Origin of the sequence: Nonomuraea coxensis DSM 45129, assembly GCF_019397265.1 — a bacterium.
GTDB classification, from domain to species: domain Bacteria; phylum Actinomycetota; class Actinomycetes; order Streptosporangiales; family Streptosporangiaceae; genus Nonomuraea; species Nonomuraea coxensis.
The window spans coordinates 9018207-9073954 of sequence record NZ_CP068985.1 but is presented as its reverse complement, the minus strand read 5'-3'; the positions used below and the strand labels follow the sequence as shown (position 1 = coordinate 9073954).

At 70.1% G+C, this 55748-nt stretch carries 57 protein-coding genes (1 of these 57 only partly in view); 32 read left to right on the top strand and 25 right to left on the bottom strand.

Annotation, left to right across the window (positions count from 1 at the left end; genetic code table 11):
• The first annotated feature begins 456 nt into the window (after positions 1-456).
• The 7 genes from rpmH to Nocox_RS42605 all read left to right on the top strand — a co-directional run bounded on the left by rpmH (position 457) and on the right by Nocox_RS42605 (position 4769).
• The gene (gene rpmH / locus Nocox_RS42635; protein ID WP_020547366.1) at positions 457-594 is read left to right on the top strand and encodes a 50S ribosomal protein L34; all 138 of its coding nucleotides are present in this window, start codon (positions 457-459) and stop codon (positions 592-594) included.
• A gap of 62 nt (positions 595-656) precedes the next feature.
• A complete protein-coding gene (gene rnpA, locus Nocox_RS42630) occupies positions 657-1019 on the top strand; it encodes a ribonuclease P protein component (RefSeq protein WP_084685949.1) in 363 nt (120 codons plus the stop codon).
• Positions 1016-1294 carry a membrane protein insertion efficiency factor YidD gene (gene yidD, locus Nocox_RS42625; protein WP_084685948.1) on the top strand — a complete coding sequence of 93 codons (279 nt, stop codon included), beginning with the start codon at positions 1016-1018 and terminating at the stop codon, positions 1292-1294. The genes rnpA and yidD overlap by 4 nt, the downstream gene beginning before the upstream one ends.
• 4 nt (positions 1295-1298) lie before the next feature.
• Positions 1299-2222, top strand: a complete 924-nt coding sequence (gene yidC, locus Nocox_RS42620) for a membrane protein insertase YidC (protein ID WP_020547365.1) — start codon at positions 1299-1301, stop codon at positions 2220-2222.
• A gap of 20 nt (positions 2223-2242) precedes the next feature.
• Positions 2243-2731, top strand: a complete 489-nt coding sequence (locus tag Nocox_RS42615) for a Jag family protein (protein WP_026215201.1) — start codon at positions 2243-2245, stop codon at positions 2729-2731.
• Positions 2732-3024: 293 nt separating this feature from the next.
• The gene (gene rsmG / locus Nocox_RS42610; protein ID WP_020547363.1) at positions 3025-3696 is read left to right on the top strand and encodes a 16S rRNA (guanine(527)-N(7))-methyltransferase RsmG; all 672 of its coding nucleotides are present in this window, start codon (positions 3025-3027) and stop codon (positions 3694-3696) included.
• A gap of 137 nt (positions 3697-3833) precedes the next feature.
• Positions 3834-4769, top strand: a complete 936-nt coding sequence (locus tag Nocox_RS42605; protein WP_084685947.1) for a ParA family protein — start codon at positions 3834-3836, stop codon at positions 4767-4769.
• A gap of 339 nt (positions 4770-5108) precedes the next feature.
• On the opposite strand, the gene Nocox_RS43890 is transcribed toward Nocox_RS42605, so the two are convergent.
• Positions 5109-5234: a hypothetical protein gene (locus tag Nocox_RS43890; protein WP_281426314.1), complete on the bottom strand. Its 126-nt coding sequence runs from the start codon at positions 5232-5234 to the stop codon at positions 5109-5111.
• Between the two features lie 400 nt (positions 5235-5634).
• Between Nocox_RS43890 and Nocox_RS42600 the strand changes: the two genes are divergently transcribed.
• Positions 5635-6543 (top strand): ParB/RepB/Spo0J family partition protein, encoded by a 909-nt coding sequence (locus Nocox_RS42600; RefSeq protein WP_020547360.1) that lies wholly within the window; start codon positions 5635-5637, stop codon positions 6541-6543.
• A 523-nt stretch (positions 6544-7066) separates the two neighbouring features.
• Here Nocox_RS42600 and Nocox_RS42595 read toward each other — a convergent pair.
• Positions 7067-8119 (bottom strand): threonine aldolase family protein, encoded by a 1053-nt coding sequence (locus tag Nocox_RS42595; RefSeq protein ID WP_020547359.1) that lies wholly within the window; start codon positions 8117-8119, stop codon positions 7067-7069.
• Between the two features lie 41 nt (positions 8120-8160).
• Positions 8161-9387 carry an IS630 family transposase gene (locus tag Nocox_RS42590; protein WP_219495557.1) on the bottom strand — a complete coding sequence of 409 codons (1227 nt, stop codon included), beginning with the start codon at positions 9385-9387 and terminating at the stop codon, positions 8161-8163.
• 75 nt (positions 9388-9462) lie between these two features.
• Here Nocox_RS42590 and Nocox_RS42585 point away from each other — a divergent pair, with 75 nt between their 5' ends.
• Positions 9463-9777, top strand: coding sequence for a hypothetical protein (locus tag Nocox_RS42585; RefSeq protein ID WP_246649703.1), 315 nt, complete (start codon positions 9463-9465; stop codon positions 9775-9777).
• Positions 9778-9848: 71 nt separating this feature from the next.
• Here Nocox_RS42585 and Nocox_RS42580 read toward each other — a convergent pair whose 3' ends face one another.
• Together Nocox_RS42580 and Nocox_RS42575 are read right to left on the bottom strand one after the other, a co-directional pair.
• Positions 9849-10805 (bottom strand): D-alanine--D-alanine ligase family protein, encoded by a 957-nt coding sequence (locus Nocox_RS42580; protein WP_020543072.1) that lies wholly within the window; start codon positions 10803-10805, stop codon positions 9849-9851.
• Positions 10806-10926: 121 nt separating this feature from the next.
• Entirely contained in the window at positions 10927-12276 is a 1350-nt protein-coding gene (locus Nocox_RS42575) for an aminotransferase-like domain-containing protein (RefSeq protein WP_084685641.1), read from the bottom strand.
• A gap of 155 nt (positions 12277-12431) precedes the next feature.
• Here Nocox_RS42575 and Nocox_RS42570 point away from each other — a divergent pair, with 155 nt between their 5' ends.
• On the top strand, positions 12432-13049 hold the full coding sequence (locus tag Nocox_RS42570) for a GCN5 family acetyltransferase (protein ID WP_026214319.1): 618 nt from the start codon (positions 12432-12434) through the stop codon (positions 13047-13049).
• Positions 13050-13292: 243 nt separating this feature from the next.
• On the opposite strand, the gene trxA is transcribed toward Nocox_RS42570, so the two are convergent.
• From trxA to Nocox_RS42535, 7 genes are all read right to left on the bottom strand, one after another.
• A complete protein-coding gene (trxA, locus tag Nocox_RS42565; RefSeq protein ID WP_020543069.1) occupies positions 13293-13607 on the bottom strand; it encodes a thioredoxin in 315 nt (104 codons plus the stop codon).
• 10 nt (positions 13608-13617) lie between these two features.
• Positions 13618-14550 (bottom strand): thioredoxin-disulfide reductase, encoded by a 933-nt coding sequence (trxB, locus tag Nocox_RS42560; RefSeq protein ID WP_020543068.1) that lies wholly within the window; start codon positions 14548-14550, stop codon positions 13618-13620.
• Between the two features lie 174 nt (positions 14551-14724).
• Positions 14725-15645, bottom strand: coding sequence for an anti-sigma factor family protein (locus Nocox_RS42555; RefSeq protein ID WP_157383027.1), 921 nt, complete (start codon positions 15643-15645; stop codon positions 14725-14727).
• Entirely contained in the window at positions 15635-16270 is a 636-nt protein-coding gene (sigM, locus tag Nocox_RS42550; RefSeq protein ID WP_020543066.1) for an RNA polymerase sigma factor SigM, read from the bottom strand. The genes Nocox_RS42555 and sigM overlap by 11 nt, the downstream gene beginning before the upstream one ends.
• A gap of 15 nt (positions 16271-16285) precedes the next feature.
• Complete coding sequence (locus Nocox_RS42545; protein ID WP_020543065.1) at positions 16286-17797, bottom strand: protein kinase family protein; 1512 nt, start codon at positions 17795-17797, stop codon at positions 16286-16288.
• Between the two features lie 146 nt (positions 17798-17943).
• On the bottom strand, positions 17944-19551 hold the full coding sequence (murJ, locus tag Nocox_RS42540) for a murein biosynthesis integral membrane protein MurJ (RefSeq protein WP_026214318.1): 1608 nt from the start codon (positions 19549-19551) through the stop codon (positions 17944-17946).
• 6 nt (positions 19552-19557) lie between these two features.
• Positions 19558-21663, bottom strand: coding sequence for a DUF6049 family protein (locus Nocox_RS42535; protein ID WP_157383026.1), 2106 nt, complete (start codon positions 21661-21663; stop codon positions 19558-19560).
• A gap of 405 nt (positions 21664-22068) precedes the next feature.
• Here Nocox_RS42535 and Nocox_RS42530 point away from each other — a divergent pair, with 405 nt between their 5' ends.
• Positions 22069-23469 carry a CCA tRNA nucleotidyltransferase gene (locus tag Nocox_RS42530; RefSeq protein WP_051112553.1) on the top strand — a complete coding sequence of 467 codons (1401 nt, stop codon included), beginning with the start codon at positions 22069-22071 and terminating at the stop codon, positions 23467-23469.
• Here the strand turns inward: Nocox_RS42530 and Nocox_RS42525 are convergent.
• Positions 23449-24735 carry an MFS transporter gene (locus Nocox_RS42525; protein WP_020543061.1) on the bottom strand — a complete coding sequence of 429 codons (1287 nt, stop codon included), beginning with the start codon at positions 24733-24735 and terminating at the stop codon, positions 23449-23451. The two genes, Nocox_RS42530 and Nocox_RS42525, sit on opposite strands and share 21 nt — an antisense overlap.
• 131 nt (positions 24736-24866) lie before the next feature.
• On the opposite strand from Nocox_RS42525, the gene idi reads away from it, so the two are divergent.
• On the top strand, positions 24867-25451 hold the full coding sequence (gene idi / locus Nocox_RS42520; protein WP_051112550.1) for an isopentenyl-diphosphate Delta-isomerase: 585 nt from the start codon (positions 24867-24869) through the stop codon (positions 25449-25451).
• Between the two features lie 58 nt (positions 25452-25509).
• On the opposite strand, the gene Nocox_RS42515 is transcribed toward idi, so the two are convergent.
• Both Nocox_RS42515 and Nocox_RS42510 read right to left on the bottom strand, forming a co-directional pair.
• Positions 25510-26589 carry an inositol-3-phosphate synthase gene (locus Nocox_RS42515; RefSeq protein ID WP_026214317.1) on the bottom strand — a complete coding sequence of 360 codons (1080 nt, stop codon included), beginning with the start codon at positions 26587-26589 and terminating at the stop codon, positions 25510-25512.
• A 13-nt stretch (positions 26590-26602) separates the two neighbouring features.
• Complete coding sequence (locus Nocox_RS42510) at positions 26603-27187, bottom strand: PadR family transcriptional regulator (RefSeq protein ID WP_020543058.1); 585 nt, start codon at positions 27185-27187, stop codon at positions 26603-26605.
• A 134-nt stretch (positions 27188-27321) separates the two neighbouring features.
• Here Nocox_RS42510 and Nocox_RS42505 point away from each other — a divergent pair, with 134 nt between their 5' ends.
• From Nocox_RS42505 to Nocox_RS42490, 4 genes are all read left to right on the top strand, one after another.
• Positions 27322-27708 (top strand): DUF5318 family protein, encoded by a 387-nt coding sequence (locus Nocox_RS42505; protein ID WP_020543057.1) that lies wholly within the window; start codon positions 27322-27324, stop codon positions 27706-27708.
• 237 nt (positions 27709-27945) lie between these two features.
• Positions 27946-30504, top strand: coding sequence for a transglycosylase domain-containing protein (locus tag Nocox_RS42500; protein ID WP_020543056.1), 2559 nt, complete (start codon positions 27946-27948; stop codon positions 30502-30504).
• Positions 30505-30512: 8 nt separating this feature from the next.
• The gene (locus tag Nocox_RS42495) at positions 30513-31823 is read left to right on the top strand and encodes a glycosyltransferase family 87 protein (RefSeq protein ID WP_246649702.1); all 1311 of its coding nucleotides are present in this window, start codon (positions 30513-30515) and stop codon (positions 31821-31823) included.
• Positions 31820-32881: a glycosyltransferase family protein gene (locus Nocox_RS42490; RefSeq protein ID WP_020543054.1), complete on the top strand. Its 1062-nt coding sequence runs from the start codon at positions 31820-31822 to the stop codon at positions 32879-32881. The genes Nocox_RS42495 and Nocox_RS42490 overlap by 4 nt, the downstream gene beginning before the upstream one ends.
• Positions 32882-32944: 63 nt before the next feature.
• Here Nocox_RS42490 and Nocox_RS42485 read toward each other — a convergent pair whose 3' ends face one another.
• Entirely contained in the window at positions 32945-33688 is a 744-nt protein-coding gene (locus Nocox_RS42485; protein ID WP_020543053.1) for a deoxyribonuclease IV, read from the bottom strand.
• A 74-nt stretch (positions 33689-33762) separates the two neighbouring features.
• Here Nocox_RS42485 and Nocox_RS42480 point away from each other — a divergent pair, with 74 nt between their 5' ends.
• Positions 33763-33939: a hypothetical protein gene (locus Nocox_RS42480; protein ID WP_020543052.1), complete on the top strand. Its 177-nt coding sequence runs from the start codon at positions 33763-33765 to the stop codon at positions 33937-33939.
• A 70-nt stretch (positions 33940-34009) separates the two neighbouring features.
• Here Nocox_RS42480 and Nocox_RS42475 read toward each other — a convergent pair whose 3' ends face one another.
• Positions 34010-34321: a hypothetical protein gene (locus Nocox_RS42475; RefSeq protein ID WP_026214315.1), complete on the bottom strand. Its 312-nt coding sequence runs from the start codon at positions 34319-34321 to the stop codon at positions 34010-34012.
• 192 nt (positions 34322-34513) lie between these two features.
• Between Nocox_RS42475 and rpsF the strand changes: the two genes are divergently transcribed.
• From rpsF to Nocox_RS42440, 7 genes are all read left to right on the top strand, one after another.
• Positions 34514-34804, top strand: a complete 291-nt coding sequence (gene rpsF / locus Nocox_RS42470) for a 30S ribosomal protein S6 (RefSeq protein WP_026214314.1) — start codon at positions 34514-34516, stop codon at positions 34802-34804.
• Between the two features lie 79 nt (positions 34805-34883).
• Positions 34884-35438: a single-stranded DNA-binding protein gene (locus Nocox_RS42465; protein WP_020543049.1), complete on the top strand. Its 555-nt coding sequence runs from the start codon at positions 34884-34886 to the stop codon at positions 35436-35438.
• Positions 35439-35502: 64 nt separating this feature from the next.
• Positions 35503-35739: a 30S ribosomal protein S18 gene (gene rpsR, locus Nocox_RS42460; protein WP_020543048.1), complete on the top strand. Its 237-nt coding sequence runs from the start codon at positions 35503-35505 to the stop codon at positions 35737-35739.
• A gap of 15 nt (positions 35740-35754) precedes the next feature.
• Positions 35755-36201, top strand: coding sequence for a 50S ribosomal protein L9 (rplI, locus tag Nocox_RS42455; RefSeq protein WP_020543047.1), 447 nt, complete (start codon positions 35755-35757; stop codon positions 36199-36201).
• A gap of 100 nt (positions 36202-36301) precedes the next feature.
• The gene (locus Nocox_RS42450; protein WP_020543046.1) at positions 36302-37168 is read left to right on the top strand and encodes an ABC transporter substrate-binding protein; all 867 of its coding nucleotides are present in this window, start codon (positions 36302-36304) and stop codon (positions 37166-37168) included.
• The gene (locus Nocox_RS42445; RefSeq protein ID WP_020543045.1) at positions 37165-38064 is read left to right on the top strand and encodes an amino acid ABC transporter permease; all 900 of its coding nucleotides are present in this window, start codon (positions 37165-37167) and stop codon (positions 38062-38064) included. The genes Nocox_RS42450 and Nocox_RS42445 overlap by 4 nt, the downstream gene beginning before the upstream one ends.
• Positions 38061-38804 (top strand): amino acid ABC transporter ATP-binding protein, encoded by a 744-nt coding sequence (locus Nocox_RS42440; RefSeq protein ID WP_020543044.1) that lies wholly within the window; start codon positions 38061-38063, stop codon positions 38802-38804. The genes Nocox_RS42445 and Nocox_RS42440 overlap by 4 nt, the downstream gene beginning before the upstream one ends.
• Here Nocox_RS42440 and Nocox_RS42435 read toward each other — a convergent pair.
• Together Nocox_RS42435 and Nocox_RS42430 are read right to left on the bottom strand one after the other, a co-directional pair.
• The gene (locus tag Nocox_RS42435) at positions 38801-40276 is read right to left on the bottom strand and encodes an APC family permease (RefSeq protein WP_157383025.1); all 1476 of its coding nucleotides are present in this window, start codon (positions 40274-40276) and stop codon (positions 38801-38803) included. The two genes, Nocox_RS42440 and Nocox_RS42435, sit on opposite strands and share 4 nt — an antisense overlap.
• Positions 40277-40343: 67 nt before the next feature.
• Positions 40344-41645 (bottom strand): MATE family efflux transporter, encoded by a 1302-nt coding sequence (locus tag Nocox_RS42430; RefSeq protein ID WP_020543042.1) that lies wholly within the window; start codon positions 41643-41645, stop codon positions 40344-40346.
• A gap of 286 nt (positions 41646-41931) precedes the next feature.
• Between Nocox_RS42430 and dnaB the strand changes: the two genes are divergently transcribed.
• Positions 41932-45510, top strand: coding sequence for a replicative DNA helicase (dnaB, locus tag Nocox_RS42425; protein WP_020543041.1), 3579 nt, complete (start codon positions 41932-41934; stop codon positions 45508-45510).
• 337 nt (positions 45511-45847) lie between these two features.
• On the opposite strand, the gene Nocox_RS42420 is transcribed toward dnaB, so the two are convergent.
• A complete protein-coding gene (locus tag Nocox_RS42420) occupies positions 45848-46369 on the bottom strand; it encodes an NUDIX hydrolase (RefSeq protein WP_211212640.1) in 522 nt (173 codons plus the stop codon).
• Positions 46370-46416: 47 nt separating this feature from the next.
• On the opposite strand from Nocox_RS42420, the gene Nocox_RS42415 reads away from it, so the two are divergent.
• The 3 genes from Nocox_RS42415 (at position 46417) to Nocox_RS42405 (ending at position 48295) form a co-directional block, all read left to right on the top strand.
• Positions 46417-46560 carry a hypothetical protein gene (locus tag Nocox_RS42415; RefSeq protein WP_020543039.1) on the top strand — a complete coding sequence of 48 codons (144 nt, stop codon included), beginning with the start codon at positions 46417-46419 and terminating at the stop codon, positions 46558-46560.
• Positions 46561-46573: 13 nt separating this feature from the next.
• On the top strand, positions 46574-47560 hold the full coding sequence (locus Nocox_RS42410) for a serine hydrolase domain-containing protein (RefSeq protein ID WP_157383024.1): 987 nt from the start codon (positions 46574-46576) through the stop codon (positions 47558-47560).
• A gap of 279 nt (positions 47561-47839) precedes the next feature.
• Positions 47840-48295, top strand: coding sequence for a universal stress protein (locus tag Nocox_RS42405; protein WP_020543037.1), 456 nt, complete (start codon positions 47840-47842; stop codon positions 48293-48295).
• 55 nt (positions 48296-48350) lie between these two features.
• Here Nocox_RS42405 and soxR read toward each other — a convergent pair whose 3' ends face one another.
• Positions 48351-48848, bottom strand: coding sequence for a redox-sensitive transcriptional activator SoxR (soxR, locus tag Nocox_RS42400; protein WP_020543036.1), 498 nt, complete (start codon positions 48846-48848; stop codon positions 48351-48353).
• A 71-nt stretch (positions 48849-48919) separates the two neighbouring features.
• On the opposite strand from soxR, the gene Nocox_RS42395 reads away from it, so the two are divergent.
• Entirely contained in the window at positions 48920-49834 is a 915-nt protein-coding gene (locus tag Nocox_RS42395; protein ID WP_033408969.1) for an SMP-30/gluconolactonase/LRE family protein, read from the top strand.
• Positions 49835-49845: 11 nt separating this feature from the next.
• Here the strand turns inward: Nocox_RS42395 and Nocox_RS42390 are convergent, their stop codons facing one another.
• Together Nocox_RS42390 and Nocox_RS42385 are read right to left on the bottom strand one after the other, a co-directional pair.
• Entirely contained in the window at positions 49846-50577 is a 732-nt protein-coding gene (locus tag Nocox_RS42390; RefSeq protein WP_020543034.1) for an ABC transporter permease, read from the bottom strand.
• Positions 50574-51479 (bottom strand): ABC transporter ATP-binding protein, encoded by a 906-nt coding sequence (locus Nocox_RS42385; RefSeq protein ID WP_020543033.1) that lies wholly within the window; start codon positions 51477-51479, stop codon positions 50574-50576. The genes Nocox_RS42390 and Nocox_RS42385 overlap by 4 nt, the downstream gene beginning before the upstream one ends.
• A gap of 109 nt (positions 51480-51588) precedes the next feature.
• Between Nocox_RS42385 and Nocox_RS42380 the strand changes: the two genes are divergently transcribed.
• The 3 genes from Nocox_RS42380 (at position 51589) to dnaN (ending at position 54855) form a co-directional block, all read left to right on the top strand.
• Positions 51589-53019: a sensor histidine kinase gene (locus Nocox_RS42380; RefSeq protein ID WP_157383023.1), complete on the top strand. Its 1431-nt coding sequence runs from the start codon at positions 51589-51591 to the stop codon at positions 53017-53019.
• Positions 53016-53666 (top strand): LuxR C-terminal-related transcriptional regulator, encoded by a 651-nt coding sequence (locus Nocox_RS42375; protein WP_020543031.1) that lies wholly within the window; start codon positions 53016-53018, stop codon positions 53664-53666. Before Nocox_RS42380 ends, Nocox_RS42375 begins: the two co-directional genes overlap by 4 nt.
• A 91-nt stretch (positions 53667-53757) precedes the next feature.
• On the top strand, positions 53758-54855 hold the full coding sequence (dnaN, locus tag Nocox_RS42370) for a DNA polymerase III subunit beta (protein ID WP_026214312.1): 1098 nt from the start codon (positions 53758-53760) through the stop codon (positions 54853-54855).
• A gap of 13 nt (positions 54856-54868) precedes the next feature.
• Here the strand turns inward: dnaN and Nocox_RS42365 are convergent, their stop codons facing one another.
• Together Nocox_RS42365 and Nocox_RS42360 are read right to left on the bottom strand one after the other, a co-directional pair.
• Positions 54869-55327 (bottom strand): MarR family winged helix-turn-helix transcriptional regulator, encoded by a 459-nt coding sequence (locus Nocox_RS42365; RefSeq protein WP_020543029.1) that lies wholly within the window; start codon positions 55325-55327, stop codon positions 54869-54871.
• Positions 55328-55340: 13 nt separating this feature from the next.
• A protein-coding gene (locus tag Nocox_RS42360) for a FadR/GntR family transcriptional regulator (RefSeq protein ID WP_020543028.1) crosses the window boundary here: on the bottom strand, positions 55341-55748 show its 3' portion. It continues 276 nt past the right edge of the window; 408 of the gene's 684 nt are visible here — the last part of the coding sequence; the start codon falls outside the window, past its right edge; the stop codon is at positions 55341-55343.

Genomic DNA, 55748 nt, shown 5'->3' with positions numbered 1-55748 from the left:
AGTGAGGTTCCCCCTCCTCCCTCTCGCGGCCCCCGCGGTCGTTCATCCACATGCCGGCGGTCGCTGACGATCTTCTGGCGCCTTTGTCCACAGCCCGGGAGGCGAGCGTCACACTCAGGTCCTCCACAGGATCTCCACATGTTGTGCACAGTGGTGCTGCCGCGTTACCGCGGCTCCAGAAGGGCCGACAGTAGCTCTGTGCACAGCTGTGTTCAAGGCGTTGTCCACAGCCTAGTGGCACCTGAGTGCACATACTGTGGACGTGCGCGGCCTGGGGAAAACTCGCCTGTGGATTGGTGGACAACCCGCCCGGTTTGACCTGGGAGGCCCTTGGCCCGTAACGTACGACGGTCGGCTTGTCACGCGACGGCTATTTCGCGTGCCCTCGCTTTCCTGACAGGCCATCCTGTGTGTGTACCGCGCCCGCCGGGCGCACCAATGACCTGGAGCCCACCCGTGAGCAAGCGTACTTTCCAGCCGAACAACCGTCGCCGCGCGAAGACCCACGGCTTCCGGCTGCGGATGCGCACCCGGGCCGGCCGCGCCATCCTGGCCTCCCGCCGCCGCAAGGGCCGCGAGAAGCTGTCGGCCTGACCGTCCCGCGCCTGAAAGTCGGCCCGCCGGTGAATCTCGCCGGCGGGCGATAGGCATATACGGTGCTGTCCCGGCAATCCCGCATGCGGCGCGGGGAGGATTTCGAGGCGGCCGTGCGGCGAGGCAAGCGCGCGGGCCGCCCGACTTTGGTGGTGCATTTTCGCGTTTCCGGGGAAGGGCCACCCCTGGTGGGTTTCGTGGTGAGCAAGGCCGTCGGTGGCGCTGTCACCCGGAACAAGGTCAAGCGACGGCTCCGACACCTGATGCGCGAGCGTCTTGACCGGCTGCCGGGAGGTAGCCTGCTTGTGGTACGCGCCAATCCACCGGCCGCGTCCGCGCGATTCGAGCACCTGGCCGCCGAGCTCGACACCGCGCTGGATCGTTTGCTCAGGCGGCGCGATGCCTCGACGGGTGGACAGAGATGACGGAGCAGGTGCACGAGGTGCCGAGCGTCGCGGCTCGGGTGCTGATCGTCCCGATCCGGTTCTATCGGGCGTTCATCAGCCCGCTGCTCGGCCCACGCTGCCGTTTCTATCCGTCGTGCAGTGCCTACGGCCTCGAGGCGATCGCCACGCATGGTGCATTGCGTGGCATCTGGCTGACTGTCCGGCGCATCGGGCGGTGCCACCCATTCCATCCCGGAGGTATAGACCCGGTGCCCCCACGCCCGGTCCGGTCCCACGAAACGCAAGGGAGATAGCTCGGTGGAGCTGTCCTGGCTCAACTGGCTGTACACAGCCGTCGCCCAAGTCATCACCTGGATCCACAGCGCGTACAGCACGTTCCTCGACCCGAACAGCGGCTTGACGTGGGCGCTCACCATCATCACGCTGACGATCCTCATGAGGATCCTGATCTTCCCGCTGTTCCTCAAGCAGATGCGGTCGTCGCGGAAGATGCAGGAGCTGGCGCCGAAGGTCCAGGAGATCCGCAAGCGTTACAAGAACGACAAGCAGCGCATGAACCAGGAAGTCATGGCGCTGTACCAGGGGGCCGGGGCCAACCCGCTCGGCGGCTGCCTTCCCGTCGTCGCCCAGTTCCCGATCTTCATCTCGATGTTCACCGTGCTTCGGGCGATCGCGGCGGACGAGGCGAAGTTCGGCATGTCGCAGGAGCTGGTCGACAGCGCCAAGCACGCGCTCATCCTGGGCGCGCCGCTGCCCGCGACGTTCTTCGAGGCGCCCACGGCGATGGAGAAGGTCGTCATCGGCGTCTTCGTCGCGATCAGCTCGCTGACCACGTTCCTCACCGTCCGGCAGAGCGTGACCCGCTCCATGGCGCAGATGCCGGACAACCCCATGGCGCAGCAGCAGAAGATCCTGATGTACATCTCGCCGCTGTTCGCGTTCTTCAGCCTGAACTTCCCCCTCGGCCTGATCCTCTACTGGGTCACCACCAACCTGTGGACGCTCGGCCAGCAGCACTGGTTCTACAGTCGGCACCCGATGCCGGAGTACGACGCCAAGGGCAACGTCATCCCCGTCCAGCCGAAACAGGGACTGATCGCCAAGATCCGCAAGACGACTCCGGAGGAGCAGGCCCCTCCGGCCCCGCCGGAGCCTAAGATCATCAGGCAGCAGCCGAGCCGCCAGCCTCGCAGCAAGCGCACCGGCAGCAAGAAGTCGTGACCACGAAGGAGAGGCCGGCCATGACCGAGGCCGAGCAGAAGAATGCTCCTGATCTCGCCGACCTGGAGCAGGAGGGCGAGATCGCTGCCGACTACGTCGAGGGGCTTCTCGACATCGCCGACATCGACGGCGACATCGACATGGACGTCGAGGGCGACCGGGCGCTCGTCTCCGTCGTCGGGCTCAAGGGCAACGAGCTGGTGGGCCCCGGGGGAGAGGTCCTGGAGGCGCTGCAGGAGCTGACTCGCCTGGCCGTCCACCGGCAGACCGGCGAGCGCTCGCGGCTGATGCTCGACGTCGGCGGCTACCGGGAGCGCCGGCGCGCTGAGCTGACCAAGCTCGGCACCGAGGTCGCCAACCAGGTCAAGGACCGCGGCGAGCCCAAGTCGCTGCAGCCGATGACGCCGTTCGAGCGCAAGATCGTCCACGACGCGGTGGCGGCCGCCGGGCTCCGCAGCGAGTCCGAGGGCGAGGAGCCCAACCGCTACGTGGTGGTCCTGCCCGCCTGATTCTCCGCTTCGTCGCGGCCGTCTGCCCCGCCCCCTGGCGAGCGGCAGGCGGCCGTTCTCTTTTATCCTGGTACGTACCTAAGACAGCCTTGATAGGGCTATATCAGCACTCGGGTCCCCATGCGGCCGATGCGTCCCCGCCACCAGGCCGGCGGCGCGCTCGGAGGTCACCCTGCGGGCGGCCCGCTAGTCTTCCCTTGTGATCGCCCCAATAGCCTGGGGACACAGAAGGTCCCCGGGGGGGACGGCCACGCCCGGCCACGACACCAGCACCGAGAAAGGGCCTCCAACCAGTGAGCGATGAGCTGCCGGCGCCGCCGGACATAGCGCGGGACGTCTTCGCCGGGGAGGCTTGGGACCGCGCCAACGCGTTCGCCGAGCTGCTGGCGGGGCCCGGCGTGGTCCGCGGGCTGCTGGGGCCGCGGGAGGTCCCGCGGATCTGGGACCGCCATCTGCTCAACTGCGCGGTCGTCGCCGAGGCCGTGCCGGCCGACGTCGAGCTGGTCGACATCGGCTCCGGCGCCGGGCTGCCGGGGCTCGTGCTGGCGATCGTCCGGCCGGACATCCGGGTCACGCTGCTGGAGCCGCTGCTGCGCCGTACCGTGTTCCTGGAGGAGAGCGTCGCGGCGCTCAAGCTGGGCAACGTCGAGGTGTTGCGCGGCCGGGCGGAGGAGCTGGCCGGCAAGCGGGTCTTCGACGTCGCCAGCGCCCGCGCCGTCGCGCCACTCGACCGGCTGCTGACGTGGGCGATGCCGCTGCTGCGCGAGGGCGGCGAGCTCATCGCCATGAAGGGGGAGCGGGCGGCCGGCGAGCTGGCCGAGGCCGAAGCCCAATTGCGCGCCAGCGGAGCCCGAACGGCCGAGCTTGTGACCGTCGGGCGCGGTAAGGTCGAGCCGCCTGCAACACTGGTTCGGGTGGTAGCGGGTCGCGCGCCGGAGCGAGCCGGGCGGCGACGGAGGAGGTGACGGTTGTGCCAGTCGCGTCAAGCGGTCTCGGATGGCCGGACCGTCGTCAGCCTTCGAGTCCCACCGGGGTTGGCTGGCCCGAAATGGGCGTGTCGCGACAGCATATTCCCGGCACTGGCACACCATCGGTTGAAAGGATGGCCATCGTGACCCAGACCCCCCTGAACCCCGGTGATTCGCCGTTGGTACGAGAGGCGCTCAGCTCAGTGGTTTCACGTGAAACATCCGCAACCCCCACGGCCGCCCAAGCCGGAGACGGTCCCGGCGCGGGCGACACCGGTTGGCCCCGTCCGGCGAAGACCCGGGTGATCGCGGTGGCCAACCAGAAGGGTGGCGTCGGCAAGACCACTACGTCGGTGAACATCGCGGCCGCGCTCTCGATGCACGGCCAGCGGGTGCTCGTGGTGGACCTGGACCCGCAGGGCAACGCCTCCACGGCCCTCGCCACCGAGCACCGCGGCGACGTGCCGGACGTCTACCAGGTGCTCGTGGACGACCTGCCGATGGCGGACATCGTCAAGCAGGTGCCCGAGATGCCCAACCTCTACTGCGCGCCGGCCACCATCGACCTCGCCGGGGCCGAGATCGAGCTGGTGTCGCTGGTGGCGCGGGAGGCACGGCTGCGGCGGGCACTGGCGGCGTACGAGGCGATCGAGCTGGACTACATCATCATCGACTGCCCGCCGTCGCTCGGCCTGCTCACCGTCAACGCGCTGGTCGCGGCGGAGGAGGTCATGATCCCCATCCAGTGCGAGTACTACGCGCTGGAGGGCCTCGGCCAGCTCCTCAGGAACGTCGACCTCATCAAGGCCCACCTGAACCCGACGCTGCGGCTGTCCACGATCGTGCTGACGATGTACGACGGGCGGACGCGGCTCGCGTCGCAGGTGGCGGAGGAGGTGCGGTCTCACTTCGGGGAGACGGTGCTGAACACGGTGATCCCGCGAAGCGTGCGGCTGTCGGAGGCGCCCAGCTATGGGCAGTCGGTGATGACGTACGATCCGGGGTCGAGCGGGGCGATGGCTTACATGGACGCGGCTCGGGAGATCGCCTTCCGCGCCACGGTCGCCTGAGACGCCGCCCTGCCGCCGGTTCCGTGGACGGCATGCGGTCGGAGAGGCCAGCGCCGCACGTTGCGCCGCGGGTGCCGGCCTCTGACTGCGATTCTCGCCGGACGTGCCGAGTGACCGCCTTCGTCGTGTACGGGTCTTGGCGGTGTCGTGGTGAAGGCAGGGGTGGCTGAGTGGATCCGCCTGCCGATCGGCGGGCTGTGATCCGCCGCGACGGGAACGGTCGCGACAAGGACTACTGGCACGGCACCCGATAGCACGGCACGCGATACGACGGCAGACCGAGCGCCGACACGCCACGCGGGACCGCCGCGGGCGACATGCCACCTGTGCACAGCACGCTTACTCGACGGCGACGGCGACGGCGACGGCGACGGTGGCGGCGACGGTGGCGGCGGTGGCGGTGGCGGCGGTGGCGGCGACGGTGGCGGCGACACGGCACGGCACGGGCACGACACGGCACGACACGGCACGGCATGGCATCGGCTGCGATGGAAGCTGGGAGCCACGGAGTCGATGAGTGGCCCTGGTGCGATTCTGGTGGTGGCGGGCCACTGAGCGTTCTTCTGAGACGGCGGCCTCGAGTTGGGCGCTGCCTGCCCCCCAAGAGACTGCCCGTCCTGGAGGGACGGCTTCGCGTCGGTCGGTTGGCGGGCAGGGTTGGGTGAGTTTGTGGGTGTGTTGGAGCAAATCCGCCGTGTGGTGTGTGGCGAGGAGGCACTCGGCCGCGCTCGCAACGGTAACCTCTCCTGAGGTGACCGGAATTCGGTTGGGTGGATGAGGAGACGCAGTGAGTCAGCAGCGGCGGGGATTGGGCAAGGGACTCGGGGCGCTCATCCCGACCGGTCCCATTGTTGACGGTCCCGGGATGGCGACGGCGACCGCCCCGACCAACGGCAACGGCAACGGCACGCCCACGGCGAGCGAGGCCGGCCCGATGCCGATCGCCGGAGCGTACTTCAAAGAGGTCGCGCTCAAGGCGATCGTCCCCAACCCGCGCCAGCCGCGTGAGATCTTCGACCAGGAGCGGCTGAATGAGCTGGCCGCGTCCATCCGTGAAGTGGGGCTGCTGCAGCCGATCGTGGTCCGGCCGGTCGGCGGCGGCCAGTACGAGCTCATCATGGGGGAGCGGCGCTGGCGGGCGTGCCAGCAGGCGGGGCTCGACCTTGTGCCCGCGATCGTCCGCAACACGCAGGACACCGACCTCCTTCGTGACGCCCTCATCGAGAACCTGCAACGGGAGCAGCTGAACGCGCTTGAAGAGGCGGCGGCCTACCAGCAACTGCTTGACGACTTCGGGGCGACGCACGAGCAGTTGGCCGCGAAGGTGAGCCGCTCGCGTCCGCACATCACCAACACCCTCCGCCTCCTGAATCTGCCGCCGGAGGTTCAGCGCAGGGTCGCCGCCGGTCTCATCAGTGCAGGGCATGCCCGCGCGCTGCTCGGGCTCAGCTCGGCGGAGGAGCAGATCACGCTGGCCAAGCGGATCGTCGCGGAGGAGCTGTCGGTGCGGGCGGTGGAGGAGATCGTCTCCATGGGGAGCGCCAAGGCGGCCAAGGGGCCGACTCGGGAGCGCCCGGTCGCCAAGCCCACCGCTCCCGGTCTCACCCACCTCGCCGACCGGCTCTCCGATCACTTTGAGACGAAAGTGAAGGTGGATCTCGGCCGGCGGAAGGGGCGGATCGTGGTCGAGTTCGCGACGATCGACGATCTGGAGCGGATCATCGGGACGATGGCTCCGGAGGCGGTCCGGGCGATGCGCGAGGCCGAGGAGTAAGAACGCCGCCACTCGTCACTGTTGCTGTGACTGTTGCTGTCACTGTTTCACGTGAAACGCCAGTGCCAGTGCCAGCCGTCAGCCCCGGCTCCGGATGCGTCCGAGCCGGGGCTGACGGCTTTATGCCCCCAGTGAGGTGAGCCGAGGACGAGGGTCGGTTTCACGTGAAACGGCGGTGACTGGCCTTGGCTTCGGAGGCCGGTGGAAGTCGAGGCCGACGGCACGGGGAGTGAGTGAGTCGGAGGGGAGGGGGTGGTTTCACGTGAAACGGTGGCGGCGGGGTTTCGAGGTGGCGAGGGTTCTCTGGGTGACGCTTCTCAGACGCTTCTCGGGTGACGCTTCTCGAGGTGACGGGTTCTCGGGTGAGGGTCGATGGCCGATGAGTCAGGGGGGAGGGGCAAGCCGTGAGAGGCGAAGGGTGAGAGGCGAGGGGTGAAGGCGAGCGCCACCCACCCTCGTTTCACGTGAAACGAGGGTGGGTGGCTAGATGCGGGGGCGTTGTGGGGGAGTGGTCGCGCGGGCTTCAGGTGGCCTCGGCTGCCTTGCGGAGGTCGTCGAGGAAGTCGTCGACGTGTTCCGGGGTGGTGTCGAAGGCGGTCATCCAGCGGACGAGACCGGCCGGCTCGTCCCAGTAGTGGAAGAGGTAGCGGCGGCGGAGCGCTTCCGCGACCGGGTGCGGAAGCTGGGCGAAGACGGCGTTGGACTCGACGGGGTAGGCGAGGGACGTTCCGGGGATGTCAGAGAGGCCGGCGGCCAGGCGGGCGGCCATCTGGTTGGCGTGGCGGGCGTTGCGGCGCCAGAGGTCGTCCGAGAGCAGAGCGGTGAGCTGGGTGGAGATGAACCGCATCTTGGAGGCGAGCTGAAGGGACTGCCGCCGGAGGAAGGGCACGGCCTCGGCGAGGGACGGGTCGAGGACGACCACGGCCTCGGCGGCGAGCGCGCCGTTCTTGGTGCCGCCGAAGCTGAAGACGTCCACGCCGACGTCGGTGGTGACGGCCCTCAGGTCGCAGCCGAGATGGGCGGCGGCGTTGGCCAGCCGGGCGCCGTCCACGTGGAGGCGGAGACCGGAGGCGTGCGCCGTCTCGGCGAGGGCGGCGATCTCGTCGGGGGAGTAGCACGTGCCGAGCTCCGTCACCTGCGAGATGGAGACGACCGCCGGCTGTGACTCGTGCGGATCGCCGAGGCCGCGCAGGCGGGACTCGATGTCGGCCGGGCGGAGCTTGCCGTGCGAGGTGGGGACCGTCAGCAGCTTGACGCCGAGGAGGCGTTCGGCGGCGCCGCCCTCGTTGGTCGCGATGTGGGCGCTGTCGGCGCAGACGACGGCGTCGTAGCGGCGGGTGAGGGTGAGCGCCAGGCCCACCATGTTCGCGCCCGCGCCGTTGAGGACGGCGAAGCCCTCCGCCTCCGGGCCGAACACTTCCTTGACCTTCTCCGCGAAGGCGGCGGTCCAGGTGTCGTCGCCGTAGGCGGGGGCGTCGCCCTGGTTCGCCGACGCCATGGCTTCGAGGATGTCCGGGTGGACGCCCGCGTGGTTGTCGCTGGCGAAGCTCTTGGGGTACATCGGATCGATCAGCACACCGTAAGGCTAAGTGGTTCGCGCTGTAAATCCTTCTGGGGTTATGCGGCGGGGTTCAGTACGGCAGGCTGATGGTCGCAGCCGGTGGGCTGCTGGGAGTTGCGCTCTTTCTGTTCGTGTCGCTCGATCCGGGCCAGCAGGTCCTCGAGGTCGGCCGGGGTGAACTTCCATCTGAAGGGCCGGGCGGTCTCGTTGTAACGACGCTCGAAGGCGATCAGCCGGTGTTCGACCTGGTCAAGGCTGGTGAAGTCGTTGGGTGTGACGACTTTGCGCTGCACGATGGAGAAGTAGATCTCGATCTGGTTGAGCCACGAGGCATGCACGGGCGTGTGCACCATGACCGCGTTGGGGAAGCGTGCGGTGAGCCGGTCGGCGGCGGCTTTGCCACGATGGCTGGAACCGTTGTCGACGATCCAGAACACGCGCTTGGCCGAGGCGTAGGGCTCTTGGGTCATGACCTGGGTGACCAGGTCCATGAACGGGACGATCCCGGTCTTGGCCGAGCAGCGGCCGAACACGCGAGCGGCGTGGACGTCGTAGGCGGCCAGGTAGGCCAGCGCACCACCGCGCTCGTAGTCGTGGTTGACGCGCATCATCCGTGCTATGCCCGGGGGCAGGGTGGGGTGGCAGCGGCAGCGGGCTTGAATGGAGGTCTTCTCATCGGCGCTGATGACGTACTCATCGTCGCCGAGCGCAAGGTCGTCCCAACGGCGCGCGTATAAGTCGAGCACGCGAGCAGCCTTGTCGGCGAAGTGAGGGTCGCGGATGAAGATCCACGATTGATGCCGCCACGGTCTGAGCGTGTCCTCGGCCAGAATCCGGCGCACCGTGGAGGCCGAGATCGCCGCTGCCAGGCTGCGGGTGACGGCCTCGCGCGCCAGTTCGGGGCAGCTCCAGCGCGACAGCGGCGCGCCGGTCTCGGCCGGGAGTTGGCAGGCCAGTGCCTTGATCTCGGCGCGCTGGAGCGGGCTGAAGGCAGGTGGCCGGCCGGAGCGGGGCCGATCGGTCAGGCTCTTGATGCCATCCTGGCTGCGGTAGCGTCCCCGCCATAACCGCACGGTGTCCACCGTCACCCCGCGACGCTGGGCGATCTTGTTGTTGGAGTAGCCATGCGCGGCATCCAGGATGATCTGGACTCGGACCACGAGCTGGTAGGCAGCGGTGTGGGAGTAGGCGATCTTCTTAAGCCGCTGCCGTTCGGCGGCGGTCAGCGTGATCAAGCGAGCGCGACAGCGGGGCACCGAGATCTTTCTCCAGTCGATCTTCACGAATGACCCGCCGACTTTGCCCGGCATGTGCCAGTGTGTGCACGCCTGACACGCCTGCACGGCAAGATGGCGGTCATGCCCGCGATCCCCGCCTCGACCAAGACCTCGCTGGACCAGCGGCTCACGCTGCACGCCAACGAGCACTGGCCGCAACTGGTCACGGTCCACGTGCGCTACCACGGCCAGTTCGCCTACGTTGAAGGACAGCTCACCGACGGCGGCACGCTGCCCCTGATGCGGCTGCGTTACGGGGGCTCGGCCACCTACTGGGGGCTGGCCATCCACACCCCCAGCAACGACCGCTACGAGGCCGCACCCTGGTTCAGCGGCACCCCTCAGGACGCCCTGGACCTGGTCTGCGATCTCTACGTCACCAGCATCGACTCCTGACGCTGAAGCACGATCAGTCTCGGCCCGTCAACCCCCGAGAGACTTCCAGGCGGCACCACTAAGACCCGGGGTCAGGAGCGGGCGCGGGCGGCGGCGTTCTGGAGGAGGGCGCGGCAGAGGTCGCCGAGGTCCTGACCGGCGGCCTCGGCGGCCATCGGGAGCAGCGAGGTCTCCGTCATCCCCGGCGCCACGTTGACCTCCAGGAAGTGCGGGACGTCGTCGGCGTCCACGATGAGGTCCGTACGGGAGATGTCGCGCAGCCCGAGCGCCGTGTGGGCGGTGACCGCGGTCTCGGCGCACGCGGCGGCGGCCGCGGGGGACAGCCGGGCCGGGGCGAAGAACTCGGTGTGCCCGGCGGTGTAGCGGGCCGCGTAGTCGTAGACGCCCTTGTCGGGGACGATCTCGACGGCGGGAAGGGCGACCGGGCCGTTGCCGAGGTCCACGACGGAGACGGCGACCTCCACACCTTCGACGTAGCGTTCGATGAGGGCGGTGTCGCCGTAGGCGAAGCAGCCGACCATCGCGGCGGGCAGCTCCTCGGCGGTGCGGACGATGGAGGCGCCCAGCGCGGAGCCGCCCCGCGCCGGCTTGACGAACAGGGGCAGGCCGAGCCGGTCGATGATCCGGCCGAGCACGACCGCGGCGCCGAGGTCGTGGAAGGTCTCCTTGGGCAGCGTGACCGACTCCGGCGTGCGCAGGCCGACGGAGCGGACGACCGCCTTGGCGGTGGGCTTGTCGAAGGCCACGCGGCAGGCGTCGGGGCCGGCGCCGACGTAGGGGACGTCGAGGAGTTCGAGCACGGAGCGGATGGCGCCGTCCTCGCCGGCGCCGCCGTGCAGGGTGACGAACACCGCGTCAGGAGGATCGGCGAGGACCGAGGGCACGAGGGAGGCGTCGGTGTCGCGGGTCTCGACGTCGATGCCCGCCGTGCGCAGGACCTCGGTGACCCGGCGGCCCGAGCGCAGGGACACCTCCCGTTCATAGGAGAGGCCTCCGGCCAGCACCAGCACGTGGCCCAGATCGCTCATCACTTCTCCTCTGCTGACAGAACGCTGTCCGAGCGTACCGGCGTGGAGGGTGAAGGGTGTACGCGAGGTGTCCGGGCGGAGTGGTGTCCGGCCCGGCGTGCGCCGCCGGGCCGGACGCTGATCAGGCGAGGTCGGGGCCGGGCGTGTCGACGCCGTTGTGCTCGCGCACCGAGCCGGTGCCGAACGTGTCGCGCAGCTGCATCTCCTGCTCGATCACCCCGGCGAGCCTGCGCACGCCTTCGCGGATCCGGTCGGGCTCCGGGTAGCAGTAGGACAGGCGCATGTGCCGCGCCCCGCTGCCGTCGGAGAAGAAGCCGGTGCCGGGGACGAAGGCCACGCGCTCGGCCACGGCCCGCGGCAGGATGGCCTTCGAGTCGAGCCCTTCGGGAAGGGTGGCCCAGACGAAGAAGCCGCCGCCCGGCCGGGTCCAGGTGACCTCGGGCGGCATCAGCGACTCCAGGGCGTCGAGGAGCGCGTCGCGCCGCTCGCGGTAGAGCTCGCGGAAGGTCTTGATCTGCTCCCGCCACGGCTGGGTGGCGAGGTATTGGCCGACGGCGAGCTGCGTGAACGACGAGTGCGACAGCACCGCCGACTCCATGGCGAGCACGAGCTTGTCGCGGATCGCGTGCGGGGCCAGCGCCCAGCCGACCCGGAAGCCGGGGGCCAGCGTCTTGGAGAACGAGCCGAGGTAGACGACCCCGTCGGAGTTGTCGGCGCGCAGCGCGCGCATGGGCTCGCCGTCGAAGCCGAGCAGCCCGTACGGGTTGTCCTCGATGATCAGCACCCCGGCCCGCTGGCAGATGTCGAGCACCTGCTGGCGGCGGGCGATGTTGAGGGTGACGCCGGCCGGGTTCTGGAAGTTGGGGATCGTGTAGAGGAACTTGATGGGCGCGCCGGCGGTCTCCAGCGCGTAGATGGTCTGGGCCAGGGACTCGGGCACGATGCCCTGGTCGTCCATGGCGATATGGACCACCTTGGCCTGATAGGCGGAGAACGTGCCCAGCGCCCCCACGTACGAGGGGCCCTCGGCGAGCACGACGTCGCCCGGGTCGATGAAGATGCGGGTGATCAGGTCGAGCGCCTGCTGCGAACCCACGGTGACGACCACGTCGTCCGCCGCGGCCTGGATCCCCTCAAGGCGCATGACGTCGCAGATCTGCTCGCGCAGATGCGGGTCGCCCTGGCCGGAGCCGTACTGGAGCGCGACCGGGCCGCGCCGGGTGACGAGCTCGGAGACCAGCTCGCCGACCATGTCGAGGGGAAGGGCGGTGACGTACGGCATGCCGCCCGCGAGCGAGACCACCTCGGGCCTCGACGCGACGGCGAAAAGAGCTCGGATCTCGGAGGCGACCATCCCGGTAGCTCGCGCGGCGTACCGATCGACGTAGGCGTCGATGCGCGACCCGTGGGTCGGCGCTGGTGTCTGACCGTGATCAAGCTCTTCCGTCACGGCCCACCTCCTAGGTGTCATATCGGGCGGAAATACCAGATTACGCCAGCCGGACATGTCGTACGTGACGGGGCTGCGCCGTCGTGGTGTCCGCTGACGTTCTCTTCACTGAGCTACGATGCCACCTGTGGACGCGGTTTTCGCGCGCTTTTCCGGGTCAACGATAGGGGCGGTAGTTGTCGCGCCGGCTGGTCAACATAACCCTGGACAATCTTGAAGATCTACCGCGGCGGTGCCGGCGGTGCGTGTTCTGGGAGCTCGACCCGATGAGCGGGGAGCGCGCGGTGGACTCCGGGGATCCGGGGCTGGAGAAGGAGGCCTGGATCTCCGCCACGCTGCTGGAGTGGGGGAGCTGCGGCAAGATCGCCTACGTGGACGGCGTTCCCGCCGGGTTCGTGCTCTACAGCCCGCCGCTCTACACCCCGCGGTCGGTGGCGTTCCCCACCTCGCCGGTGAGCGCGGACGCGGTGCTGATGATGACGGCGCACATCATTCCGGAGTTCTCCGGCGGCGGGCTGGGGCGGATGCTCGTCCAGGGAGTGGCCAAGGATCTGACGCGGCGCGGGGTGAAAGCCATCGAGGCGTTCGGTGACCTCAAGTGGGAAGAACCTAGTTGCGTGGTTCCTGCTGAATATCTGCTTTCTGTGGGGTTTAAAACCGTTCGTCCGCATTTGCGTTTTCCGCGGTTGCGGCTCGAACTGAAGACCGCCGTGTCGTGGCGGGAGGACGTCGAGGTGGCGCTGGAGCGGCTGCTCGGGTCCATGAGCCCCGAACGGGCCCTGCGTCCCGTGTGACGGCCGTCCCTCCTGGGGCACGTGGCCTTGGGAAGGCCGCCAGAAGCGCCGGAGAAGGGCCCGCCGTGTCGCGGGGGACCCGGGGGACTCCCGAGGGCCCGCCGGCCCTCTGCCGCCTCCTGGGGCCGTCCGGCGGAGGGGGCGGAGAAGCAGGAGAGCCTCCCGCGTCGGCCGCGGGAGGCTCTTTCCCTGGGCGAAGCGCGCCACGAGGGACGATCCACCAGGACCGCCGGAGGACGCGGCCTAGATGACGCCGTCCAGCTCGCGCAGCAGCATGGCCTTCGGCTTGGCGCCGATGATCTGCTTGACGACCTCGCCACCCTTGTAGACGTTCATCGTCGGGATCTGGAGCACACCGTACTGGCGCGGAACCTCGGGGTTCTCGTCGATGTTGAGCTTGACGATCTCCAGCTTGTCGCCGTGCTCCTTGGCGATCTCCTCAAGGATGGGCGAGACCTGACGGCACGGGCCGCACCACTCCGCCCAGAAGTCGACGAGCACGGGCTTGTCGCTGTTGAGGACCTCGGCTTCGAACGTGGCGTCGGTGACTGCCTTCACGGTGCGCTCCTTACTTGTCGTTGTCGGCGAGCCAGCGCTCGGAGTCGAGCGAGGCCGCACAGCCGGTGCCGGCCGCGGTGATGGCCTGACGGTAGGTGTGGTCGACGACGTCGCCCGCGGCGAACACGCCGGGGATGTTCGTCGCCGTGCTGGGGGAGGCGACCTTGATGTATCCGTTCTCGTCCAGGTCGATCTGGCCCTTGACCAGCTCGGTGCGCGGGTCGTGGCCGATCGCGAGGAACAGCGCGTCGGTGGCCAGCTCGCACTCCTCGCCGGTCTTGACGTTGCGCAGCTTGACGGCCTCCACCTTGGTGTCGCCTAGCACGTCCACGACCTCGGAGTCCCAGACGAAGCGGATCTTGTCGTTGCCGAACGCGCGGTCCTGCATGATCTTGCTGGCCCGCAGCTCGTCGCGACGGTGGACCACGGTGACCATGCGCCCGAACCGGGTGAGGAACGTGGCCTCCTCCATCGCCGTGTCGCCGCCGCCGACGACCACGATGTCCTTGTTGCGGAAGAAGAAGCCGTCACAGGTGGCGCACCACGACACGCCGTGGCCGGACAGCCGCTTCTCGTTGGCCAGGCCGAGCTCGCGGTAGCCCGAGCCCATCGCCAGGATGACGGACTTGGCGTAGTAGGTGTCGGTGTGGGTCTTGACGACCTTGGGCTCGGCCGTGAGGTCCACCTCGACCACGTCGTCCGCGATGAGCTCGGCGCCGAAGCGCTCGGCCTGCTTGCGCAGGTTGTCCATGAGGTCGGGCCCCATGATGCCGTCGGGGAACCCCGGGAAGTTCTCCACGTCGGTGGTGTTCATGAGCGCGCCGCCCGCGGTGACGGAGCCCTCGAAGACCAGGGGCTTGAGCTCGGCGCGCGCGGAGTAGACGGCCGCGGTGTAGCCGGCTGGCCCGGATCCAATGATGATCACGTTACGGACGTCGCTCAACGCTCCACGCCTTCCTCGTCTTGAGTTGCACCGGCGTCAACAGATCCTAGGCCGCCCTGATTCCCGCCCCTACCCGCCCCACCGCCGTACGCTCCTCGGATCGCGCTCCGGCCTGCGGCGGCAAAAGGAAAGAGCCCGCCGGAGCGGGCTCTTTCGACGCACACGTACGGGGACCTACCAGCGCCCGAGGGCCGCCTTGCGCAGGCTCTTGCAGTTGAACGGGTCGACGATGTCGATGCGGATCTTCTTGGCCGCCCGGTCCTTCCAGGAGACGACGACGACCGCCTCCTGGCCGTTGTACTGCCCCTGGTCGGCCGCGAAGGTCTCCAGCCCGTTGCGCTCGCCCACCTTGGCGACGCACTTGGCCGCCTGGTCGGCGGCGGCGTTGTCGCTGCCGAGCGGCTGCTGCGCCTGCGCGAAGCCGAAGAACTGCTCCATCGGCTGGCGGAGGGCGTAGTCGCTGTAGTTGTAGCCGCTGTCGGTCAGCTTGTACGCCGGCGCCCGCTGCGGGCTCCTCGCCACGTCGGTGGAGGGCAGCGCGACCGGCGCCGACCCGCCCGACGAGCCGCCGGAGGCGAGCAGGTTGGTCGAGACCACCGCCGTGCCGACCACGGCCGCGGCCGCCGCGGCGGCCACCGCGGGCAGCGCCCACCGGCGCTTCCTGGCCGAGCGGGTCCTGGCGGGGACGATGGTGCCGTCGTCGGAGACCACCCCGAGGCGTACGGGCTCAGGGGCCTGCGCCGCCGCGGAGCCGTTGACCGCGCCCACGGGCACGGGCGCCTCGACCGGCCGCTCCCAGGGGGCGTCCCGCATGAGCTCGTCCCAGTCCGGTGGCTCCGCGAGCCCGACGCCGCCGCGTCCGGTCTCCGCCTCGGCCGCCAGGGCCTTGTCGATGCGCAGTGCGACGCCCATCGGCATGGCCGGTGTGGGGGTCGCCGCGAGCACCTCGCGAACCGCCGCCAGGTCGGCCAGCAGCTCCCCGCAGGGGTCGCAGACCGCGAGATGTTCGCGGACCTGGCGTGCCTCGACAGCGTCCAGGAGACCCTCGGCCAACTCGGCGAGAGTTTCCAGATCGTAGTGCGTATCACCCGTCACGAAGTTCTGCTCCCTTCGCGGATGAGACGCGATTGAGGTCTGATCGGTTCCGCAGATGCGAAAGAATTGGGGCAAGTTTCGCGCGTCCTCGGGCGCAGCGGCTCTTCACGGTGCCGCTGGGCACCTCCAGCACCTGAGCTGCGTCTTCGACCGAATAGCCCATCATGTCGACGAGCACCAGGGCCGCGCGCTGGTCGGCGGGCAGCAGTTTCAGAGCGGCCGAAACCTCCATGGAGACCTCGCGCTCCACGGTCTGGTCGGGCAGCGGCGTCTCGCGCTCGGCGGCCTCGATGAGCTCGTCGTCGGCCACCGGCCGGACGGACTTGCGCCGCATGCGGTCGAGACAGGCGTTGACCACGATGCGGTGCAGCCAGGTGGTGACGGCGGCCTCGCCGCGGAACGTGGCGGCCTTGCGATAGGCGGAGACGAAGGCGTCCTGCACGGCGTCGGCGGCCTCGTCCGGGTCACCGAGCGTGCGCAGGGCGACCGCCCACATGCGGTCGCGGTGCCGTTTGACGATTTCGCTGAAGGCGTGAGGATCCCCGTTGATGTGCGCGGTCAGCAGGTCGGCGTCCGTGACCGCCGGCCGATCCGCTGGTGAAGGTGTCTCGGGTGGGGAGTTCACAAGAGAGTTTCCTGATTATGCCGATCCGGGAGAATGCACCACTACTTCATAGATGGTGCCATGAAACTTGCCCGCATCCGCCGGAACACGGGTAAACCAGATCAAAACGTACTGCCCGCTTGCGGCTTGATCAGGTTTCAACGTCGTCTTGCCCGAGGCGTCCTTCGCCGTCGCGACCGTCTTCAGCGAGCCGAGGTCGGGAGCGTCGCCCACCCGCAGCTCCACGCTCGCGCCCGAGTTGCCGGCCAGCGTCGCCACCACGTCGCTGACCTGCACGGACTTGCCCATGTCGAGCAGCAGGCCGACGCCCTTCTTGAGGTTGCCGAGCTCGGCGCTGGTGTAGCCCTCGGTCTCCCAGTAGGTGCTCGGCTTGCCGTCGATCGCCAGCCCGGCCTTGTCCGACTTCTCGTCGCCGTCGCCGAGCGGGTCGAAGCCCTTGGCCTTGGCCGGCTTGACCGTCTGCGCCGGCGCGGAGGAGGAGTTGGTGGCGCTCGGCGTGGTCTGCTGGGCCTCCGGCTCGGTGCCGCTGCCGAGGCTGCGGCCGATCGTCCACGCCCCCACGCCGACCGCGGCGATGACCAGCAGCACCACGATCGTCATGAGCACGCGGTTGAGCGCGCTGCCGCCGCCGCCCTGCTGCCGCCGCGGCATGGGCGGAGGCGCCACGGACGTGGCCTGCGTGCGGTGGGAGACGTCGAGGCCCTCGGTGTGCGAGGCGGAGGCCACGGCGGGCGTGCTCGGATAGGGGATCGGGATCGGCATCGGGCGGGCCACACCGGCCAGCGCCTCGGTGATCTCGGCGGGGCTGGACAGCGCGCCCTGGCCCTTGCGCGACTCCGGCAGGCAGGCCCGCACCGTGACGGTGTCGAGGTAGCCGGGCACGCCCGCGGTGACCTGGCGCGGCGTGCAGAAATGCCCGTCCGTCATGGGGGCGGCGGGCAGGCCGCCCTCCTCCTCGTCGCCGGGCCAGTGACCGGTCAGGCCCGCGTACAGCAGCCGGCCGAGGCCCTCGGCGTCGTCGAGCGCCGGCTGGTCGGTGGTCAGGCCGTACATCGCGGCGTCGACGGCCACGCCGAGCACCTTGACGGTGTTGCCGGTCGTCCACACCAGGTGGGCCGGGCGCAGGCACAGATGGTAGAGGCGGGCCTCGTGGGCGTGCGCCAGGGCCTCGGCGGCCTCGGCCACCAGCCCGGCCGCCCGCTCGGGCTCCAGCGGCCCGTTGGCCAGCAGGTCGGTCAGCGTCTCGCCGGTGACCCACTCGCTGACGACGTAGGCGTGCTTGTCGTCCTCGGCGGCGTCGAACACCTGGGTCAGGCGCGGGTCGGTGAGCCGGCTCGCCGCGCGGGCGGCCGTCACGACCTCGTGCACGCGCGGGAAGTCCGGCGCGAACGTGTGCACGGCCACCGGCCGCGCGAGGATCTCGTCGATGGCCTTCCACAGCGTCGCGCCGTCGGACTCGCTGACGCGGTCCTCAAGCCGGAAGCGCTCGGCGAGGCGGGTGCCGGGGGCGACGGCCGACGTGCTCACAGGCTCACTCCGCTAGGCCGATCGGACATGATTGGACTCACCCGCGTGGTGGTGTCCCACGAAGGCACGCTATGCCGGGTGGATCCGCCCACGCCCCTCCTGCTTCCATTCGCGCGTGTCGGGCTCCATCGTAGTGCCGAGATTCTTTACCGACCTACCCGTCTCGCGACCATCCCAACGATCGAGTTGACCTCCGGTATGCGCATTCTGTGAGCCACCCCGAGGTAGAGCACCAGTCCGAGCCCGCCGCCGACCGCCAGGACGATGAGCGAGTTGACGAAACGGAGACCGCCGAACGCCTCGGTGACCCCCCAGACGGCGGCCAGGGCCAGCACGGCTGTGGGCAGCGAGGCGAGGTACATCCGGGTCATCGCCATGCCGACCGTCCACCCGTCGAGCCCGCCCACCCGGCGGCCGGCCAGCGTCCAGGCGAGCAGCGCGCCCAGCCCGTACGCGATCGCGTACGCCAGCGCCAGCCCCATGACCGCGTACTCGGCCGGCAGCAGCAGGTAGAACACCACCATAAGCCCCGCGTTCACCGCCGTCGTCCCGGCGCCGACGTAGACCGGCGTGCGCGTGTCGCCGAAGCTGTAGAACACCCGCAGCAGGAGCTGGAAGATCGAGAACGGCACCAGCGCCAGCCCGTACACCTGCAGCACGTTGCCGATGTAGATGGCGTCGTAGACGCTGTTGGCGCCGTGGCCGTAGATCGGCACGGTGATCGCCGGCCCCAGCACCATGAGCAGCAGCGACATCGGCACCATCAGCGCGCAGATGAGCCGCACGCTGGAGCCGAACTCCTCGCGCACGTCGCCGAGCCGGCCCTCGCCGACCGCCCGGCTCATGCGCGGCAGCATGGCCGTGATGACCGAGACGCCGACGACGCCGTACGGGAGCTGGAAGAGCTGGAAGGCCAGCGTGTAGGGGCTGATGCCGTGGCCGGGCACCTGGTCGCCCGCCGAGGACGACAGGTTGGTGGTCAGCAGGAAGCCGAGCTGGGTGACGATGACGTAACCGATCGTCCAGACGCCGGCCTTGCCCATCTCGCCCAGCCGGGCGTTGCGCAGGTCGAAGCGGGGCACGAAGGAGAACCCGGCCCTGCGCAGCGCGACGATCAGCACCGCGGCCTGGGCCACGATGCCGGCCGTGGTGCCGAGCCCGAGCAGCGCCAGGTCGGCGGTCGTGACCGCGTCGATGTCGTCGCGCGCCTGGCTGACCAGCGCGTACATGACGAACACGCAGATCACGACCAGGTTGTTGACCACCGGCGCCCACATGGGGGCGCCGAACCTGTCACGGGTGTTGAGTATCGCGCCCGCGACCGCGCCGATGCCGAAGAAGGCGAGCTGCGGCAGGATGAACCTGGCCAGCATGACGCCGACCTCGTATTTCCTGCTGCCGGGCGCCCAGCCGGTGTAGAGGTCGATGAGCAGCGGCGCGGCGAGCACGGCCAGCACCGCGACGACGGTCAGCGCGACCGTCGCGAAGGTCAGCAGCCGCTGCTCGTAGGCCCGGCCGCCGTCGGGGTCCTGCTGCTGCGCCCGCACGATCATCGGCACCACGACACTGCTGAGGACGCCCAGCAGCAGCAGGTCGAGGATGCTGTACGGGATCGCGTACGCCGCGTTGTAGGAGTCGCCCAGCGCCGCCGTGCCGATGGCGTAGGCGAGCACCATGGTGCGTACGAACCCGGTGACCCGGGACACCATCGTCCCGGCCGCCATCAAGGCGCTGGCCCGCAGCATGCGGCTCATTCGGTCTCACTCTCCCGGTTTCCTGGCGGACCCCGCGCGCCTGCGCTCCGCCCTGCGCCGCAGCACCCGCGTGACCACGGCCGCCAGCATGACGGTGAGCCCCGCCCCCACGATCACCGAGGCGATGCCGGTGTAGCCGGTGGTGCGGATGGTGAGGCGTTGCGGCTTGCCGTAGGCCTTGCCCTCGGCGGTCCTGAGCTGGACGGTCACCGTGGCGTCGCCGCTGGTGCCCGGAGTGGCGTTCATCGGCACCTGGACCGTGCCGCTCTGCCCCGGGCCGATGGACAGCGGCTCCTCCTGCTGGAAGGTGACCTGCAGCAGTTTCTGGTCGTCGGAGCGCACGTCGATGAAGAGCCTGATCTCGGCGCCGCTGGAGTTCTTCACGCTGATGGGGACCACGCCGTTGCTGCCCGCCAGCGTGCGCGGCCGGTCGGGCCCGGCGCCGGTGATCTGGATGCGGTCCACGCGCTCGGTCACCGCCTTGCTCACCGCGTTGGTCACCGAGCGGCCCATGCGGGTGCTGTTGCGCCAGGCCGAGGAGGCGGCGCGCAGCACCGCGGCGTCGAACGTGGACTGCGTGCGCGTGGCCGTGATCAGGGCGGTGAGCTGGGCCCGCTCCGCGGTCTCCTTGACCGGCGCCAGGTATTTGCCGCTCAGCTCCTCGCGGCGGTTCTGGTCGGTGTAGGTCAGGCCGGCGCGCGGGACGGACGCCTTGCCCGGCTTGATCGACTCCAGCGTGGTCAGCTGCAGCCAGGGCAGCCGGCCCGCGGTCTTGAGCAGGCCGGTGACGAGCGCCGGGTTGGGGTCCCAGCGCCGCGACGGGGCCACGACGAGCGACCTCGGCAGGGTCTGGCCGGGCTCGGCGGCGATCATCGCGGTCTCGGCGATGAACCGCTGCGTGCTGAGCAGCAGGGACGTGCTGGTCTCCGGCTCGAACAGGCGGCTCAGCGCGGGGTCGGCGACCAGCGCGGTCACCGGGCCCCCGACCGCGTCGAGGGTCGCGGCCGCGTCGGGCGTGGCCGTGAGCTGCTGCGCCACGGGCAGGTTGGCGGAGTCGAGCAGGACCGTGTCGACCTTGTCGTCGCTGACCGAGAGCAGGTCGAGCGCGTCGGCGTCGAGCAGGCCACCGGCCGGCCAGTTGGTCGTCGTCCTGACGTCGCGGCCGAGCAGCTCCTTGGCCTTCCTGCCGCCGAGCGTGATCGCCCGGTTGGGCTGGTCGTCGAGGCCCTGGTGGGCGAGCGCGGTCAGGTCGGGGTCGGCGTACGGCACCGCGACGACGGGGGCGGCGGCGAGCGCGGTGCGCAGCTCCTGCAGCCACTGGCCGGCCGCGGGGGCGGCGGGCCGGCTCTGCTCGCCGTCCTTGGTCTTGACCTTGTAGCCCTTGACCATGGTGTTGAGGTCGTCGAGCAGCGAGGGGTCGACGAACCACGTCACGCTGCTGGGCGCGGACTGGGCGATGCGGAGCAGGTCGGCGAGGCGGCCCTTGCCGGCGATGGCCTGGCTCAGCTTGTCGTCGACGAACACGGGGTCGTCGGTGGCCCGGTGGGGCTGGTCGATGACCGGCAGGGCGACGGCCAGCCTGGTGCGCGGCAGCTTCTGCGGGGTCGGCGGCGCGTAGGTGAGGAAGGTGCGCTCGGCCTGGATCGGCACGCGGTATTGGGCCACGTCCACGGCGATCTTGTAGACGCCGAACTCGCGCAGGCCGAGCTGCACGGGCGTGGCCTGGATCTCCCAGCGGGCGGTGCCGCCGGCGGCGAGCGGCTGCAGGTCCATGTAGGAGTTGCGGGTGGAGACGTTGACCGGGAGCGTCGCGGTGCTCTGGTCGCTCATGTAGGCGTCCATGGCGGCGCGGTCCTGCAGCTTCAGCGCGTCGTAGCGGAGGCGCACCTGGAGGCCGGCCATGTCGGCGCCGGTGTCGTTGCGCACCGTGCCGCTGATCTTGATGACGTCGGTCGGGGAGCGCGGCACCGCGGGCGTGATGGCGGTGATGGCGACGGAGAGGGTCTGCCTGCTGGTCTGGACGCTCGTGGCAGCCGTGCTCGGCGCCGCCGCCAGGGTGGGGGCGAGCAACGCGGCGGACAGCACGGCGAGCAGCGCGGTCTTACGAATCACGCGGCTGCCCGGGCTGGAGTACGACGACGCACGCCCGCAATGGTACGGGCTCAGTGCCGCCGCGCGACCGCCGCACATGATCCTCTTGGCCCCGCCGGCCGGCGCCCGGCCGTCGTGCCTGGCAGGAGAGTCAGCAGGCCGGAGGACGCCTCAGGAAGCTCGTCCGCGCCAGCCGAGGGGCGCGGAAGGCGTACGATCTCATGATGGACCTGGCGCGCGAGGAGCCGGCGGTGGATCGCGAGGGCGTCCTTCATACAGACCTCCCGGCCTCGTCGCCATGGCCCCCGACGGTCCCTTGACCGACGGTAACCCGGATCTCATGTGGCCCGGGGGATATGTTCCGGATGACGAAGGACCGACCCGGCTGTGGTGGACTCAACTTTGACCGAAGGCCAGCGGCGGGCGATGAGCGACCTGTTCCGCAAGATCGCCCCGGTGGCCGACGAGCTCGGCCGCCTGTTCGCCGCGCAAGGGCACGAGCTGGCCCTGGTGGGCGGCCCGGTGCGGGACATCCTGCTCGGCCGGGTCGGCAACGACCTCGACCTCACCACCGACGCGCGCCCCGAGCGGGTGCTGGAGATCGTCCGTGACTGGGCCGACTCGGTGTGGACGATCGGCATCGACTTCGGCACCGTCGGCCTGCGCAAGGGCAACTGGCTGATCGAGATCACCACCTACCGCAGCGAGTCGTACGACCCCAAGTCGCGCAAGCCGGAGGTCATGTACGGCGAGACGCTGGAGGCCGACCTGGAGCGGCGCGACTTCGCGGTCAACGCGATGGCCGTGCGCCTGCCGGGGCACGAGTTCGTCGACCCCTACGGCGGGCTCGACGACCTGGCCGCGAAGGTGATGCGCACCCCCGGCCCGCCCGAGCGCTCGTTCGGCGACGACCCGCTGCGCATGCTGCGCGCGGCCAGGTTCGCCTCGCAGCTCGGCTTCTCCGTCGATCCCGCGGCGCTGGCGGCGATGACCGCGATGGCCGAGCGGATCGAGATCGTCTCCGCCGAGCGCATCCGCGACGAGCTGGACAAGCTGATCTGCGGCGCCGACCCCCGCGAGGGGCTGCGGCTGCTGGTCGAGACCGGCCTCGCCGCCCACGTGCTGCCCGAGCTGCCGAGGCTGCGCCTGGAGATCGACGAGCACCACCGCCACAAGGACGTCTACGAGCACACGCTGACCGTGCTCGACCAGGCCATCGCCCAGGAGGAGGACGGCAAGCCCGACCGCATCCTGCGCTGGGCGGCGCTCATGCACGACGTCGGCAAGCCCAAGACGCGCCGGCACGAGCCGGGCGGCCGGGTGTCGTTCCACCACCACGAGGTGGTCGGCGCCCAGATCACCAAGAAGCGCATGAGCGAGCTGAAGTTCCCCAAGGACGTCGTGGCCGACGTCTCCCGGCTGGTCGAGCTGCACCTGCGCTTCCACGGCTACGGCACCGGCGAGTGGACCGACAGCGCGGTGCGCCGCTACGTCCGCGACGCCGGCCCCCTGCTCTCCCGGCTGCACAAGCTGACGAGGGCCGACTGCACCACGCGCAACAAGCGCAAGGCGGCCGCCCTCTCGCGCACCTACGACCACCTGGAGGAGCGCATCGAGCGGCTGGCCGAGGAGGAGGAGCTGGCCAAGATCCGGCCCGAGCTCGACGGCAACGAGATCCAGCGGGTGCTGGGCGTCGGGCCGGGGCCGGTCGTGGGCATGGCCTACAAGTTCCTGCTCGACCTCAGGCTCGACAAGGGCGTGATCGGCAAGGAGGCCGCGACCGAGGCGCTGCTGGAGTGGGCCAGGTCAGCCGAGCTCGGCACGTGAGCGGGCGGCGATCGCCCGGTAGGCGAGCGCCGCGAGCGGATAGCCCGCCGCCATGATCGCCACCGCGAGGTACGACTTGCCGTCGGCGGGCAGGATGGCCGCCGACAGGGCCGCGGCGAGCACGTACATCCCGTTGAAGAGCATGTCGTAGAGGGAGAACGCGCGGCCGCGGTAGATGTCCTCGACGTCGCGCTGCACGGTGGTGTCGGCGCAGATCTTGACGCTCTGCCCGGCCACCCCCAGCACGAACCCGGCGGCGGCGAGGCCCCACTCCTGGAACGGCAGCACCAGCGCGGCGGTGAGCACGCCGGCCGCGGTCAGCGCGATCGGCACCCAGCGCTCGATGGTGAACCGCTCGGTCGCGTAGGGGGTGATGAGCACCGCCACGAAGTAGCCGGCGCCGGAGGTGGCCACGACGAGGCCGATGCCCTGGAGGGCGGCGTCGGGGTCGCCGTCGGTGAAGTAGTAGCGGTAGAGGATGATGCCGAGGGCGGTCGCCATGCCGTAGAAGAAGCGGTGGGCGGCCATCGCGCCCATCGTGCCGGCCGCGATCCGGTGGCCGAGCAGGTGCTTCGCGCCGTCGGCCAGGCCCGTCACGACGTTGCGGAGCGCCTCGCGGGCCTGCGGCCGGTCGGGGTCGGGCCAGGGGCCGAGCAGCATGCGGTCCATGCGGCGGGCGATCAGCGCGCTCAGCCCGAACACCACGCCGGAGACGACCAGCAGCACCGCGACGCCCGAGTCGTCGCCGCCGAACAGCGCGCGCAGCAGGAAGCCGACCCCCGCGCCGACGAACGTCACCACCGTGCCCGAGGTCGGCACCACGGCGTTGGCCGCGAGCAGCCGCTCGGTCGGCACGACGTGGGGGAGCGAGGCGCCGAGCGCGGCCAGGAAGAACCGGTTGACCGCGAGCACGCCCAGCGCCGCCACGTAGAAGACGGGGTCGGGCACGTCGGCCGCGACCAGCCAGGCGGCCACCAGCAGCAGCGCGCCGCGCGCCACGGGCGCGAGCACCAGGACCTGCCGCCGCGGCCACCGGTCGATGAACACGCCGACGAACGGCCCGAGAACGCTGTAGGGGAGCAGCAGCACCGCGAGCCCTGTCGCCACCTGCAACGCGGTGGTCTGGCTCTCGGGACTGAAGAACGCGAACCCGGCCACGGCGAACTGGAAGATCCCGTCGGAGAACTGGGAGACCAGCCGCGTGCCGAACAGGCGCCTGAAGTCTCTGCCGCGGGAGACCACGCGGAGATCGGCGACGAAGGACACGCCGTCAGCCTAGCCAAGCCCGCGCCGGCCCCGGCGCCCGAGAGGCGCCCGAGAGGCCGGAGCAACAGGCCGGAGCAACAGGCCGGTCCCGATGTTCCTCGTGGCGGCCGTCATTGCGTACGCTTCGAAGCGTGACGCCTGAGGAACACGTCGTGCTGGTAGACCGTGACGGCCGCGCGCTCGGCACCGCGCCCAAGACGTCGGTGCACGGGCCGGAGACGCCGCTTCACTTGGCGTTCTCCAGCTATGTCTTCGACGGCGAAGGCCGGGTGCTGCTCACCAGGCGGGCCGACCACAAGGTCACCTGGCCGGGGGTGTGGACCAACAGCTGCTGCGGCCACCCGCTGCCGGGCGAGGCGCTCGGCCGGGCCGTGGTGCGGCGGCTGGCGTACGAGCTGGGGCTCCGCGCCGCGGGCGCCGACCTGATGCTGCCCGGCTTCTCCTACCGCGCCGTCATGGCCAACGGCATCGTCGAGCACGAGCTCTGCCCGGTCTACCGGGTCGTCGTCGAGGGGCCGGCGGAGCCCAACCCGGAGGAGGTGGGGGAGACGATGTGGATGCCGTGGAAGGAGTTCGCCGAGGGGGCGCAGAACGGCCTGCTGGCGCTCTCGCCGTGGTGCCGGGAGCAGGTGCCGCTGCTCGCCGAGCTCGGCTCCGACCCGCTGACCTGGGAGCCGGCCTCCGCCGCCGAGCTGCCGCCGGCCGCCAGGGTCTGAGCGCGCGAACGGCGCCGCGTCCCTGGCGGGACGCGGCGCCGTTCCGGGGGTCAGGAGGTCAGCGCTCGACCTCGCCCCTGATGAACTTCTCGACGTACTCACGGGCCTCGTCGTCGGAGAACTGCTTCGGCGGCGACTTCATGAAGTAGGAGGAGGCCGACAGGATCGGCCCGCCGACGCCCCGGTCGAGGGCGATCTTGGCGGCGCGCACGGCGTCGATGATGATGCCGGCCGAGTTGGGGGAGTCCCAGACCTCCAGCTTGTACTCCAGGTTGAGCGGCGTGTCGCCGAAGGAGCGCCCCTCCAGCCGCACGTACGCCCACTTGCGGTCGTCCAGCCACGGCACGTGGTCCGACGGGCCGATGTGCACGTCGGCCTTGCCCATCTCGTGCGGGATCTGCGAGGTGACCGACTGCGTCTTGGAGATCTTCTTCGACTGGAGGCGGGTGCGCTCCAGCATGTTCATGAAGTCCATGTTGCCGCCGAAGTTGAGCTGGTACGTGCGCAGCAGCTCCACCCCGCGGTCCTCGAACAGTTTGGCCAGCACGCGGTGCGTGATGGTGGCGCCGACCTGCGACTTGATGTCGTCGCCGACGATCGGCACGCCCGCCTCGGTGAACTTCTCGGCCCACTCGGGGTCGGAGGCGATGAAGACCGGCAGCGCGTTGACGAAGGCGACCTTGGCGTCGAGGGCGCACTGCGCGTAGAAGCGGTCGGCCTCCTCGGAGCCCACCGGCAGGTAGGACACCAGGACGTCGACCTGGTTGTCGCGGAGGACCTGGACCACGTCGACCGGGGTCTCGTCGGACTCCTCGATGATCTCCCGGTAGAACTCGCCGAGGCCGTCGAAGGTGTGACCGCGCTGGACCGTCACCCCCAGGGGCGGCACGTCACAGATCTTGATCGTGTTGTTCTCGCTGGCGACGATCGCCTCGGAGAGGTCGCGACCGACCTTCTTGGCGTCCACGTCGAAGGCCGCGACGAACTCGACGTCGCCGACGTGGTAGTCGCCGAACTTCACGTGCATCAGGCCAGGGACCCGTGTGTCCGGGTCGGCGTCCTTGTAGTAGTGAACGCCCTGGACCAGCGACGACGCGCAGTTGCCGACACCGACAATGGCCACGCGAACCGAACCCATCGCACTCGCTCCCTTACTCATCAGTTGACGTGGTATCCCTCTCGGGCTCTTCCGAGGCCCGACGCTCCGTTGCGATCAGCTCGTTGAGCCAGCGCACCTCGCGCTCGACCGACTCGAGCCCATGACGCTGCAGTTCGAGCGTGTAACTGTCGAGACGCTCCCTCGTGCGCGCCAGCGCCGTCCGCACGGCGTCGAGCCGCTCCTCAAGCCGGCTACGGCGGCCTTCGAGAATGCGCAACCGCACCTCGGCCTCGGTGTGCCGGAAGAACGCGAAGTGCACACCGAAGCTCTCGTCCTCCCACGCGGAGGGCCCGGCCTGCGTCAGCAGCTCCTGCAGCCGTTCCTTCCCCTCGGCGGTCAGCCTGTAAACGATCTTTGAACGGCCGCCGACGATCGCGGTGGGAGCCGGCTGCTCCTCCGTGATGAGGCCGCGCGCCAGCAGTGATCGCAGACAGGGATACAGGGAGCCGTAGGAGAACGCGCGAAACATGCCCAGCAGGGCGTTGAGGCGTTTGCGCAGTTCATAGCCGTGGAGTGGCGTCTCGTGCAGCGACCCGAGCACGGCCAGTTCCAGGACCCTGCCTTGCCCGCCGGCCATGGGAACCGCCCTCCTCTCGCGTCGATGTATCGAGCCGATACATCCCCAGGATACGTCGCTCCGCTATATCGCGGCAATCCGCGAGTTTTCCAAGGCGTTGGGATGATCGGCTGAAACGCCGTAGTCTGGCGCTCATGTGGTCACAGCGAAGGGTGGTGGATTACGGCCTCGCGAAAAGGGCGGTCGTCCGCTCCCTGCGTTCCGGGCGAACCTCGCGCGGCGACGTCTGTGACGCACAGCCGTACCTCCTTCGCGCGGCGCGCCACTTCGGCGAGCCGACCGAACGTCTCTGCCCGGTGTGCGAGAGGGAGAACGTCACCCACGTGACCTATGTCTACGGCGATTCCCTCGGCTCGCATGCCGGACAGGCAAAGGCCGCTTCGGAACTCGCCGCCATGGCACATGATTACGATGAGTTCCGGGTGTACGTCGTCGAGGTCTGTCAGGGTTGTTCCTGGAACCACCTGACGGTTTCGTACGTCCTCGGGAACGGACCGCCTGAGCCCGCAGGCCAGGCGTGACGACACCACCGAGGGCGCCGAGGAACCTCACGCCCAACCGCCGCTTTTGTTCCGACGACAGTGCGAGGACGTGTGAGTAACAGCATGAATGAGGGATCGGCTCGCCCGGGGAGGCGCCGTCGCTCCACTTCATCCCGTTCTGTGCCCCAGGGTTCTCCACCTCAAACCGGCGAATCCTCCTGGAACCAGGCGCAGCCGCCGCGTCGTCCTGAAGCCGCGTACGAGCAGACGGGCGCGATGGCGGCCCAACAGTACGACGCGCAGCCCTACGACCCGCAGCCGCCCCGGCGCGAGCCCATGCCACCCCAGCGTGAGCCCATGCCGCCGCGGCGCGAGGACGTCCCACCGGGCGCCCCCGGGCGCGGCGACCAGCCGTCGGCGCGCCCCGGGCGCCGCTCCCGGCAGGAGCGCCCCGACACCCGCGCGGCGAGCAACCAGGAGACCGTGATCGCCGAGGGCCCGCGCCGCTCGCGCAGGCGCGCCCAGGGCGGCCCGCCCGAACCGCCGGGCCCGCCCGGCCCGCCCTCCGAGAAGGACGGCGGCGGCCGCGGCGGCTGGCGCCGGTTCCTGCCGAGCTGGAAGCTCCTCGTGGCCGGCTTCGTCGTCATCGCCGCCGGCCTGTTCGGCATGGTCATGGTCGCCTACGCCAACACGCAGGTGCCCACCGGCACCCAGGCCGACGCCATCGCCCAGCAGAGCACCATCTACTACGCCGACGGCAAGACCGAGATCGCCAGCCTGGGCAAGAAGCGCGAGATCGTGAAGCTGGCGCAGATGGCCCCGGCCGTCCGCGACGCCGCGATCGCCATCGAGAACCCGTCGTTCTACGAGGACTCCGGCATCTCGATCTCCGGCATGTTCCGCTCCATCTACATGACCGCGACCGGCCAGCAGCTCCAGGGCGCCTCGACCATCACCCAGCAGATGGCCCGCAACTACTACGACGGCCTCAGCCAGGAAGTGTCGATCAAGCGCAAGGTCAACGAGATCTTCGTCGCGGTCAAGCTCGACGAGACCCTGAGCAAGGACGAGATCCTCGAGCGCTACCTCAACACCGTCAACTTCGGCCGCGCGTACGGCGTCGAGGCCGCCGCCAAGGCGTACTTCGGCGCGAAGGCCACCGCCGCCAAGCTGACCCCCGCGCAGAGCGCCTACCTCGCCGCCCGCATCCAGCAGCCGGCCTGGTCCTCCGACGACCCCGCGCTGAAGAGCCGCTTCGACACCGTCGTCAAGTACATGGCGACGCAGTGGCCCGACAAGTACGGCACGCTGCCGCAGACCGCGAAGTTCCCGAAGACGGTCAAGGAGGGCTCCACCAACGAGATGGGGGGCCTCAAGGGCTACATGGTCAAGGTCGTGCTCGACGAGCTGCGCTCGCGCGGCCTCAGCGAGGACGAGGTCCGCAGTGGCGGCTTCCGCATCGTCTCGACCTTCGACCGCAAGCTCATGCTGGCCGCCAAGGAGGCGGTGACCAGCACCATGTCGTCGATGAACAAGGAATACCACGCCGGTCTCGCCGCGGTGGACCCGAGGAACGGCCGCGTCATCGCCTTCTACGGCGGCACCAACTACATCACCGACCCCTGGAACGAGCCCTTCCAGTCGAAGAAGCAGGCCGCCTCCGCGTTCAAGCCGTACGTGCTGGCCGCGTGGCTCCAGGCCGGCTACTCCCTCAAGAGCTACGTGCCGGGCAACGAGACGGTGCCGAAGGTCCTGCCCGGCCAGCAGCCGGGCGGCATCAAGAACAGCCACAACGTCGGCGTCGCGGTCGACGTCGTCAAGGCGACCGCGCAGTCGGTCAACACCGCGTTCGTGTCCATGGCGTACAAGCTGCCCGGCCAGCTCGACGAGGTGCGCAGCCTCGTCGAGGCGGCCGGGTTCGACCCCAAGGACATGAAGGCCGACATCGAGGAGCACCACTACCAGTTCGCCATCGGCAGCGCCCCGGTCACCCCGGTCGAGCAGGCCGCCGGCTACTCGATCTTCGCCAACGGCGGCAAGTACACCCGCTGGCACGTGGTCAAGGAGGTCAAGCAGGGCAACAAGGTGGTCTACGGCGAGCAGCGGGTCTCCAAGAACGTCATCGACGCCGGCGTGGCCGCCGACTCCACCGTGGCCATGCAGGAGGTGCTGCGCAGCGGCACCGCGGCCGGCAAGGGCCTCGGCAACCGTCCGGCCGCCGGCAAGACCGGCACCAACAACGACGAGAACGGCGCCTGGTTCGTCGGCTACACGCCGCAGATCTCCACCGCGGTCGGGTTCTACCGCGAGCAGTGCGTCACCAAGAGCGGCAAGGTCGTCCCGCCGCTGCACTCCAACTGCCCGATCACGCCCAAGGGCAAGGCGAGCAAGAAGTACGGCCCCGACAACCCCTACACCAGGCCGCGCGAGGTCTCGCTCGGCTTCGAGGGCGCCGGCCCGCCCACCATCGCCTGGCAGAAGTTCATGCTGGCCGCGCACGAGGGCAAGCCGATCGAGCAGTTCCCGCAGAAGTCCGACGTGGGCCTGCCGGAGAACATCGTGCCGAGCCCGACGCCCACGCCGACCCCGACGGCGGACGACGACCCGTTCGGCGGCGACGACCCCTTCGGCGACGAGGACCCGGGCAACGGCCGGCAGGACTGCCTGGTCCCGCCGTGCAACGACCAGGGCCCCGGCAACGACGACAACTTCGGCATCAACGACGACGGCGGCGCCGACCCCAACCTCGGTGACAACGACGGGTTCGGCGGGCCCGGCGGCTTCGGCGGCGCGCTCGCGCCCGCCCCGCGGCCCTCGGGACGAGAGGGCTGGTGATCAGCGTCGTGGCACGCGTCCCCCTGGCGGCGCGTGCCGTCCCCTACCTGCCCCTGGGGCTGATCGCGGCCCTGGGGGCGAGCCTCGCGTACGTCGTGCGCCTGCCCTGCCGCACCGGCGGCTGGAACGACCAGGTCACCACGTACACGAACTTCTGCTACACCGACATCTACCCGCTGTTCTTCGACCGCGGCCTGTCCACCCAGAACCCCTACTTCGCCCAGGTGCCGTTCGACAAGCAGGTCGAGTACCCGGTGGTGCTGGGCGAGGTCATGCAGGTGATCAGCTGGGTCGTCCGGTGGGTGGAGGACGACGTGGTCGGGCAGGCGGTCAAGTTCTACGACCTGACCGTGGTGCTGCTCGGCGCCTGCCTGGTGATCGGCGTGCTGCTGATGGCCGCCGTGGCCGGGCCCACCCGCCGCTGGGACGCGCTCTGGTACGCGATCTCGCCGGCCGTGGTGCTGGCCGCGTACATCAACTGGGACCTCGTCGCGGGCGCGTTGTCGATGGGCATGCTGCTGGCCTGGGCGCGTCAGCGGCAGGTGCTCGCCGGCGTGCTGCTGGGGCTGGCGATCGCCACGAAGTTCTACCCGCTGATGTTCGCAGGGGCGCTGTTCCTGCTGACCGTGCGCACCGCGAAGTGGCGGCCGTTCCTGGTCACGATGGGCTCGGCGGCGGGCGCGTGGCTCGTGGTCAACCTGCCGTTCATGCTCCTCGCGTGGGAGGGCTGGCGCCGGTTCTACGTCTTCTCCGCCGAGCGCGGGGTCGACTGGGGGTCGCCGTGGCTGTTCTTCCAGACCAAGGGCTGGCACATCCTCGGCGACACGGACGTGAGCACGCTCGGCATGGTGTCGCTGGCGCTCATGTGCGCGGGCATCGCGGTGCTCGCGGTGGCCGCGCCGCGCCGGCCGCGGCTCGCGCAGCTCTGCTTCCTGGCGCTGGCCGCGTTCATGATGACGAACAAGGTGTGGTCGCCGCAGTTCGTGCTGTGGCTGGTGCCGTTCGCGGTGCTGGCGCGGCCCAACTGGAAGCCGCTGGCGCTGTGGCAGCTCGCCGAGCTGTGGTATTTCGCCGCGATCTGGCTCTATCTGCTCGCGCAGCCGCCGCTCGACCGGGACGATCTGGGCATCGGCGACGACACCTACTTCACGGCCGTCTGGGGGCGGATCATCACCATCGCCATCATGATGGCGTTCGTGGTACGCGACATCCTGCGGCCCGAGAAGGACGTGGTCCGGCAGGCGGACCTCGACGACCAGACGGGCGGGGTCTTCGCCGGCGCGCCTGACCGGTTCACCCTGGCCACCGTCCTGCGATGATCACTCGCGCCGCCGCGCGGGACGCGCTGCTGCTCTGGTTCGGCTCGCGGGCCGGGCTGCTGGTGGCGACGCTGCTCGGCGCGTCGTTCGCCGGCTACGCCGAGCGGTGGCGCAAGTGGGACGCCGGCCTGTTCGTCACCCTCGCCCAGTACGGCTACGACGGCGAGCCCGGCCGCCCCGACGACGGGCTGCCCGCTTTCTTCCCCGGTTTCCCGGCCGCGCTGCGCGTGGTGCACCTCGTCGTGCCCGACTGGGAGACGGCCGGGCTGCTGATCTCGCTGGTCGCGGGCGCGGTCGCGATGGTGGCGCTGGCCCGGCTGGCCGAGCTGGAGGGCGCCGACGGGTGGATGGCGGTGGCGGCGCTGCTGACCTTCCCGCTGGCGGTGTTCCTGTCGGCGGGCTACAGCGAGTCGTTGTTCCTGGCCTTCGCGATCCCGGCGTGGCTGGCCGCCCGGCAGGGCCGCTGGGCGGCGGCGGCGCCGCTCGCGGCGGGGGCGTCGATGGTGCGGATCACCGGGTTGTTCCTGGCGGTGGCGCTGGTCGTGGAGTTCGTGACCCGGCGGGAGTCGCCGCGGCGGGCGGGATGGCTGGTGGTGCCCTTCCTGCCGCTGGTGGCGTACTCGTTCTACCACTACTCCCGCTCGGGCGACTGGCTGGCGTGGAAGCACGCGCAGGAGGCCGGGTGGGGCAGGGAGTTCGTCTGGCCGTGGGAGGCGTGGCAGTCGACGTGGGGCACGGCCATGGGCGGCGACGAGAACGCGGTGGCCTTCCGCATGGAGATCGCCGGCGCCGTGGTGGCGGTCGCCGTGCTGGTGTGGCTGCTCGCGCTGCGCCGGTGGAGCGAGCTGGTCTACACGGGGGCGCAGGCGGGGGCGCTGATGACGTCGGCGTACTACCTGTCGATCCCGCGTTCGCTGCTGCTGTGGTTCCCGCTGTGGGTGCTCGTGGCGAAGGTGGCGACCGGGCGGCGATGGGTGATCGCGCTGTACGTGATGGTGTGCGGGCCGCTCATGCTGCTGAACACGATGCGTTTTCTCAGCGGCGCGTGGGCGGGCTGAAACCTCTACCCGTTTCTCCGTCTCGGTAATCCAGGGAAGTTATCCACAGCCTGTGTGTAAAGATCACAGGTTCTTCCTCAGGAACGCGATGTCGTCCGCCTGGCCGTCGCCCGGCGTCTCCACCACCACCGGCGCGCCGGCCGCCCGGCAGACCGCCAGGATCAGCTCCGGGTCGATCCTGCCCTGACCGAGGTTGGCGTGCCGGTCGGCGCCGGAGCCGAACTCGTCGCGGGAGTCGTTGCAGTGGACGAGGTCGATCCGGCCGGTGATGGCCTTGACCCGCTCGACCAGGCCGACCAGCTCCTCGCCGCCCGCGTGCGCGTGGCAGGTGTCGAGGCAGAAGCCGACGTCGAAGCCGTCGAGGGCGTCCCAGAGCCGGCCGATGCGCTCCAGCGTGCGGGCCATGGCGTTGCCGCCGCCCGCGGTGTTCTCGATCAGCACGGGGATCGGGCACTCCATGCGCTCGAACACCTTGCGCCAGTTGTCGAAGCCCGTCTGCGGGTCGTCGCTCTTGTTGACGTGCCCGCCGTGCACCACCAGGCCCTTCGCGCCCAGCCCCGCGGCGGCCTTGAGATGCTGCTCCAGCAGCTTGCGGCTGGGGATCCTGATGCGGTTGTTGGTGGTCGCCACGTTGATCAGGTAGGGGGCGTGGATGTAGACGTCGACGCCTTCGACCGGCTTGGCGGGCAGCACCGGCTTGGCGTAGCCCTGCGGATCGCCGAGGAAGAACTGGACCACCTCCGCGCCGATCTCCGCGGCCCGGGCGGCCGGGTCGTCCTGATCGACATGAGCTCCGATGCGCACCATGTCACCGAGCTTATCCGTTTGGTGCACGCGCGAGAGGGCAGTCGCCAAGGGCCCCCTACGCGAGGAGAATCGATATGTCGAGGTGGCGCTTACGTGCGCTGATCGTCTTGGTCTACGTGATCATCGGCATCTACGTGGCCTGGGTCTACGACTACATCACGCCCGGTCTGCTCAGGGATCTCGCCGAGGCGTTGCTGGCGGTGTTCCTCTGGTTCCTGGTCCTGCTGGGGATCGACCTGCACATCGGTTGAGCGACATAGCACCAGCGGCACAGCACAACGGCCCCGGTGGAACCGGGGCCGTCGCCTTGCGAAGTGATCATTAGGGGAGGAACCCGCCGTGGGCGATGCCGAGCGCCGCCCCCACGAACGAGGCGACCAGGCCGATGATGTTGAGCGAGCGCTGCGGCGTCGTGATCGAGATGTACTGGGAGAACATGCCGACGCCGAAGCCGAGCAGGCCGGCCCAGGACGACACGACGTGCGCGGCCGGCCAGAACGTCGAGACGAAGGCCACGACGCCCAGCAGCAGCGTGGTCACGGCGAGGATGTTCTCGGTGGGATGCGACATCCCGTCGCTGTTGAGCGTGAGCCTGAACCGCTCCCCTTGGGAGGGCTGAAGCACATGTGGCACTGCCACCACCCCCTTGTCTGCTTAGGGGCCTTCCCATGTACCGGTGGCTGGTAACCTGGGACACGCTGCGTTGTGATGGATGATCCGTCACCCCGGCGACGCCGAAAGGGGCGTCCCCGGTTCATGCGTCAGCATCCTCCTGTCACGGCAGAGTGTCGTGACCGCAAAAGTCCAGAGGAGGTCGGAGTCCGCATGCGTCGTTACGAAGTAATGGTCATCCTGGACCCTTCGCTCGACGAGCGCACTGTCGCGCCGTCCCTTGACCAGTTCCTCACCGTGGTCCGCAACGACGGCGGCACCGTGGAGAAGGTCGACGTCTGGGGCCGCCGCCGGCTCGCCTACGACATCGACAAGAAGTCGGAAGGCATCTACGCCGTCATCGACCTGTCCGCGGAGCCCGCGACGGTCAAGGAGCTCGACCGGCAGATGAACCTCAACGAGGGCATCCTGCGCACGAAGGTGCTCCGCCCCGACGTGCACTGACTGCCGACTTTTTGTCGGGAGGCAGCCGTAGTCTGAGCCGTAACCCAAGAAGAGGCGTGCAGGAAGGCGAGCGCAAGCCATGGCAGCAGGCGACACCGTAATCACCATCGTCGGCAACCTCGTCGACGACCCCGAGCTGCGCTTCACCCCGACGGGGCAAGCGGTGGCTCGTTTCCGCGTCGCGTCCACTCCGCGGTTCATGGACCGCCAGACCAACGAGTGGAAGGACGGCGAAAGCCTCTTCCTGACCTGCAACGTGTGGCGGCAGGCGGCGGAGAACGCCGCCGAGAGCCTCCAGCGCGGCATGCGGGTCATCGTGCAGGGGCGGCTCAAGCAGCGGTCCTACGAGACCAAGGAAGGCGAGAAGCGCACCGTCTACGAGGTCGAGGTCGACGAGGTCGGCCCGTCTCTGCGCAACGCCACCGCCAAGGTCAACCGCACCTCCCGTCAGGGCGGCGGCGGTGGCGGCTTCGGCGGCGGCCCGGCCGACGACCCGTGGGCCTCCGCGACCCCGGCCCCGCCGCAGGGCGGCGGCGGCTTCGGTGGTGGCGGTGGCGGCGGCTACGGCGGCGGCCAGCAGAGCGGCGGCGGCTTCGGCGGCGGCAACGACTTCAGCGACGAGCCTCCCTTCTGATCCCTGTCCATACAGTCCGAGACCATTCCCGCCCCGAAGGCGGGGCTCTGAGAGGAGCACCACGATGGCCAAGCCGGCACTGCGCAAGCCCAAGAAGAAGGTTTGCCTGTTCTGCCACGACAAGATCTCCTACGTCGACTACAAGGACACGGCCCTGCTGCGGAAGTTCATCTCCGACCGTGGCAAGATCCGTGCGCGCCGGGTGACGGGCAACTGCACCCAGCACCAGCGCGACGTCGCCACCGCGATCAAGAACGCCCGTGAGGTGGCTCTGCTGCCCTACACGAGCACCGCGCGCTAAGGAGGTTCTGTCGACATGAAGCTCATCCTCACCAACGAGGTCTCCGGCCTCGGTGCCCCTGGCGACGTCGTCGAGGTCAAGGACGGCTACGGCCGTAACTACCTCATTCCCCGCGGCTACGCCATGCGCTGGACGCGCGGCGCCGAGAAGCAGATCGAGACCATCCGCAAGGCTCGCGACGCCCGCGAGATCCGTGACCTCGGCACCGCCAAGGAGGTCGCCGGCCAGCTCGGCGCGCTCAAGGTGCGCCTGGCCACCCGCGCGGGCGACTCCGGCCGCCTGTTCGGCTCGGTCACCACGGGCGACGTCGCCGACGCCGTCAAGGCCGCCGGCGGGCCCGTGCTCGACCGCCGCCGCATCGAGATCGTCAACCCGATCAAGAGCGTCGGCTCGCACCGCATCACCGTGAAGCTGCACCCCGAGGTGTCGGCTTCGCTGGACGTCGAGGTCGTCGCCGGCTGAGCCGGCCCCGACGAAGCCCCTCACCCTGCGGTGGGGGGCTTTTTCCTGCTCCCGTACACTTCTTTCGATTCCCCGGTACGTTCCCCCTGGAGGCTTGGCCATGGCCCGTCCCCTCATGCTCCTCGCGCTGGCCGTGGCGCTCGTCGGCTGCGCACCCGTGGACGAGCCGGCGGCCACCGCCTCCTCGGCCCCGGCCGCGTCCAGCGCCTCCACGGCGTGCACGAAGGAGCAGCTCACCCTCGTCAAGGCGGGCAAGCTGACGATCGGCACCGACAAGCCCGCCTACGAGCCGTGGTTCAAGGACGACGACCCGAGCAACGGCCAGGGCTTCGAGAGCGCGGTGGCCTTCGCCGTCGCCGGCGAGCTGGGCTTCGACCGCAGCGAGATCGAGTGGGCCACGGTCAAGTTCGACTCGGCGTTCGCGCCGGGCGAGAAGACCTTCGACTTCGACATCAACCAGGTGTCGATCACCGCCGACCGGGCCAAGGTCGTCGACTTCAGCAACGGCTACTACACGGTCAAGCAGGCCGTGGTGGCGCTCAAGGGCGGCAAGTACGCCTCCGCCAAGACCGTCGCCGAGCTGCGGGACGCCAAGATCGGCGTACAGGTGGGCACCACGTCCTTCGACGCCGTCAAGAACGTGATCAAGCCGTCGGCCGACCCCAACGTCTACAGCGAGCAGATCGACGCGGTCAACGGGCTGAAGAACAAGCAGGTGGACGCACTCGTCGTGGACCTGCCGACGGCCTTCTACGTGACGGCGGCGCAGGTCGAGGACTCCCAGATCGTCGGCCAGTTCAGCGCGACGGGCGGCACGCCGGAGGAGTTCGGCCTGGTCATGGAGAAGGGCAGCGCGCTCAAGCCGTGCGTGGACAAGGCCGTGGACGCGCTGAAGTCCAAGGGTGAGCTGGCCAAGATCGAGCAGGAGTGGCTGGGCTCGGCGGTGGGCGCGCCCGAGCTCTCATGAGCGACCGGATCAGCCCCGTGGAGGGCCCGGGCGACTGGATCAGCCCCGTGGAGGGCCCGGGCGACTGGGTCAAGAGCGAGCGGCAGCACGAGCGGGAGCGGGCCCGCCGGTCCCACGGGCGCCGCTCGGCCTCGATCGCGACGGTCTCGACGGTCGTGTTCCTCGCGCTCGTGGTGTGGGCGATCACCAGCTCGCCCGGCTGGCCCCGGGTGGCGGAGACCTTCTTCGACGGCGAGGAGTTCGTCCACGCGCTGCCCGACGTGCTGAAGGGGTTCCTGCTCAACGTCAAGATGTTCCTCGTCACTGAGGTGCTGGTCCTCGTCATCGGCCTGCTCGTGGCGCTGGCGAGGGGCATCAAGAAGCCGGCGTTCTTCCCGATCAGGGCGCTCGCCACGCTCTACACCGACGTCTTCCGCGGCGTGCCGACGATCCTGGTGGTCTACCTGATCGGGTTCGGGCTGCCGGCGCTGCGGCTGCAGGGCATCCCCTCGGACCTGGTGACGCTGGGGATCATCGCGCTGACGTTGTCGTACGGCGCGTACGTGGCCGAGGTGTTCCGCTCCGGCATCGAGTCGGTCCATCCGAGCCAGGTCGCCGCGGCGCGCTCGCTCGGGCTGAGCCACGCCAAGACCATGCGCTTCGTGGTGCTGCCGCAGGCCACCCGCCGGGTGGTGCCGCCGCTGCTCAACGACTTCGTCTCGCTGCAGAAGGACACCGCGCTGGTGGCCGTCATCGGGCCGCTGGAGGCGCTCAGGCAGGCGCAGATCCACGTCGCCCACAGCTTCAAGTACGCCCCCTACCTGGGAGCGGCGCTGCTGTTCCTGCTGCTGACCATCCCGCTGGCCCGGTTCACCGACCACCTGGCCGCGCGGGCGAGGAGGAGGCGCGGAGCATGAGCCTGCTGAGCATCGACGGGGTGTGGAAGCACTTCCACGGGCAGAGCGTCCTGCGGGGCATCGACCTGGAGGTGAACGCCCACGAGGTGGTGAGCCTCATCGGCGCCTCGGGCTCGGGGAAGTCGACGCTGCTGCGCTGCGTCAACCTGCTGGAGACGGTGGACGACGGCGTGATCCTGCTCGACGGCCAGGACATCACCGACCCCCGGGCCGACGTGGACGACGTGCGCAAGCGGATCGGCATCGTCTTCCAGTCGTTCAACCTGTTCCCGCACATGACCGTGCTGGACAACATCACGCTCGCCCCCCGCCAGGTGCACCGCGTGGCCAAGGCGCAGGCGCAGGAGCAGGCGCACGAGCTGCTGGCGCGGTTCGGGCTGCAGGGCAAGGCGCGGGCCTACCCCGACCAGCTCTCCGGCGGACAGCAGCAGCGGGTGGCGATCATCCGCGCGCTCGCCACCCAGCCCAGGCTGATGCTGCTGGACGAGGTCACCTCGGCGCTCGACCCGCAGCTCGTGGTGGAGGTGCTGACGATCATCAGGGAGCTGAAGGACTCCGGCATGACGATGATCCTCACCACGCACGAGATGGGCTTCTGCCGCGACATCTCCGACACGGTGTGCTTCCTGGACGGCGGGGTGCTCGTCGAGAAGGGGCCGCCCGAGCAGCTCTTCGAGGCACCGGAGCACCCGAGGACCAGGGAGTTCCTGCGGAGCGTGGTGGACTCGGGCCGCTTCTAGCGCCGGTGCCGCCCGCCGCTGCGCACGGGCACCGGCGCGGCCGGGCGGGCGAGCACGCTGTGCCGGCGACCATAGGCGAGGTAGACCGCCAGCCCGAACGCCATCCACAACGCGAACCACACCCAGGTGAGCAGCCGCAGGTTCACCATGAGCCAGAACGTGGCCACCAGCGACAGCGCGGGCACCACCGGCGACAGCGGCACCCGGAACCCGCGCTCCAGGTGCGGCATGCGCCGCCGCATCACGATCACCCCGGCCGCCACGAACCCGAAGGCGAACAGCGTCCCCAGCACGACGAGCTCCTGCAGCGTGAGCACCGGCACGAACTCCGCCAGCACGATCGCGACGCCCCCGATCACCAGGGTCACCCGCGAGGGCGTGTGGTAGCGGCGGCTGACCGCGGCGAGACCGCGCGGGATGAGCCCGTCGCGGGCCATCGAGAACAGCACCCGCGTCTGCCCCACGATCAGCACCAGGATCACGGTGGTCAGCCCGAGCAGCGCGCCGGCGTCGATGACGTGCGCCATCCAGCCCTCGCCCGCCGCCCGGAACGCGCTGGCCAGCGGCGCGTCCACCGAGATCTTCGTGTACGACACCATGCCCACCATGACCAGCGCCACCGCCACGTACACGACGGTGGCGAGGACCAGGCTGCGGATCATGCCCTTCGGCACCGCCCGAGGGGCGTTCACGGTCTCCTCGGCCGCGGTCGCCACGACGTCGAAGCCGATGTAGGCGAAGGCGATGGCCGAGGCCGCCGAGAAGATCCCGAACCAGCCGAAGGCGTGGCTCTCGCCCACGACGATCTCCAGCACGGTCGCGGGAGCGGTCGTGAGCGTCTCCGGCGGGACGTGGAAGTCGCCGAAGTTGCGGGCGTCCACATGCGGCAGGCCCACGACGATGACCGCGCCGATCGCCAGCAGCTTGGCCGCCACCATGACCCACAGCGCGCGCAGCCCGACCCTGGCGCTGAGCGCCACCACGCCGGTGAGCGGCACCAGGATCGCCAGGACGAGCAGGTCGGCGGCCAGGCCGGGGGCTGAGAGCCGGACGCCGGCGTTCGCCAGCGCGCCGACCGCGATCTCGCCCCACGCGCGGGCCACGACGGCGGCCGCGAGCTGCAGCTCCAGGATCAGCGCCCAGCCGATGACCCAGGCCCAGACCTCGCCGAAGATGACGTAGGTGAAGGTGTAGGCGCTGCCCGAGGCCGGGATCGTGGACGACAGCTCGGCGTAGCAGAGGCAGGCCAGCAGGCACGCGATGCCCGCGATCATGAAGGAGAGGATGACGCCGGGCCCGGCCGCGGTCGCGGCCTGCCGTCCGGCCACGGAGAAGATGCCGGCGCCGATCATCACGCCGAGGCCGAGCACGACGAGGTCGGCCGGCCGGTAGACCTCGGCCAGGCTGTGCCGGGCGCCGGTGCGTAACCCGGTGGCCGCGGAGGGCGGCAGTCGTCGCAAGATACTGGACAAGGAACACCCCGCTCAGGGAACGCTCCGACTCTGTCTCACCACTTGGACAACAGCAAGCACGAGACGATTACGCCCCGGTCACCAGCCAGGCGGTGCCCGCCGCCCGCCGGGTGAGGGTGACGAGCCGGGCGATCATCCACACCCCGAGCGCGCACCACAGCGCGACCACGCCGAGCCCGGCGGCGAGGAAGGCGGCGGGCAGGTACGCCAGCGTCGTCCACACCCCCGCCCACGCCAGGTAGCGCTGGTCGCCCGCGCCGATGAGCACCCCGTCCAGCACGAACACGATCCCGCACACCGGCTGGAACAGCGCCACCGGCCACAGCAGCGCCAGCAGCAGCCCGGTCACCTGCGGATCGGCGTCGAACAGCCCGGGCACGAGCGGGCGCGCGGCCAGCACCAGCAGCCCGAGCACCGCGCCCGACCAGAGGCCCCACTGGACCATGCGCCGGGTCGCCGCCCTGGTGGCGGCGACGTCCCCGGCGCCGAGCGAGCGGCCGGTGATGGCCTGTCCCGCGATGGCGATGGCGTCGAGGGCGAAGGCGAGCAGCGTCCACACCTGGGTGGCGATGGCGTACGCGGCCAGCTCGGCCTGGCCCATCCTGGTGGCGATCATCGTGGCGGCCACCAGCACGACGCGCAGGCACACGGTGCGGACGAGGAGGGCGAGCCCGGCCGTCCCCGCCTGCCTGACGCCCGCCACGTTCGGGACGAGCGAGGTGCCGAGCCGCCGCGCGCCCCGCGCCACCACGACGAGGTAGACGGCCGCGCCGAGCGTCTGCGCCAGCACCGTGCCCCACGCCGACCCGGCGATGCCCCAGCCGAGCCCCAGCACGAACCAGGCGTTCAGCGCCGCGTTGAGCGCGAACGAGCCGACGGCCACGGCCAGGGGCGTGACCGTGTCCTGGAGCCCGCGCAGCACGCCTGTGCCGGCCAGCACGACCAGCATCCCCGGCGCGCCGAACAGGCTGATCCGCAGGTACGTCACCGCCTCGGCGGACTGCCCTGGGTCCGCGCCGAACAGGCTCACCACGGCCGGGGCGAGCGGCCACACGACCGCGATCAGCACCACACCGATGGCGAGGGCCAGCCAGACGCCGTCCACGCCGCTGCGCATCGCCCGGTCGTGCCGGCCCGCCCCGGTCTGGCGGGCGACGGAGGCCGTGGTGCCGTAGGCGAGGAAGACGCACAGGTTCATGAGCGTCGCGAGGACGGCGCCCGCCACGCCCAGAGCGCCCACCGCCGTGGTGCCGAGGCCGTGGCCCACGATGGCGTAGTCGGCGAGCAGGAAGAGCGGCTCGGCCACCAGCGCGCCGAACGCCGGGACCGCCAGCCGGAGAATCTCCCTGTCTCGGGACGTAATGGGCATTCATCCATTATGCCCATTACACGACATGCGGCGCCAACTTTCTTTCCTCCACAGCCGGTGGACAGTGTTTCCGCAGGTCAGAGCGCCATCGACAGAAATCCCCAGAAGTTATCCCCAGGCGTCATCCACAGGCATTTCACATGTTGGGGGCAGTCGTACACAGCTTGACCACAGGGTTGTCCACAGGCCACGTTGGCGTCCGGTCCCCAGGTCCGGGAAACTGTCAGACCGGTCGGCTACAAGTGGGGGTGGTGCGACCGCCTGCAAGGCTGTTCGAGGGGGCGCGGTGAGCATTGACGAAGAGGTCCCGGCGGGGCCCGGTTTCGAGCGCACGCCGCCGCACAACATCGAGGCGGAGCAGTCGGTCCTCGGCGGCATGCTGCTGTCCAAGGACGCCATCGCCGACGTGGTCGAGATCATCCGCGCCGACGACTTCTACCGCCCCGCCCACCAGATGGTCTACGAGGTCATCACCGACCTCTACGGCCGCGGCGAGCCCGCCGACGCCGTCACCGTCTTCGACGAGCTGCAGAAGCGCGGCGAGATGGCCCGCGTGGGCGGCGCCGCCTACCTCCACACGCTCACGGCCGTCGTCCCCACGGCCGCCAACGCCGGCTACTACGCCAAGATCGTCCGCGAGCAGGCCATCCTCCGCCGCCTCATCGAGGCCGGCACCCGCATCGTCTCCTACGGCTACGGCGGCCAGAACGAAGAGGTCGACGACCTCGTCGACCGCGCCCAGGCCGAGATCTACAAGGTCACCGAGCGCCGCACCTCCGAGGACTACGCGCCCCTGGCCGACATCATGCCCGGCGCCCTCGACGAGCTGGAGGCCATCGGCAGCCGCGGCGGCCAGATGGTCGGCGTGCCGACCGGCTTCCACGACCTCGACCAGCTCACCAACGGCCTCCACCCCGGCCAGATGATCGTCGTCGCCGCCCGCCCCGCGATCGGCAAGGCTCTGGCGCTCGACACGCCGCTGCCCACGCCCGACGGATGGACGACCATGGGTGACGTCAAGGTGGGTGACCGGCTGATCGGTGCGGACGGCAGGCCAACCAGGATCGTGGCGGCCACCGAGGTGATGCACGACCGTCCCTGCTACGAGGTGGAGTTCAGCGACGGCACCGTGATCGTCGCGGATGCCCGGCATCAGTGGCGCACCCTCACCCGTGCCGCACGCAAGCACCGCCGGAGTGGCCCTGCCTACCACTGGGCCCCGGAGGCCGTCGAGAAGGTCAGGATCGCCTACGAGGCCGCGCTCGGCGACCAGGAGAGGCTGGTCACGCATCAGGAGGCGCTTCAGCTCGTGGGGGAGGAGTTCCGCCATGTCCTGCACGTCGTGCAAGGGCAGGTGGGCACGGCGGGCGAAGTGGTCGCCGCCGTCGGCGGCGCATCGCGCGGCCGTGAGTGGCGCACTCCCGCCTACCGGGCGGTGGACCTCTTCGCCGCCCTGCATGCCAGGGTCACCACGCCCGAGAACGCCGCCATCACGGGGGTGTCCCGCGAGACGGTCACCACCGAGGAGATCGCCGCCACCCTGCGCACCACCGATGGGCGGCCGAACCATGCGGTGGCGGTGACCGCGCCGTTCGACCTCGACGAGCGCGAACTGCCGCTGGCGCCGTACGCGCTCGGCATCTGCCTGGGCGACGGCCACGGCGCGAGCGCCCGCGTCAGCACGGCCGATCCGGAGATCATCGCCAACCTTGAAGCCGAAGGCCTGTGCGTCACGCGGGTGGGCGTGCAGGGCATCCTCCGTGCTCTGGGCGTGCTGCACGACAAGCACATTCCCCCCGCCTACCTTCGTGCTTCGGAGGGGCAGCGGCGCGCCCTGCTGGCCGGGCTGCTTGATTCGGACGGTCAAGTCAACGCCGGAGGCCGGATCCAGTTCGCCGTGACCAACCGCCGGCTGGCCGCCGACGTCCACGAACTGATCCTCAGCCTCGGCTACACGGCCACCATGCGGACCAGGCAGGTCAGAGAGGGAAGCGCAGATTCCGCCACGCTCCACATGATCGAGTTCACGGCGTCGGACAAACTCTTCCGCCTGTCTCGCAAGGCCCTACGGCAGACCGGCGAAGCTCGTCCCGGCGCCAGGCTCCGCTACATCGTGGACGTGCGCAAGATCGCGAGCAGGCCGGTTCGCTGTGTCCAGGTGGACAACGACGACCACATGTACCTTGCCGGCCGCACCTGCATCCCCACGCACAACAGCACCCTTGGTCTGGATTTCGCCCGGTCTGCGGCGATCAAGAATGGCATGACCACCGTCATCTTCTCGCTGGAGATGTCGCGCAACGAGATCACCATGCGACTGCTGTCCGCCGAGGCCCGGGTCGGGCTGCACGCCATGCGCTCCGGCATGATGAGCGACGACGACTGGACCCGCCTGGCCCGGCGGATGAGCGAGGTGGCCGAGGCGCCGCTGTTCATCGACGACTCGCCCAACATGTCCATGATGGAGATCCGGGCCAAGTGCCGCCGGCTCAAACAGCGCAACGACCTCAGGTTCGTCGTCATCGACTACCTCCAGCTGATGAGCTCGCCGAAGAAGACCGAGAGCCGCCAGAACGAGGTGTCGGAGATCTCCCGTGCCATCAAGCTCCTGGCCAAGGAGCTGGAGGTGCCGGTCATCGCGATCTCCCAGCTCAACCGTGGCCCCGAGCAGCGCACCGACAAGCGCCCCCAGGTGAGCGACCTGCGCGAGTCCGGCTGCCTCACCGCCGACACCCGCGTGCTGCGCGCGGACACGGGGGCGGAGGTGTCGCTGGGCGAGCTGCTGGAGTCCGGCGCGCGCGACGTCCCGGTGTGGTCCCTGGACGAGAAGCTGCGGCTCGTCCCGCGCACCATGACGCACGTGTTTCCCAGCGGCACGAAGGAGGTCTTCCTGCTGCGGCTCAGGTCCGGCAGGGAGGTCAAGGCGACGGCCAACCACCCCTTCATGACCCTCGACGGCTGGCGCCCGCTGGACGAGCTCGCCGCCGGGGCGCGCGTGGCCGCGCCGCGGCACGTGCCCGCGCCCCGGGGCCTTCAGGAATGGCCGGACGAGCAGGTGGCCCTTCTCGGGCACGCGATCGGTGACGGCACGTCCGTCCCCGAGGGGGTCTTCTCCCTCTCCAAACGGCAGATCGCGCTCTTCCTGCGCCGGCTGTGGGCGAGCCGCGGTCACGTCGGTTGGGACGACGAGCTGGGCGAGGCGCGCGTCGCCTGCGCCTCCAGGAGCCGCCGCCTGGTCGACGACGTCGCGCGGCTGCTGCTGCGGTTCAACGTGATGACCCGGATCGAGGACGCGGGGAAGGGCGGGCACCGGCTGCTGGTCACCGGCGCCGAGAGCCAGCTCCGGTTCCTCGACGAGATCGGCGTGCCCGGCGAGCGGGCCGGGCGGTGCGCCGCCGCCCTCCGGCGGATCGTGGGCGGTGGCGGCGCCATACCGCGTGAGGTGTGGGAGCGCGTCGGCGACTCGCTGGCGGTGGGGGCCGGCGCGAAGCCCGCTCCGAGCCCGGAGCGCCTGCGCCGCATCTCCACGATCCTCGACGACGCCGACCTCGAACTGCTGGCCACGAACGACGTCTTCTGGGACGAGGTCGCCTCCGTCGAGAGCCTCGGCGAACAGCCGGTGTACGACGCCACCGTCCTCGGCACCCACAACTTCGTGGCCGACGGGATCAGCGTCCACAACTCCATCGAGCAGGACGCCGACATGGTCATCCTGTTGCACCGTGAGGACGCCTACGAGCGGGAGTCGCCGCGGGCGGGCGAGGCCGACCTGATCGTGGCCAAGCACCGTAACGGCCCGACAGCGACGGTCACGGTGGCGTTCCAGGGCCACTACAGCCGGTTCGTGGACATGGCCCAGCACTGAGGGTTGTGATGTAGAACCCGCGATTCAATGCGCAGTGTCGGCTCTTGCCACGATGGCAGCTTCGTTGCCGGCACCCCCGGTACGACGCGGGCTGTGGAAGTGCCTGTCGACGGTGCGGCACGCGTGTCGTTCGCCAGGGCGAGGTTTGCTTGACCGAGACTGTGCTCTCGCCTTCGATCACGCGGACTCGCAGATGCAGAGTTGAAGCGGCGTGTCCATGGCAAAGGGTCGACCGGACCAGTCGCCGAAGCGCTCACCGAGGTTACTTGCGTTTTAAGGCCGCCGGGAACCGATGTCTATCAGCGACAGGCGCTGGTTCCATCGCGATGACCGGTGCTCAACCGGCGGCATCTGCCGCCAGAGTTGTCGCGTACTGTCGGATTCGGGCCGCATCTCCGGGGAAGTAGCTATCCCAGTCCTTGTCAAGTCGCATCCAAGCGACTGGCTGTCCATGCTCGGCCATCAGCGGCTGTGCCGGGTCGGCGATGGCGGCATAGGCCAGCGAGAGCGTCACCGGCAAGTTCGGATGAAACGATCGCACCGCCACGGCCGCGGGACGCTTCAGCAGGTGCGGACGCAGCCCAGTCTCCTCGGCCAGTTCCCGAGCCGCGCCCTCGCGCGGTGTCTCGCCGGGCTCGACCCGGCCACCCGGCGGAACCCAGGCCCGCCAGCGATGCCTGACCAGCACGATCTGCTCCACGGCGCGGTCGAAGACCCACACCTCGGCGCCCAACGGCTCCATCGGAGCAGTCAAGGCGGTCTGCAGCCACGCGCGCGCCCCCTCGAACTCCAGAGTCGCGACCTCGGCATCGGCAACGGCGGCATCCAATACCCGTTGCTCATCACAACCACGGATCATCGCGACAGACTACGACCCGGCACTGACACCGGTGACATCTATGGCTGGTGGTTACCCTCCTGCAGGACCTGTCCGCGCAGGACCGGCAAGCCCTCGCCGACCTGATCAACCAGTTCGCGCACCAGGAAACCGACCCCGAGCGGCAACTGACGGCCTGGGAGGCGCCCGAAACCCTGGGCCTCCTGGTCTGACAAGATCATTTCTGTGTCTCAGCTGCAACAACGAATGGCCGCCCTTGTCCACGAAGTCGGCTACCGCCGTGATGAACCGATCGTGGTCGGGATGCAGCACGGCGGTCGGCCACCCATCCTGCTGGCCCAGGGGTTGACACTCGGTGGTGAGCCGCTGGGCGCGACCACGCTCGCCTACGCGGCTTCGTTGTCGAAGCAGATGACCGCTGCCTGCGCGGCGCAGCTCGCCCAACAGGGTGAGCTGGACATGGAGTCGGCCTTGTCGCGCTGGCTACCCCAGCTACCCGCGTGGGCGGACGCTGTCCGACTTCGGCACCTCGTCCATCACACGGCAGGCATGCCGGCCGACGCCAAAATCGAAGCCCTCATGGGTCGGGACGCCGACCGAACCACACAGGGCATCATCCAGGCTCTTGCCCAGTTCCCAGCGTTGGATCGCCAGCCGGGCGCTGAGCACGCCTACTCCAACGCCGGATATGTCTGTCTTGCCGCCGTGGTGGAACGAGCGCTCGGCAAGCCGCTGCCCGACTTTGCCCGGAGCCGGCTCTTCACGCCGCTGGCGATGGTCAATACCCGTTACTGGACGGGACCCGATCCCGCACCGGCCGGCGCCGCCCCGCTCGTCTCCCCTCATCCCGCTCCGCTGTCCCTGGGTGACGGAGGGGTCTGGAGCACCGCCACCGATCTGCTGCGATGGGGCCAGGCCCTCAACGCCGACGAACTCGGCATCTCGGCACTCATCCAGACCCCCGGACGCCTGGATGACGGAACACCCATCGATTACGCCTGGGGCATCGGCGTCCGATCGCACGCCGGCTATCGCGTCTATCGCCACGGAGGAGGCTGGCAAGGCCTGCGCGCCCTCCATGCCCGAGTACCCGATCTGGACCTGAGCATGGTCCTCATCGCGATCGCCGACTACACCGAACGCCGAGTAGACCTCCTCAACAGCCTTCTCGACGAGATGACAAGCCGCGGCCTCTCCAACTCGATGGACTAGATCACCGACTTTCGCGTCGACAGATCGAAAGCCCTCTCTGAGGGCTCGCTGTTCGACCTTCGTGACGCTACGTGTCCAGCGACCGCACTCTGATTCGAGCCACTGCGCATCCAGAACCCGAAAACCCAGTGCGCATCAATCCCGGATTCCAGCGTTTCCGCAGGAGCGAATGCTCACGCAAGCGCGGACCCTACATGTGACGAAGCAGACAGAAGTGGGCGGAATGGAGCTGATCATCCCGGCGCTGCACCAAATGACCGGAGTGAAGGGAAGCACGCCATGACCATCCTTGTCGCCTACGACGGCTCGGCCGACGCGCGCGCCGCGATCGAGTTCGCCGCCAAGCATCTCGCCGCCGAGCCCGTCGTCGTCCTGACCGTGTGGGAGCCGCTGCTCGTGCAGCTGCGGAAATACCCGCTCGCCGCCGGCGTGCTCACGCCCGAGGCCGAGGACGAGGCGCGCGCCCAGGCCGAGGCGAGCGCCAAGGAGGGCGCCGAGCTGGCCGTCGCGTCGGGCATCGCCGAGGTGACCCACCGGGCCGTGGCCGACAACGAGTCCGTGTGGAAGACGATCGTGGACGTGGCCGACGAGCTCGACGCCTCGCTCGTCGTCACGGGCTCGCGGGGTCTGGCCGGGGTGCGTTCGGTGCTGCTGGGCAGCGTGTCCAACCACGTGCTGCACCACGCGCGCCGGCCCACCCTCATCGTCCCGCCCGCCCAGAAGGCGGCCGGCTAGCGTCCGTCCTCCGGCCGGGCTCGCCAGGGGTCCACTCTGGCCGGGCCGGCCGGGGTCAGTCGCCGGCCGGGACGCAGCACGCGCCGGGCGGCGGGGACAGCCGGGTGTCGATGCGCCGCGCTCCCGGCCCCTCCTCGCCGAGCCGGTCGTACGGGTTGGCGACGGGGCACAGGTCCAGCGACAGGCAGCCGCAGCCGATGCAGTCGGTGAGGTCGTCGCGCAGCCGCTGGAGCTGCAGGATGCGGTCGTCCAGCTCGCCGCGCCAGGCGGCGGAGAGCCTGGCCCAGTCGGCGCGGGTGGGGGTGCGCTCGTCGGGCAGCTCGTCCAGCGCGTCCTTGATGGTCTTGAGCGGGATGCCGATGCGCTGCGCCAGCCGGATGAAGGCGACCCTGCGCAGGCTGTCGCGGCTGTAGCGGCGCTGGTTGCCGGCCGTGCGGCGGCTCCTGATGAGGCCCTTGGCCTCGTAGAAGTGCAGGGCCGAGACGGCGACGCCGCTGCGCTCGGCCAGCTGCCCGACCGTGAGCTCCTTGGTGTTCCAGGCGACCTTGGTCATACCGGAAGCTTAGTTGAGGTTCGTGAAGAAGCATCTTCAGCGGGGCGGGCCGCGTTCGTAGGGTGGTCGCCATGACGGACACCATCCCCACGCAGTTCGAGGTGCTCGACGAGCGGGCCGCCGGCATCGGCGGCGACTACCGCACCGAGGTGCTGCACACCGGCACCCGCTGGGGCGAGGGCCCCGTGTACTTCCCGGCCGGCCGGTTCCTGGTGTGGAGCGACATCCCCAACGACCGCCTGTTGCGCTGGGACGAGCCGACGGGCCTGGTCGGGCCGTTCCGGCAGCCCGCCGGCTACGTCAACGGCAACACCCTCGACCGCGAGGGCCGGCTGGTCTCCTGCGAGCAGGGCGGCCGCCGGGTCACCCGCACCGAGCACGACGGCTCGGTCACGGTGATCGCCGACCGCTGGCAGGGCAGGCGCTTCAACAGCCCGAACGACGTGGTGGTCCGCTCCGACGGCTCCGTCTGGTTCACCGACCCCCCGTACGGGATCACCAGCGACTACGAGGGCGTCGCCGCCGAGCAGGAGATCGACGGCTGTCACGTCTACCGCGCCGACCCGGTGACCGGCGAGACGCGCATCGTCGCCGACGACTTCGACCGCCCCAACGGCCTGGCGTTCTCCCTGGACGAGAGCCTGCTCTACGTGGCCGACACCCGGCGGCGGCACCTGCGCGTGTTCGAGGTGCGCGAGGACGGCACGCTGGCGGGCGGCAAGGTCTTCGCCGAGGGCGCGGAGAAGGACGCCTTCGACGGCCTGCGGCTGGACGCCACCGGCCGGGTCTGGGCGGTGGTCGGGAAGGCGGTGCACTGCTACGACCCCGACGGCACCCTGATCGGCCGGCTGCTGCTGCCCGAGCCCGCCGCCAACCTGGTCTTCGGCGGCCCGAAGCGCAACCGCCTGTTCATCGCCGCCGCCTCGTCGCTCTACTCGCTGATGAGCAACGTCACCGGCGCGCCTCCGGTCTGGGCACGCCGGTGACCTGACCCCTGTCACTCCCACCGGAACAGCCGTACGGCGAGCCCGCCGAAGACCACCAGCCCGGCGGCCATCACGATCAGGTGCAGCGGCTCCGGCGCGTGGCCCGCCCAGGTGTCCTTGAGCGCCTGGGCGAACGGCCCCGCCACGGAGTAGTCGCTCACGGTGCGGAGGGCCTCCGGCATGGCCTGGTAGGGGATCCACATGCCCGCGACGAACATCAGCGGGAACATGACGAGCGACCCGATCCCGGGCGCCGCCTTGCCGTTGGGCGCGAGAGCCGCGATGACCAGCCCCATCGCCATGAGCGCCGCCGTGCCGAGCAGGAACACCAGCACGAAGCCCGGCCACTGCCGAGGAGGCGCGGCGTCGAGGGCCATCATGGCCCCGCCGATGAGGATGGCCGTGGCCACGACCGCGATGGCCAGGTTGATGACGAGCTGCACGGCCAGCATCCGGGCGGGGCTCACCGGCGTCGTGGACATCCGCCGCAGCACCCCCTGCTCGCGGTAGGTGGTGAGCACCGCGGGAAGCACGCTGCACACCAGCGTGAGCAGCGAGAGCAGGACCATGAGGCTCGGCCACTGGGCGTCACGGTACCGCTCGCCGGTGTCGGTCGCCTCGCCCATGCCGGGGATGGTGAGCCCCAGGACGACGAGGAGGGCGACCGGCAGCGCGATGGTGAACGCCAGCGACGGCCAGTCGCGCAGGTAGAGCTTGGTCTCCACGAGGAGCATCTTCTTCATGACAGCTTCCTTCCGGTCAGCGCGAGGAACGCGTCGTCCAGCGTGGCCTGCTCGATGCGCAGGTCCCCGGGCACGATCTGGTGCTGGGCGAGGGCGAGGGCGACGGTGGCGGCGAGGTTGCCGGCGCCGCTGACGACGACCTGGTCGCCGCTCCGCTCGACGGCGCGTACGTCCGGCAGGCCGAGCAGCACGTCGTCCGCGACCGGCGCGGAAGGCCGGAAGCGCACCCGTTGCTCCCCGCCGACCTGCCGGACCAGCCCCGCGGGCGTGTCGGTGGCGACGACCCTGCCCGCGTCGATGAGCGCGAGCCGGTCGCAGAGCCGTTCGGCCTCCTCCATGAAGTGGGTGACCAGCACGATCGTCACCCCGGAGGCGCGGACCTGCTCGACGAGTTCCCAGGTGTCGCGGCGGGCCTGCGGGTCGAGGCCGGTGGTCAGCTCGTCGAGGACGGCCACGCGGGGCCGCCCGACCAGCGCCAGCGCCACGGACAGCCGCTGGCGCTGCCCGCCGGAGAGCTTCTTGAACGTGGTGTGCCGCTTGTGACCGAGCCCCACCCGCTCCAGCAGCTCGTTCCAGTCGGCCGGGTCGGGATAGAAGGAGGCGTAGAGGTCCAGGGCCTCCCACACCTTGATCTTCTCCGGCAGGTTGGCGCTCTGGAGCTGCATGCCGAGCACTTCGCGCAGCGCGGCGCGGTCGCGGCGGGGGTCGAGCCCGGCCACCCGTACGGTGCCGCCGTCCGGCGCCCGCAGACCGGCCACGCACTCGACCGTCGTGGTCTTGCCGGCGCCGTTGGGCCCGAGGATGCCGAAGATCTCGCCCTCGGCGACCTCGAACGACACGTCGTCGACCGCCAGGTGCCGGGGGTACTGCTTGCGCAGGTTCCTGACCTCGATGATTTTCATGGCTACGACGGTAGGAACGCCGTGTCCACCGGGGAATGCGGCTGGATGCCGGGCAAGGGTGTACCTAGGTGCAGTGCCCTGAAGGTCGTGGCTTGGGCACACTGGGAGCATGTTGAGGAGGTACGGCCGGGTGGCGACGCTGCTCGCGCTGCTCGTCGTCCAGGTGCCGCTGATCGTCCTGTCCCTCCTGATGCTGGTGCTGTCGGTGGCGCTGGGGCTGGTGTTCCTCTTCCCGCCGCAGGTCCGCATGGTGCGCCGGGTGGCCGAGCTCAACCGGCGGCTCATGCGGCGCTGGACGGGCCTCGCCATCGAGGCCCCCTACCTGCCGAAGCCGCCGCCCCCGGTGCCGCAGGCCGACGGCTTCTACCGCTACGACCGCACCCTCTACAAGACCCCGCGCGTCCCCGCCTGGAACGACCGCTGGAAGTGGCTGCTCACCGACCCGGCCACCTGGCGCGACAACTGCTGGCTGGTGCTGGACCCGCTGATGAAGCTGACGCTGGCGCCGGTGTTCCTGCTGCTCCCGGCCCAGGGCCTGCGCCTGTACGCGCTCTGGAGCGACCTGCTGCTCGGCGCGACCGCCAACAGCCGCCTGGCCAACCAGGTCACCCACCTCAAGCGCACCCGTAACCTGGCCACCGACTCGCAGGCCGCCGAGATGCGCAGGATCGAGCGCGACCTGCACGACGGCACGCAGGCGCGGCTGGTCGCCATCGGCATGACGCTCGGCGCGGTCGAGCAGCTCGTGGACCGGGATCCGTCCGCGGCCAAGGCGCTGCTGGCCAAGGCCCGCGAGGCGTCCTCGGAGACGCTGACCGAGCTGCGCAGGGTCATCCGCGGCATCCATCCGCCGGTGCTGGCCGAGCGCGGGCTCGGCGACGCCGTACGCGCTCTCGCCATCGACAGCCCCATGGAGGTGTCTGTGGACGTGGACCTGCCGCACCGCCCGGACGCGCCCGTGGAGGCCGCGGCGTACTTCGCGGTCAGCGAGCTGCTGTCGAACGCCGCCCGGCACGGCGACGCCCGTACGGCGGCCGTGGACATCAGCTCCAGGGAGGCCGACCTGCGCATCACGGTCACCGACGACGGCATGGGCGGCGCCGACCCGGCGAAGGGCAGCGGACTGGCCGGCATCGAGCGGCGCCTGGCCGCCTTCGACGGGGTGCTCGCGCTGAACAGCCCGCAGGGCGGCCCCACCACGGTCACGATGCACCTGCCCAAGGTGCTGCCCCAGCACTGGGCGTCGGACCTGCCCAAGCTGCCCCGCCACAAGATGATCATCGTCGGGCTGCTGTGGGCGACCGCCTGGTGCCCGACCTTCCCGCAGGGCTTCGTGGCGGCCATCTTCAAGATCATCAACTTCGACGAGAAGACCTGGTTCCTCGCCCTCCACCTGCCGGAGCCCTGGCAGTGGCCGACCATCATCGCGATGATCGCGCTCGGGCTCGCCATGCACATCATGGCGATCCGCATCCCTGCCGTGCACAACCGGGAGCGCTGGATGATCGAGGCCACCCCGACCAAACCCTGGTGCCCATGAACGTGCTCATCGCCGAAGACCTCTACCTGCTCAGGGACGGCCTGGTGCACCTGCTCCAGGCGCACGGCTTCACCGTCGTGGGAGCGGTGGACAGCGGGCCCGAGCTGCTCAAGGGGCTGCTGGAGCTGCGGCCTGACGTCTCGATCGTGGACGTGCGCCTGCCGCCCACGTTCACCGACGAGGGCCTCCAGGCCGCGCTGGCGGCCAGGACGTCGGTGCCCGGCCTGCCGATCCTCGTGCTGTCGCAGCACGTCGAGCAGCTGTACGCCCGCGAGCTGCTCGCCGACGGCTCCGGCGGCATCGGCTACCTGCTGAAGGACCGCGTCTTCAACGCCGAGCAGTTCGTCGACGCCGTACGCAGGGTGGCCGAGGGCGGCACCGCGATGGACCCGGAGGTCATCGCCAAGCTGCTGGCCAGCAACGCCCGCCGCGAGCCGCTCGCCGCGCTCACGCCCCGCGAACGTGAGGTGCTGGAGGCCATGGCGGAGGGCCGCTCCAACGCGGCGATCTCCCAGCGGCTCTACCTCAGCGAGAGCGCCGTCGCCAAGCACACCGCCAACATCTTCGCCAAGCTCGGCCTCGCCCCCTCGGACGACGACAACCGCCGGGTGCTCGCCGTCCTCGCCTACCTCCAGAGCCGCACCTGACTCTCCCGTATCACGGGTGCCACGGTCGGCCCGGGGTTGTCGGTCGCCTCGGCTATTTTCGTAGGGGCACGGCGACGAAGGGGTGTAACAGGTGAAAATCCGGGTCAACCGCGATGTCCTGGCGGAAGCGGTGGCATGGGCTGCCCGAGTCCTGCCCAGCCGCCCTGTGGTGCCCGTCCTGTCCGGGCTGCTGCTGGAGGCCGGCGAGGAGCTGACGCTGTCGGCGTTCGACTACGACGTCTCCGCGCGGGCCGCGATCGACGCCGACGTGGCCGAGGAGGGCAGCGTGCTCATCCCGGGCCGGCTGCTGGCCGAGATCAGCCGCAGCCTGCCCGCCGACGACGTGGAGATCGTCACCGAAGGGCCCGAGGCGGTGCTCACCTGCGGCAGCGCCGAGTTCGGGCTCGTCACCATGCCCGTCGAGGACTTCCCGACCCTGCCCGCGATGCCGCCGGTCGTCGGCGCGGTGGGCGGCGGCGTGTTCGCCTCGGCCGTCGGCCAGGTCGCCCCGGCCGCCAGCCGCGACGACACGCTGCCGATGCTCACCGGCATCAGGGTCGACATCGACGGCGAGTCGGTCGCGATGGCGGCCACCGACCGCTACCGCATCGCGGCCCGCGACTTCACCTGGCGTCCGGCCGCGCCCGACGTGTCCGTCTCGGCGATGGTGCCGGCGCGGGTGCTGGTCGAGGTGGCCAAGTCGCTGCGCGGCGGCGAGGTGGCGGTGGCCATGGGCGACGGGGTGGCCGGATTCGAGAGCGTCGGGCGCAGCACGACCGTGCGGCTGCTCGACGAGCAGTTCATCGACTACCGCGCCCGGCTGACCAGCGACTGGTCGATCAGGGCCGACCTGGCGGTGGGCCCGTTCGTCAACGCGATCAAGCGCGTGGCGCTGGTGGCCGAGCGCAACACCGCGATCCGGCTGTCGTTCACGCAGGGACAGGTGCTCATCCAGGCCGGCGGCGGCGACGTCGGCCGCGGCACCGAGGTCGTGCCGTGCGAGCTGCGCGGCGACGACATCCAGATCGCCTTCCAGTCGCAGTTCCTGCTCGACGGGCTGGTGGGCATCGAGGGCGAGCTGGCCCGTCTCAACATGGAGTCGCCCACCCGGCCCGCCCTCATCCAGGACGTCCCGGGCGACGCCCAGCCGGCCTTCCGCTACCTCGTGATGTCCCTGCGGCAGACCTGAGCCGGGCGGGGCCTCACCGGCCCTGCCAGGCGCTCTGGCGTTCGGCGACGAGCTTGAACACCCGCTTGAACTCCGCGTACGCCTCCTCGCCCACGGCCCGCGCGTGCCCGGCCTCCATCTCGGCGAGCACGGCGTCCGACCTGGCCATGAAGTCGCACCCCTTCTCGGTGGGCACGATCAGCTTGGCGCGGCGGTCGGCGGGATCCCGTCGTCGCTCCACGTAGCCGAGCTCGACCAGCTCGTCCACCAGGGTGCCGATCACCTGCTTGTGCTGCCCCGACTGGGCGGCCAGCTCGGTGGCCCTGCTGCCCTCCTCGTCGAGGTAGGCGAGCACGGCGCCGTGGCGTGGCCTGAGCCGCGGATGCCCCTGCTCGCCCAGCCGGGTGAACAACTCACGCTGCAGGGCGAACAGCGTCCGGCTGGACAGGATGCCGAGGTCGGGCTGCTCGCGTTGACGCCGGCTCCTGCGCACCTCAGCCCCGCCGTCAGGAGTCGGCGGACTCGGTGAGGGCGATGAGGATGTGCTCCATGCAGGCGTGGCCGGCCCGCTCGGCCGCCGTGGCGTCGCCGGCCGCTATGGCGCGGGCGATCGCGTCGTGCGGGATGTAGCTCTTGTTCAGCGACGTGCCCGCCGCCGTGATGCTGGCCCGAAGCGCCGCGGAGAAGTCCTCGTACAGGTCGATGAGGACGAGGTTGTGGGTGGCGTGCGCGACCGCCATGTGGAAGGCGAGGTCGGCCTCGACGAAGTAGTCGGGGTCGTCGAGGTCCCACGCGCGTTCCCGCTCGGCCAGGGCGGCCTCGATGCCGGCGATGTCCTCGTCGGTGCGACGGGTGGCGGCGAGGCGCGCGGACTCGACCTCAAGCGCGCGCCGCACCTCCAGGATCTCCAGTTG

What these genes read in the sequence shown, in the direction of transcription:
- yidD (WP_084685948.1), top strand. Translation starts at nt 1,016, where the DNA reads ATGACGGAGCAGGTGCACGAGGTGCCGAGCGTCGCGGCTCGGGTGCTG.
- Nocox_RS42615 (WP_026215201.1), top strand. Translation starts at nt 2,243, where the DNA reads ATGACCGAGGCCGAGCAGAAGAATGCTCCTGATCTCGCCGACCTGGAG.
- Nocox_RS42605 (WP_084685947.1), top strand. Translation starts at nt 3,834, where the DNA reads ATGGCCATCGTGACCCAGACCCCCCTGAACCCCGGTGATTCGCCGTTG.
- Nocox_RS42600 (WP_020547360.1), top strand. Translation starts at nt 5,635, where the DNA reads ATGGCGACGGCGACCGCCCCGACCAACGGCAACGGCAACGGCACGCCC.
- Nocox_RS42585 (WP_246649703.1), top strand. Translation starts at nt 9,463, where the DNA reads ATGCCCGCGATCCCCGCCTCGACCAAGACCTCGCTGGACCAGCGGCTC.
- Nocox_RS42580 (WP_020543072.1), bottom strand. Translation starts at nt 10,805, where the DNA reads ATGAGCGATCTGGGCCACGTGCTGGTGCTGGCCGGAGGCCTCTCCTAT.
- Nocox_RS42575 (WP_084685641.1), bottom strand. Translation starts at nt 12,276, where the DNA reads ATGACACCTAGGAGGTGGGCCGTGACGGAAGAGCTTGATCACGGTCAG.
- murJ (WP_026214318.1), bottom strand. Translation starts at nt 19,551, where the DNA reads ATGAGCCGCATGCTGCGGGCCAGCGCCTTGATGGCGGCCGGGACGATG.
- Nocox_RS42530 (WP_051112553.1), top strand. Translation starts at nt 22,069, where the DNA reads ATGAGCGACCTGTTCCGCAAGATCGCCCCGGTGGCCGACGAGCTCGGC.
- Nocox_RS42515 (WP_026214317.1), bottom strand. Translation starts at nt 26,589, where the DNA reads ATGGGTTCGGTTCGCGTGGCCATTGTCGGTGTCGGCAACTGCGCGTCG.
- Nocox_RS42510 (WP_020543058.1), bottom strand. Translation starts at nt 27,187, where the DNA reads ATGGCCGGCGGGCAAGGCAGGGTCCTGGAACTGGCCGTGCTCGGGTCG.
- Nocox_RS42505 (WP_020543057.1), top strand. Translation starts at nt 27,322, where the DNA reads ATGTGGTCACAGCGAAGGGTGGTGGATTACGGCCTCGCGAAAAGGGCG.
- Nocox_RS42500 (WP_020543056.1), top strand. Translation starts at nt 27,946, where the DNA reads ATGGCGGCCCAACAGTACGACGCGCAGCCCTACGACCCGCAGCCGCCC.
- Nocox_RS42490 (WP_020543054.1), top strand. Translation starts at nt 31,820, where the DNA reads ATGATCACTCGCGCCGCCGCGCGGGACGCGCTGCTGCTCTGGTTCGGC.
- Nocox_RS42485 (WP_020543053.1), bottom strand. Translation starts at nt 33,688, where the DNA reads ATGGTGCGCATCGGAGCTCATGTCGATCAGGACGACCCGGCCGCCCGG.
- Nocox_RS42480 (WP_020543052.1), top strand. Translation starts at nt 33,763, where the DNA reads ATGTCGAGGTGGCGCTTACGTGCGCTGATCGTCTTGGTCTACGTGATC.
- rpsF (WP_026214314.1), top strand. Translation starts at nt 34,514, where the DNA reads ATGCGTCGTTACGAAGTAATGGTCATCCTGGACCCTTCGCTCGACGAG.
- Nocox_RS42465 (WP_020543049.1), top strand. Translation starts at nt 34,884, where the DNA reads ATGGCAGCAGGCGACACCGTAATCACCATCGTCGGCAACCTCGTCGAC.
- rpsR (WP_020543048.1), top strand. Translation starts at nt 35,503, where the DNA reads ATGGCCAAGCCGGCACTGCGCAAGCCCAAGAAGAAGGTTTGCCTGTTC.
- rplI (WP_020543047.1), top strand. Translation starts at nt 35,755, where the DNA reads ATGAAGCTCATCCTCACCAACGAGGTCTCCGGCCTCGGTGCCCCTGGC.
- Nocox_RS42450 (WP_020543046.1), top strand. Translation starts at nt 36,302, where the DNA reads ATGGCCCGTCCCCTCATGCTCCTCGCGCTGGCCGTGGCGCTCGTCGGC.
- Nocox_RS42445 (WP_020543045.1), top strand. Translation starts at nt 37,165, where the DNA reads ATGAGCGACCGGATCAGCCCCGTGGAGGGCCCGGGCGACTGGATCAGC.
- Nocox_RS42440 (WP_020543044.1), top strand. Translation starts at nt 38,061, where the DNA reads ATGAGCCTGCTGAGCATCGACGGGGTGTGGAAGCACTTCCACGGGCAG.
- Nocox_RS42430 (WP_020543042.1), bottom strand. Translation starts at nt 41,645, where the DNA reads ATGCCCATTACGTCCCGAGACAGGGAGATTCTCCGGCTGGCGGTCCCG.
- Nocox_RS42420 (WP_211212640.1), bottom strand. Translation starts at nt 46,369, where the DNA reads ATGATCCGTGGTTGTGATGAGCAACGGGTATTGGATGCCGCCGTTGCC.
- Nocox_RS42405 (WP_020543037.1), top strand. Translation starts at nt 47,840, where the DNA reads ATGACCATCCTTGTCGCCTACGACGGCTCGGCCGACGCGCGCGCCGCG.
- soxR (WP_020543036.1), bottom strand. Translation starts at nt 48,848, where the DNA reads ATGACCAAGGTCGCCTGGAACACCAAGGAGCTCACGGTCGGGCAGCTG.
- Nocox_RS42395 (WP_033408969.1), top strand. Translation starts at nt 48,920, where the DNA reads ATGACGGACACCATCCCCACGCAGTTCGAGGTGCTCGACGAGCGGGCC.
- Nocox_RS42390 (WP_020543034.1), bottom strand. Translation starts at nt 50,577, where the DNA reads ATGAAGAAGATGCTCCTCGTGGAGACCAAGCTCTACCTGCGCGACTGG.
- Nocox_RS42385 (WP_020543033.1), bottom strand. Translation starts at nt 51,479, where the DNA reads ATGAAAATCATCGAGGTCAGGAACCTGCGCAAGCAGTACCCCCGGCAC.
- Nocox_RS42380 (WP_157383023.1), top strand. Translation starts at nt 51,589, where the DNA reads ATGTTGAGGAGGTACGGCCGGGTGGCGACGCTGCTCGCGCTGCTCGTC.
- Nocox_RS42375 (WP_020543031.1), top strand. Translation starts at nt 53,016, where the DNA reads ATGAACGTGCTCATCGCCGAAGACCTCTACCTGCTCAGGGACGGCCTG.